Origin of the sequence: Pseudomonas sp. efr-133-TYG-23, from assembly GCF_030209215.1 — a bacterium.
Taxonomy (GTDB): Bacteria; Pseudomonadota; Gammaproteobacteria; order Pseudomonadales; family Pseudomonadaceae; genus Aquipseudomonas; species Aquipseudomonas rhodesiae.
Genome location: NZ_JARVSL010000006.1, coordinates 1 through 53,265, shown reverse-complemented (window position 1 = coordinate 53,265; position 53,265 = coordinate 1). Strand labels below are relative to the sequence as shown.

Here is a 53,265-nt window from a genome sequence, read left to right as displayed (position 1 = left end):
GGGCTGGAGTCTAGCGTTGTTGCTTATGGCCTCATCGCGGGCAAGCCCGCTCCCACATTTGGAACGCATTGCCCTGTGGGAGCGGGCGCACCTGAGTTTGCAGGCTCGGGCTGGAGTCTAGCGTTGTTGCTGATGGCCTCATCGCGGGCAAGCCCGCTCCTACATTTGGAGCGCATTCCCCTGTGGGAGCGGGCGCACCTGAGTGTGCAGGCTCGGGCTGGAGTTTAGCGTTGTTGCTTATGGCCTCATCGCGGGCAAGCCCGCTCCCACATTTGCAACGCATTCCGCTGTGGGAGCGGGCTTGCTCGCGATGGCGGCGGTACTGCTGGTAGAGATTCGAGCTTAGTTAAACTCATCCCCCACCGGATACCGGCTGTCATTCAAACTCTCTTTGATCTTGCGCAAGTGCGGCTGGAAATCCACCCCGCGACGCAATGTCATGCCGGTGGCCAGCACATCCAGCACGGTCAGTTGGATGATCCGCGACGTCATCGGCATGTAGATATCCGTATCTTCCGGGAGTGGAATATTCAGGCTCACCGTACTGGCCTTGGCCAACGGTGAGTTCTCGGCGGTCACGCCCAAGACCGAGGCGCCGTTACTGCGTGCGATACGCGCCACTTCCACCAGCTCGCGGGTACGCCCGGTGTAGGAAATGATCACGAACAGCTCACCGGTATGGGCCACCGAGGCGATCATGCGCTGCATCAGCACGTCGGCGTGGGCGGTGACCGCCAGGTTGAAACGGAAGAACTTATGCAGGGCGTCCATGGCCACTGGGGCCGAAGCACCGAGGCCGAAGAAGTGGATCTGCCGGGCCTGGATCAGCAGGTCCACGGCCTTGCTGATCAGGTTCGGGTCCAGGGCCTGGCAGGCGCTGTCCAAGGAGGCGATGGCACTGCCAAAGATCTTCTGCGTGTAGGCCTCCGGGTTATCATCGGCCTCCACGGCGCGGCTGACATAAGCCGCGCCACTGGCCAGGCTTTGCGCCAATTGCAATTTGAGTTCAGGGTAACCGCTCACGCCGAATGAGCGGCAGAAACGGTTGACCGTCGGTTCGCTGACCGAGGCGGCCTGGGCGAGGGCGGCGATCGAGAAGCGTGTGGCCTGCTGCGGGTTGAGCAGGATGACTTCAGCGACTTTGCGCTCTGCCTTGTTCAAGTCTTCGAGGCGGCTCTGGATCTGCTCCAGAAGATTTCGCACGCGGTCCATTCAGTCTTTCCTTCGGGCGACGATGCAAATTTAAGGGCGGCAAGCAATCGACGAGCGGCCTTTTGCGGTGGCCTATCCTACTGAGGGTAGCTGAACACCACCACTCGCAATGCGTATTTCGGGAAAATGTTGTGGTTATTACTACATTTTTCCTTGAGTGATACCTTGAAAAAAGGTATTTGTAGCTTAACTTGATAAAAGAACAAACATCATGCCTTCGATAACCGTGGAACCCTGCACCTTTGCCCTGTTTGGCGCCTTGGGTGATCTGGCGCTGCGCAAGTTATTTCCTGCCCTCTATCAGCTGGATGGTGCAGGTCTGCTGCACGAAGACACGCGCATCCTGGCCCTGGCCCGTGAAGCCGGCTCCGAGCAGCAGCACCTGGCCCATATCGAAAAAGAACTGCGTAAATACGTCGGCAAGGAACTGGACGACAGCATCGCCCAGCGTTTCCTGGCGCGTCTGACCTACGTCCATGTCGACTTTATGAAAGCCGACGACTACGTGGCCCTGGCTGAAAAAGCCGGCACCGAACAACGCCTGATCGCCTACTTCGCCACTCCGGCGGCGGTGTATGGCGCGATCTGCGAGAATTTGTCCAAGGTCGGCCTGGCGGACAACACCCGCGTGGTGCTGGAAAAGCCCATCGGTTCGGACCTGGAGTCCTCGCGCAAGGTCAACGACGCCGTGGCGCAGTTTTTCCCGGAAAACCGCACCTACCGCATCGACCATTACCTGGGCAAAGAGACCGTTCAAAACCTGATTGCGCTGCGTTTTGCTAACAGCCTGTTCGAGACCCAGTGGAACCAGCACTACATTTCCCACGTAGAAATTACCGTGGCGGAGCAAGTGGGCATCGAAGGTCGTTGGGGTTATTTCGACAAAGCCGGCCAGCTGCGGGACATGATCCAGAATCACCTGTTGCAGCTGCTTTGCCTGATCGCCATGGACCCACCGGCCGACCTGTCCGCCGACAGCATCCGTGACGAGAAGGTCAAGGTGCTCAAGGCCTTGGCGCCGATCAGCCCGGACGGCCTTACCACCCAAGTGGTGCGTGGCCAGTACATCGCCGGTTACAGCGCCGGCAAGCCGGTGCCGGGATACCTGGAAGAAGAAAACTCCAACACCCAGAGCGACACCGAAACCTTCGTCGCCCTGCGCGCCGATATCCGCAACTGGCGTTGGGCCGGTGTGCCTTTCTACCTGCGCACCGGCAAGCGCATGCCGCAAAAACTGTCGCAGATCGTTATCCACTTCAAGGAACCGTCCCACTATATCTTCGCCCCCGAGCAGCGCCTGCAGATCAGCAACAAACTGATCATCCGCCTGCAACCGGACGAAGGGATTTCCTTGCGGGTAATGACCAAGGAGCAGGGCCTGGATAAAGGCATGCAACTGCGCAGCGGCCCGCTGCAACTGAATTTTTCCGACACCTACCGCAGTACGCGCATTCCGGATGCCTACGAGCGTTTGCTGTTGGAAGTGATGCGCGGCAATCAGAACCTGTTTGTTCGCAAAGATGAAATCGAAGCCGCGTGGAAGTGGTGTGACCAGTTGATCGCCGGTTGGAAAAAATCCGGTGATGCGCCCAAGCCGTATGCGGCGGGCTCCTGGGGGCCGATGAGCTCCATTGCACTGATCACGCGGGATGGGAGGTCATGGTATGGCGATATCTGAATTGAAACTGCCGCAGGGCGTCAGCGCCCATGAGTACCGTACGCCTGCGTTGCTGGCGGACGGTTTGGCCAACGATGTGGCCGAACAATTGCGCACGGCCATCAGCGCCCGTGGCGAAGCGACGCTGGTGGTGTCTGGTGGGCGCAGCCCGGTGGCGTTTTTCCAGAACCTGGCCAAGCAGGGCCTGGACTGGTCCAAGGTCACCATCACCCTCGCCGATGAGCGCTGGGTGCCGGTAGAGCATGCCGACAGCAATGCCGGCCTATTGAAGAAATATCTGCTGCAGGGCCCGGCCGCCAAGGCGCGGTTCCTCAGTTTGTACAGCGCCACCGCGAACCTGGAAGAGGCTGCCGAGCAGGCCGATCGCCTGCTGGCCGAACTGCCCGCCATCGATGTGCTGGTGCTGGGCATGGGCGATGACGGCCACACCGCGTCGCTGTTTCCCAACAGCCCGAACCTGAACGAAGCCCTGCAGCCCGACGGTACCCGCCGTTGCTGGCCCATGCTGGCGCCGACCGTGCCGCACCAGCGCCTGACCATGAGTCGCGCGTTGCTGGCCACGGCCCGCTACACCGTGCTGTCGATCTCCGGCAGTTCGAAATTGACCACTTTGAGCGCCGCGCTGGCCAGTGACGACGTCGCCGCCATGCCGATTCGCGCGTTTCTGCAACCTACTTTAGAGATTTACTGGTGCCCATGAGCCAAGGATCAGCCGCTATGAAAAGCCCTCAACCGACCGTGTCCATGGCGGATAAAGTTGCCTTGATCGACAGCCTCTGCGCCAAGGCGCGGATCCTGCCGGTGATCACCATCGCCCGCGAACAGGACATTCTGCCCCTGGCCGATGCCCTGGCGGCCGGCGGCCTGACGGCGCTGGAAGTAACCCTGCGTTCGGAGTTCGGCCTCAAGGCTATTCAGGTGCTGCGCGAGCAGCGTCCTGAACTGTGCACCGGCGCCGGCACCGTGTTGGATCGGCACATGCTGGAGGCCGCGGAAGTGGCCGGCTCGCAGTTTATCGTCACCCCCGGGATTACCCGCGACTTGCTCGAAGCCTCGGTGCACAGCCCGATCCCGCTGTTGCCGGGTATCAGCAATGCGTCCGGCATCATGGAAGGCTATGGCCTGGGCTACCGTCGTTTCAAATTGTTCCCCGCTGAAGTCAGCGGTGGCGTAGCGGCAATCAAGGCCCTGGGCGGCCCGTTCGGCGAAGTGAAATTCTGCCCGACCGGCGGCGTCGGCCCGGCCAATATCAAAAGCTACATGGCGTTGAAAAACGTGATGTGCGTGGGCGGCAGCTGGATGCTCGACCCAGAGTGGGTCAAGAATGGCGACTGGGCACGCATCCAGGAAGTCACCGCCCAGGCCCTGGCGCTGTTGGATTGATCTGATTTACCGAATCGTTGTTGCTGTGCTTGACGGCATTTTTGCGGTGCACTTGGTCGGTGTACCGCTTTTTTTTGCCTGCAATAAACCTGCGCCTGCTTTTATAGAGGGCTGCGGTGCAGTTCGGTGACGGCATTGACCAAATGATGGATGTCCGCCACCGAGGTTACCAACCCGGGGGTGATCCGGATACACGTCCCGAACGAGGCCCCAACACGGGTCGTGGTGAAGAGGTTGTAGTCCTTGAGCAAACGGTCCGCCATCGCCTGCTGGTCCCGACCGCTGAATTTGAAAGCACTAATCCCGCAATACAGCCTCGGGTCATCCGGCGTCAGCACCTCGATCCCCGGCAATGACCTTACCTGGCTCACCCATGTATCCCGCAGGTAATTGACCCGCGCACCTTTGGCAGCCGCGCCACCCAGTGCCCGATGCTCATCCAATACCAGTGGCAAGGTCATCAGCGCCGGAAAATTCGGCGTGCTGTAGGACGTCCGCGCGCGTACATCGGTGATGGGGTAGTGGAACTCGCCCATGTCCGGGTCGATATCGGCCAGGCGCTCGGGGGCGATGTACAGGAAGCCCAGGGTCAACGGTGCGCCGATCCATTTGTGCAGGTTGAACCCGGCGAACTGGATGCCCAGCTCGGTCAAGTTGAAGTCGATCTGGCCAAGGGCGTGGGCACCGTCGAGGATCACGTCAACACCGTGCGTCCGTGCTGCCTGAGCAATGGCGGCCACTGGCATTACCAGCCCGGTGCGATGGGTAACGTGGGTCAGGGCCATCAGCTTGAGACGCGGGTATTGGGCGAAGGCATCGCGATAGGTCTGTAGCAGGCTGTCGAAACTGGCCGGATGGGTGTGGGACAGTTCGATAACCTCCACACCGCGATGCGCCGCCAGCCAGCGCATCGCGCCCTTTACCGTGTCGTACTCCAGATCGCTGATCAGCACTTGGTCACCCGGTTGCAGGCGGTTGTAGTTGCGGATCAGCGACTGCAAGGCTTCGGTGGCGTTGCGGGTGAATGCCACCGACTCGGGTTCCACCTCTATCAAGGCGGCGAGCTGGCGCCGGATCTCGATGTTTTCGCCCTGTTCGAAACGCTGGCGCACATACACCGCATTGCTGCGGTTGATAAACGCCACATGCTCCAGGTACTGGGCCTGCACCGCCCGGCTCATGCGGCCGAAGTAACCGTTCTCAAGATTGATGGGGCCTGGCTCGCAGTCATAGCGTTGAGCGATGGCTTGCCAATGCGCTTCGTTTTGGGCGTTGCTGGGCATGGGTGGGCTCTTAATGGCGTGAGGCAGGCTTGCCGTGTTTGGCGCGCAGCGGTTCGAGCAGTTCTGACAGACCGTTGTGGTCAATTTCCTGCATCAGTGCCAGCAGACCACCCAGTTCGCCGTGGGGGAAACCTTCGCGAGCGAACCAGTTCAGGTAGGGGCCTGGCAAGTCGGCAATGATCCGCCCTTTGTATTTGCCGAAAGGCATTTCGCGGGTGATCAGCAGTTCGAGCTTTTCCGGGTTCATGAACGTCAGATGGTTACGAGAGGGTCTTGGAAAATACAGGCATTCTGCATGAAGGCCAAATGACAGATCATGCAAATAACGTACATATAGATGGTTCAATATTTCGTAAGTAATTGAATTAAAACAATAAAGTTATTTTTCAAAACCTGGCACGGGCGCTGCAATCATTAAGACAACCTTTCTCAACCCACATAAGGAATTGGAAAATGACTGACATCAACAAAGAATCGATCTCCGTACTGAACGACCTGATCGAAACCAGCATCGACGGCCAAAAAGGCTTTAAAGAGTGCGCTGAAGACATCAAGCACCCAGAACTCAAGGCGCTGTTTGCCAAGCGTTCCGCCGATTGCGCCACCGCTGCCGCCGAGCTGAAAACCGCCGTGCGTGCCTTGGGTGGCGATCCGGAAGATTCCGGCAGCATGGCAGGCGCACTGCACCGTGGCTGGGTCGACGTGAAGTCGATGGTTACCGGTAAAGATGAAGAGGCTGTGCTGAACGAAGCCGAGCGCGGTGAAGACCACGCACTGAAGGCTTACCGTGAAGCGATCGAGAAGATCAACAAGCACAACCTGCTGGGCATTCGTGACCTGGTTGAGCGTCAGTACCACGGCGTGCAACGCAATCACGACCAGGTTAAAGCCCTGCGTAACCAGGCTCGCGCTCAGTCGTAAGCTTACCGCCTAGTCGATGTGGGAGGGGGCTTGCCCCCGATAGCAGTGAATCAGTCGATGTTTCAATGACTGACTCACCGCAATCGGGGCAAGCCCTCTCCCACATTTGTATTCAGCCGATGCTGATCGGCGGCAGCTCGGTCAAGGTCACCACCTGCTGTTTACGCGGCGCAAGAATCTCTGCCTCGCCATCCACTACCAACTCGTCGCGCTGGTTGAACACGCGGGTGGCAATCCGCACGCGGAACTTGGGCAGTTTCTCCAGGATTTCCAGGCGCACCGTCAGGGTGTCGCCGATCTTCACCGGCTTCTGAAAGCTCATCTGCTGACCGATATAAATCGTGCCCGGCCCAGGCAGCTCGCAGGCTACGGCTGCGCTGATCAAAGCGCCGCTGAACATGCCGTGGGCGATACGCTCCTTGAACATCGTGGCCTTGGCGTATTCGGCGTCCAGATGCACCGGGTTGTGATCGCCAGACATCGCCGCGAACAGCTGGATATCGCGCTCTTCGACAGTCTTGCTGTAACTGGCGGTCTGGCCGACTTCAAGGGCTTCATACGGGGTGTTGGTTACCTGGGTCATCTAAGAGCGCATCCTGTGGCTAATCGGTAATTTAATTTGCTGATTTTAAAGGAAAATTTATTCGCAGCGGGCAGGCCGTTGCAAACTCAGGGCGTGATCCAGCCATGTCACCACATCCGCCGTGACTTGCGCACGATTGGTCTCATTGAACACTTCATGACGCGCCTGGGGGTAAATAGTCAGTTGCAGGTGCTGGCAGCCGGCCGCTTGCAGGGCTTGAGCCAGGTGGGTGAGACGCTTGCCCTCGCTCACCGGATCACATTCGCCGCCCATCACCAGAATCGGCAGGCCCGGATCGATCTGCGCGAGGTTGGACGCTTTGCTGATCTGCTGCAAGCCGCCAAGCAAATCCACCCACAGTTGGTTGGTGCAACGGAAACCGCAGAGGGGATCGTTGACGTACTTATCCACCTCATCCGGGTCGCGACTAAGCCAGTCGAAGGCCGTGCGGTTGGGTTTGAACGCTTTGTTGAAAGAGCCAAACGACAGGAAGTCGATCACGGCGCTGCGCCCCCGCAGGCCCTGGCGCAGGCGTTCGGCGCGAGCGATCAGGCGCGCGGCGCGGTACAGCGCCACCGGCTGGAAATTCGACCCACTGAGAATCGCCCCATGCAGGCTGGCACTGTGGTGCAGCAGATAAGCCTGGGCGATATAACTGCCCATGCTGTGCCCCAGCAATACGATCGGCAGCCCCGGATGCTGTTGGCCGATGTGTTGGTTGAGGCTGGCCAGGTCGCCTACCACTTTGTTCCAGCCATCGTGCTCGGCGAACAACCCCAGAGTGCCTTCATCGGCGGTCCGTCCATGGCCTCGCTGGTCCAGCGCGTACACACCGTAGCCCGCATCGCCCAGGGCCTCGGCCAGGCGGACGTAGCGCCCACTGTGCTCGGCCATGCCGTGGGACACCATCACCACAGCCTGGAGCGGCCCCTGTGGCAGCCATTGGTTGACGTATAGGCGGGTATGGTCGTTCGCAGTCAGCCAGAAGGTGCTGTGGTTCATGGCGGTTCCTTTGCTCGGTGTCGTTGCAGTGTATCGCTGATCTTCTGGCAAGCGGCTGATCAGTACAGGCCCTTGTAGGAAGATTCACGCAGTTGATGACACTCTTTCCTGTATTTGCCTGATTGGCCATAGCTGCTAACGTCCCCAAAGCTCCGCTTTCCATCGCAGCATAAAAGCGGCCGGACACACTCAGGTACAGAGGACAAGAATAATGCAACCTGATTTCTGGAATGACAAACGCGCGGCGGGCGTTCCCAATGACATCGACCTCACCACCTACAAGTCGGTGATCGAAGTCTTCGAGCGTTCCTGTAAAGCCTTTGCCGACCGTCCGGCATTCAGCAATATGGGGGTGACCCTGACCTACGCCGAGCTTGAGCGCCAGAGCGCGGCGTTCGCCGGTTACCTGCAGCATCACACCGACCTCAAGCCCGGCGAGCGCATCGCCGTGCAGATGCCCAACGTATTGCATTACCCCATCGCGGTGTTCGGGGCGCTGCGCGCCGGGTTGATCGTGGTCAACACCAACCCGTTGTACACCCCGCGGGAAATGCGCCACCAATTCAAGGATGCCGGCGTGCGGGCGCTGGTCTACCTCAACCTGTTCGGTTCGCGGGTGCAGGAAGTGTGTGCCGACACCGAGATCGACTACCTGATCGAAGCCAAAATGGGCGACTTCCTGCCCGCCGCCAAAGGCTGGCTGGTCAACACCGTGGTCGACAAGGTCAAGAAGATGGTCCCGGCCTATCACTTGCCACGCGCAGTATCGTTCAAGCGTGCCCTGCGCATGGGCGCGGGCCTGAGCGTGACCCGCCACCCGGTGACCCTGGATGACATCGCCGTGTTGCAATACACCGGCGGCACCACCGGCCTGGCCAAGGGCGCGATGCTGACCCACGGCAATCTGGTGGCCAATATGCAGCAGGCGCGGGCGTGCATGTCCCAGGTCAGCGATAACGGCCAGCCGCTGGTACGGGAAGGGCAGGAGGTGATGATCGCGCCGCTGCCGCTCTACCACATCTATGCCTTTACGGCGAACTGCATGTGCATGATGGTGACCGGCAACCACAACGTGCTGATCACCAACCCGCGCGACATCGGCGGGTTTATCAAAGAGCTGAAAAAGTGGCGGTTTTCCTGCCTGCTGGGGTTGAACACGCTGTTTGTCGCGCTGATGGACCATCCGGATTTCAAGACCCTGGATTTCTCGCACCTCAAGATCACCAATTCCGGCGGTACCGCGCTGGTCAAGGCCACCGCCGAGCGCTGGAAGGCCCTGACCGGCTGCACCATCGGCGAAGGCTACGGCCTGACCGAAACCTCGCCGGTGGCCAGCACCAACCCCTACGGTAGCCAATCGCGGCTGGGCACCGTGGGTATTCCAGTGCCGGGTACGGCCATGAAGGTGATCGATGACGAAGGCCGCGAATTGCCCCTGGGGGAGCGTGGCGAACTGTGCATCAAGGGCCCACAGGTGATGAAGGGCTACTGGCAGCAACCGGCGGCAACCGCCGATACCCTGGATGCCGAAGGGTGGTTGAAAACCGGTGATATTGCGGTGATCGACACCGATGGCTTTGTGAGCATTGTGGACCGCAAGAAAGACCTGATCATCGTCTCCGGCTTCAACGTGTACCCCAACGAAATCGAAGACGTGGTCATGGCCCACCCGGCAGTGGCCAGTTGCGCGGTGATCGGCGTGCCGGACGAGCGCACGGGGGAGGCGGTGAAGCTGTTCGTGGTGGCGCGGGCTCAGGGGGTCAGCCTTGAAGAGCTGAAAGCGTACTGCAAAAGCAACTTCACCGGCTACAAGGTGCCCAAGCACATCGTTTTGCGTGAGTCGTTGCCGATGACGCCGGTGGGCAAGATCCTGCGCAGGGAGCTGCGCGACATCGCCTGACCCTGAAGTGAAGTGCAATCAAAATGTGGGAGGGGGCTTGCCCCCCGATGGCAGCGCAACAGTCACCATTTGTATCGACTGTTTAATGCCATCGGGGGCAAGCCCCCTCCCATATTTGTCTGTGTTTAATCTGCTAAGGCTTGTTCTAGAGCCTTTTTTGCGGATATAGAATTTTTGCTCTAAAAATGACCATTGGATATTCATGAGTCATTTTTATGACTGTAGGGCCCTCTTTTGGCTCTAGTCGGCCCTCGGCAAAGCTGCTACTCTCGGCGCGCTTTGTGACCTCTCGGCCTGCTTGAACGCGCCAGACTCACCTTAAAACGTAAAAAACATACACCAATAATAATCGCATCAAATGCGATGATGAATTCGCGTCGCTGAGGAGTGGGCTTCCATGAACGAAGACTTTTGGAAGGATAAGTACCCCGCCGGGATTGCTGCAGAAATCAATCCAGACGAGTATCCAAATATTCAGGCGGTACTTAAACAGTCCTGCCAGCGCTTCGCTAACAAACCGGCGTTCAGCAACCTGGGCAAGACAATCACCTACGGTGAGTTGTACGAATTGTCCGGCGCCTTCGCCGCCTACCTGCAACAGCATACCGACTTGAAGCCTGGCGATCGAATCGCCGTGCAACTACCCAACGTTCTGCAATACCCAGTCGCTGTGTTCGGTGCCATCCGCGCCGGCCTGATTGTGGTCAACACCAACCCGCTGTACACCGCGCGGGAAATGGAACACCAGTTCAACGATTCCGGCGCCAAGGCGCTGGTCTGCCTGGCCAACATGGCCCACTTGGCGGAAAAGGTCGTGCCCAAGACCGCCGTCAAGCATGTGATCGTCACCGAAGTCGCGGACCTGCTGCCGCCGCTCAAGCGCCTGCTGATCAACAGCGTCATCAAGTACGTGAAGAAAATGGTCCCGGCGTATCACTTGCCCCAGGCGATCAAATTCAACGACGTGCTCGCCAAGGGACGCGGTCAACCGGTCAGCGACGCTAACCCGGTCAGCAGCGACGTGGCCGTGCTGCAATACACCGGCGGCACCACCGGCGTCGCCAAGGGCGCAATGCTGACCCATCGCAACCTGGTGGCCAACATGCTGCAGTGCAAGGCGCTGATGGGCTCCAACCTCAATGAAGGTTGCGAGATCCTGATCACACCGCTGCCGCTGTACCACATCTATGCATTCACCTTTCATTGCATGGCGATGATGCTGATCGGCAACCACAACATCCTGATCAGCAACCCGCGCGACCTGCCGGCGATGGTCAAGGAGCTGTCGAAGTGGAAGTTCAGCGGCTTTGTCGGCCTGAACACGCTGTTCGTGGCGTTGTGCAACAACGAAGCCTTCCGCAAGCTGGACTTCTCCGCGCTGAAAGTCACGCTCTCCGGCGGTATGGCTCTGCAACTGGCAGCGGCCGAGCGTTGGAAAGCCGTGACCGGTTGCGGTATCTGCGAAGGTTACGGCATGACCGAGACCAGCCCGGTGGCCACCGTGAACCCGATCCAGCATATCCAGATCGGCACCATCGGCATTCCGGTGCCTTCGACGGTGTGCAAGGTCATCGCCGACGATGGCACCGAGCTGCCGTTGGGTGAAACCGGCGAGCTGTGCGTCAAGGGCCCGCAAGTGATGAAGGGCTACTGGCAGCGCCAGGATGCCACCGACGAGATGCTCGACAGCGAAGGTTGGCTCAAGACCGGCGACATCGCGATCATCCAGCCCGATGGCTATATGCGCATCGTTGATCGCAAGAAAGACATGATCCTGGTCTCCGGCTTCAACGTGTACCCCAACGAGCTGGAAGACGTACTGGCAGGCCTGCCGGGCGTGTTGCAGTGTGCAGCCATCGGCGTGCCGGACGAGAAGTCCGGGGAACACATCAAGCTGTTTATTGTGGTCAAGCCGGGTGCGACCCTGACCAAGGAGCAGGTGATGGAGCACATGCGCGCCAACGTCACTGGCTACAAGGTGCCCAAGGCGGTGGAATTCCGCGATGCCTTGCCGACGACCAACGTAGGCAAGATCCTGCGTCGCGAGTTGCGCGACGAAGAGCTGAAGAAGCTCGGTCTTAAAAAGTAACGCAATTCAAATGTGGGGGGGGCCAAGCCACCTCCCACATTTTTTCTGACCGCGGCTCTTACAGGGCAAACTGGGCGAAGTTCACACCCGCACCCGCCGGACGCACATCTTTCAAGAACGAGTCCTTATCCGCGCTCAGCTCCAGAGTGATCTCCGGCTTGCGCTTGCCCGCATTACGCACCACCAGCCCTTCGAGTTTCTCGCGCAGAAACACCGTCGGCACCTTCAGGTGCAACAACTGGTCGGTCTCGGCGTTGTGCATCAGCAGGTGAATCCACTCGTACTGGCCCACCGCAATCCGTGCCACCGGCAGATCAAACCACCAAATGTTGCGTTTGCGGTCCAGGTCGGTGAAATGGCAGTTGTTGACGCCGAGTACGGCACCGCCCAGTTCCTGGTTTCTGCGGGCAATGGCCTGTGCTTTATTGAGTTTCATAACCTTCCTACGGGATCTGTTATTCAGCCTTATAGCCTGAATGTGCCGCGCATTCTCATGGGTTGGCCGCAAAACATAAAGCCCAACCTGTGCGCACCGATCAAATGCACCCTGAAAATAATTGAAACTCTGCCGAATCCGCTCCGGTCAATCTTCATGTAACGACCAATAACCCTTGATTGTTCTTTCGGAGAAATACCATGGGCAGCACAGCGGATAAGGCAAAAGGCTTGGCCAACGAAGCGGTCGGCAACATTAAGCAAGGTGTCGGCAAAGCCACCGATAACGACAAAATGCGCGCCGAAGGCGTCGTCCAAGAGAAGAAGGGCGAAGCTCAGCAGGCGGTCGGCAAAACCAAAGATGCCGTTAAAAAAGCCACCAAGTAACGCTGGCTTTGGCGGGTGTTAACCCGCTGTCCTGCGGCCATCCACGGATGGCCGTTTTTGTGTCGCCTGCTGCAACTAAAGTTTGGAAATTGTTTCAAAGTCGCCAGATGGGCTACTTTGATGTAGAAAACGGCCCTTGAGTCGCCCATGACCTTATCCTCTTTGCGGCGAAAGGAGACGCTATGATTTTTCCAGTACTTGATGGTCTCAAGCTGCACAAAGTGCTGTTGCGCACCGTCAAGGAATTCGTCGACGACGAAATGCCCACCTATGCCTCGGCGCTGGCTTACCAGATGCTGTTCTCGCTGTTTCCGTTCCTACTGTTTTTGATTGCGCTGATTGGTTTCCTGCACCTGCCGGACTTCTTCAGCTGGCTACGCCTGCAATCGGAGCTGGTGCTGCCGCCCCAGGCGCTGGAGCAGGTCAATCCGGTGATCGACCAGTTGCAGCAATCCAAGGGTGGCCTGTTGTCGGTGGGTATCGTGATCGCGCTGTGGACGGCCTCGGCCGGCGTGCGCCTGATGATGAGCGCCATGAACGCCGCCTACGATGTGGTCGAAGGTCGGCCGATCTGGAAGCGTTTTCCGCTGTCGATCTTCTACACCGTAGGCATCGCCGGGATGTTGCTCGCCGCCGCCGCGCTGATGGTGCTCGGCCCACAGGTGATGGAGTGGCTGGCAGGGCAGATCGGCATGCAGGAATTCGTGGTCACCCTGTGGACCATCGTGCGTTGGCCGCTGATCGTGATTCTGCTGATGTTCGCCGTGGCGCTGATGTACTACGTGATGCCCGATGTCGAACAGAAATTTCGCTTTATCACCCCCGGTTCCGTACTGGCGGTGGTGGTGTGGATCATTGCCTCGCTGGGGTTTGGCTACTACGTCAAGACCTTCGCCGATTACAACGCCATGTACGGCAGCATCGGTGCGATCATCGTGCTGCTCCTATACTTTTACATATCATCCGCCGTGCTGTTGCTGGGTGCGGAGATGAATGCGGTGATTGAACATATGTCAGCCGAAGGCAAGGAACCGGGGGCCAAGGATTTCGATGAGCCGCCGGTCCATGAGAAACAACATGTTTCCGGCCTTGGCCGTGACCATTCCATTAAGCCCACTACTGACGAAGCCTGATCAATGATCCGTGAAATCCTGAAAATGGGCGACGAACGCTTGCTACGCATCGCCCCTCCGGTTCCGCCGGAAATGTTCGACAGCCCCGAACTGTGGCAACTGATCGATGACATGTTCCAGACCATGGAGCATGTGGGGGGGGTAGGCCTTGCCGCGCCGCAGATCGGCGTGGATCTGCAATTGGTGATCTTCGGTTTTGAGAGCAGCGAGCGCTACCCGGACGCGCCGGCCGTGCCCCAAACCATCCTGATCAACCCACTGATCACGCCACTCAGCCCGCTGCTGGAAGAAGGCTTTGAAGGTTGCTTGTCGGTGCCTGGCCTGCGCGGTGCGGTGAACCGCTACCAGCAGATCCGTTATGAAGGTTTCGATCCCAAGGGCGAGCCGATCGTGCGTTTTGCCGATGGCTTCCATGCGCGGGTGGTGCAACACGAATGCGACCATCTGATCGGCCGGTTATACCCATCGCGCATCACCGACTTCAGCAAGTTCGGCTTCATCGACGTGATGTTCCCGGAGTTGGATCCCGCCACGGCGGATTAATCGAAGGAATGCCGATCAGCATGTGGAAAAAGGGGGCTTGCCCAAGCCTTGGTTAGCTACACAAAATCCAAGCGTGCTCACCACAGGGGATCGGCCCACAACGTGGTTGTGGTGAGCGGGCTTGCCCCGCGCCGGGCCGCGAAGCGGCCCTCTCTTCAGACACCGCGGTGTGCCAGACAAAAAGCATGGGCCCATTCCCTCTCGGTCACCTGCTATCCGAGGGCGGCCTCACTCCCGATTCCAAGCCCATCGCGATCATCGGTTTGTTGCGCTTGTAACGCACCAGCCGCTCGCCGAGGGACTGCGGCAATCGCGTGTCCTGGGTAAAGCCTATCCGCTGATACAACCGCTCCAAGTCAGGATGGCACAACAACCATACCGTGCCCTCGGCTGACGCCACTGCCTCAAGGATCAACCGCGCCGCCAAACCCTGGCCGCGATAATCCGGCGCCACAAACACGCCCGTCAGCCACTGCCCGCCCACCACGGGTGTCAGGCACAACCCGGCGACAATGTCGCCATCGCGCGCCACCCATAAACGCCCGCCCTTGAGCGCCTTCATCGATGAGTCGTGGCGGCGGTAAAACTTGTTCAGCAGCGGCCATAGGGGCTCTGGCAGTGGATCAATGGGCAACTCGGGCATGGTATTCAAGCAGGCGTCGTGATGGGCCCAGGATTATAAGCGCCTTCTGCCGGGCAATAGGTGGTATACCCAATGCTGCATCCCTTCACAGTGGAGTACGCAGCATGGCTAAAGGCATGGATTCAAAGAAAGCCGCGAAGAAAAAACCGGCAAAGACCGCCGATGAAAAACGCGCAGACAAGAAAGCCAAGAAATCCGAAACAGGTCTGTTCGGGCACTGATCCGCAAACGCCTGCTCGCTCAGGTGCGAGCAGGCTTGCGAAGCCGTTCGACGACGACACGATCATGCTGGATGAACGCAGCGTTCTTGGAGGCTTTGCGAGCAAAAAACTCGCGGCCAGTGACGTCAGATAGCCGCCAGGGTTTCTTTCAACGTTCGCGCCTGAGGCTCAGCTGTCTTCGCCGCTACTTGCTGTTCCTGCTGCTGCTTCAAGCGTTCAGCCACTTGCTTGGAAATCGCGTCCTGCTTTTCCTGGGACATATTCTGCACATCCGCCTCGGTCAGCCCTTGTTCCTTGAGCAATTGCTCGCGGATGCGTTCGGCAGGGGATTTGCTCATATAGTCAGTGAATTCCGCGCGAGCCCCGGAGGTCGAGCTGGTTGCCGGTACTTCACTGGCGGTACTGGCTGTCTGCAATTGCACGCGGGTCTTGGCGAAGGCTTCGTCGATACGGTCGGCGGCCTTGTCCAATTCCTTCTGCGCGGCCGGTACGGTCACGCTTTGCTGCGCCGCTTGCAGGGCGCCGCTGTACAGCGCGCTGGCGGCGGCATTGGCGGGGTCCATGTCGGGTCGCTTGATCTGTTGAACGGTCGACACGGCTTGGGTGTTGTTGTTTACCAGCATGATCGGTCACCTGTGTAATGTTCGGTGCCACAGCTTGAGCAAATAACATGCCGAGTGCCAGACCCCCGGTTTTGCTGGGGGCGGCGCGCCGTCGGCGGCAACACTTATCCCGCCAACGGCCAATCGTTGCCGTCAATGGGCGATATGTTCCAGGGCCAAGTTGCGCGTGCGTGGCCCGAACCAACTGATGGTGATCATCACAATCAGCATGCTGCTGGCGATAAATGCCAGCACCCCCGGTGTGCCCAGGTGTTCGAGGATGAACCCGATCAGCAGGCTGCTGAACACCGTCGACAAGCGGCTGAACGAGTAACAGAACCCCACCGCCCGCGCACGAATATTGGTGGGGAACAGTTCGCTCTGGTACGAGTGATAACTGAAGCTCAGCCAGGCATTGCAGAAGGTAATCATCACGCCGCAGAACACCAGCCCTACCGCCGTGGTCTGTAGTGCGAACAGGCTGCCGAAGATCACGGCGCCCATGGCCGAGCCGACGATCTGCCACTTGTTTTCAAAGCGGTTGGCCACCTTCACGAACAGCAATGGCCCCAGCGGGTAGGCGAGGGTGATGATAAAGGCGTACAGCAGGCTGTGGGTCACACTCACGCCCTGACCCGACAAGAGCGCCGGCAACCAATTGCCAAAGCCGAAAAAGCCGATGGCCTGGAACACATGGAACACGATCAGCATCAACGCCCGGCGCCGATACGGCGGTTGCCAGATATCGGCAAAGCGCCCGCTGCCCTGCACGCTGACGGCCTGTGGCTCGGGCTCGTCCAGCGGTTTACCGTGATCCTTGCGGCAGCGCGCCTCCAGGCTGTCCATGATCTGTCCGGCCTCATCGAAGCGGCCTTGTTGCGCGAGCCAGCGCGGTGACTCCGGCAAGCGCTTGCGCAGTTGCCAGATAAATAACGCAAACACCGCGCTGCTCAGCACCACCCAGCGCCAACCGGCGATCCCGAACGGCGCCTGGGGCACCAGCCACCACGACATCAACGCCACCGCCGGGACCGACAGAAACTGGATAAAAAACGCGAAGGCAAACGCCGAACTGCGCATGCGCTTGGGCACCAGTTCCGAGAGATAGGCGTCGATGGTCACCAGTTCGATGCCCAGGCCGATCCCCACCAGAAAACGCATGCCGATAATGCCCAGGGCGGAGGTCTGGATGCCCATCAACACCGTGGCCACCGTGTACCAGATCAGCGCAAAGGTGAAGATCGCACGACGCCCGAAGCGGTCGGCAATCGGGCTGAGCAGGCTGGCGCCGAGGAACAGGCCCAGAAAGGTCGCGGAGGCGAATGCGGCCTGGTCGGAGAAACCGAACACGCCTTCGCTGCCGGTGTGAAAAATCCCATCGCTGATCAGGCCGGGGCTGATATAGGCGGTCTGGAACAGGTCATACAGCTCAAAAAAACCACCGATGGACAGCAGCGCCACCAAGCGCCAGACGGTAGCGACGGCGGGCAGGCGGTCGATGCGTGCGCTGATGTGGGCAGCGCGCAGCGGGTCGATGCCGTCTGTGGTTGAAGCGGCGAGTGTGGACATGGTGAGCGATTCCAGGTGCAGGACCTGGAATCTTAGCTGGCTAACGGAAATCGCTGCTTGTTAAATGGCAGGGCACGCCGGGCATATTTGGCGATTTATTGCGTTTACCGCTTATGGCTCAAGATTTTATGGCGCAACAATCAATTATGCCCATCCAGGGCAAACGCCTTGAAGCCCGCATGCTGGCTGAGCCTTTCGTAATAGGTCGCCACCGCCGGAAAAGGCGGATGCTCCATCGGCGTCATGCGCCAGCGGTGCACCGACAGGCCGATAAGGATGTCGGCCAGGGTGAACTCATCGCCAGCGACGTAGGCCTGCGTCTTGGCCAGTTGCTGTTCGAGGATGGCCATCTTGTCGTTCCAGCCCTGCACGCCGGCCTGGATACGTTGCGGGTCCTGATAGTCCGGGTTTTTGCGCACCAAGGCGTGGAACGCGTAGCCCCATGACGGGTTCAGCTCGGTGGCCTGCCAGTCCATCCACTGCTCCACTCGGGCCCTGGGCGCGGGCTCGGCGGGCAGCAGATCATGCCGTTGGTAAAGGCCGACCAGGTAACGGCAAATGGTGTTGGATTCCCACAACACGCCGTGGTCATCGATCAGCACCGGCACCTGGGCGTTGGGGTTCAGGGCCATGAACTCAGCGGATTGGGTGGGTGTGTAGCCGATGCCCCAGTCTTCACGCACGTAGTCGATGCCCAGTTCCTGGCAGGTCCAGAGCACTTTTCGCACGTTGATGGAGGACGTGCGGCCCAAGATTTTCAGTGAGTGTCCCATGGTGCTTTCCTGGCGATGGAGAGAAGGACAATCTAGCAGGGGCGGCAGGTTACGGCGATATTTCCACGCGGCACGGTTGAAAAGGTGAGAGGAGCGAGCCCCTTCCCACCGGCTGAACGGTTAAGCGCTCAACAGCGCGGGGTATGTTGATCCATGGCTTTGCCGACCAGCAATACGCTCAGCTCACTCAATTGATAAATGGCCAAGGCGATATCGCGGTGTTTGCCGGTGAGGTCATCGGACAGGTTGAGCAGCAAGGTGCTGACGGAACAGACGGTTTCGTAACTGTTGATCAGCAGGGTTTCGGTGGGGGCATCGGGGATGACGGTGAAGAGGGTGGTTGGGGGCGTATCGATTTCTTTGATCATTGGATAGTCCTGGAATGAGCGGCCGTCTCTTCGCTACTAAACGAGGGTGGCAGCTGTACGCAGGTTAGTAGACCGGTGGACTCCAAAGCCGGCGCACCCGAAGGTGCCCTACGCACAGCCGCCATCAAGCATGGGACGAGGTTTGTGCACTAAGGAGATCCGAATCCGGGCTACTAAACCCGATCACCGAGAAATTCAGCGACCGGCAAACCTTAAAGACCGCCCTCCAGGCGCACAAGCCGGCGGATTCTGGCGTAAGCGTAGGCAACCGGGCAAGACGCTTAACGCAATGTCAGCCGCTTCCTACACCCGTCCTACGTACTCTCCCGCACCCGCAACTCAAACCCCATATCCACCACCGGCTTGGCGATCTTGTTGCCCGCCATGATCGTCAATAAATGCTCCGCCGCACGCCGGCCAATCGCTTCGCGCGGGGTGCTGATGCTGCTCAGGCGCGGCACCATGAAGGACGAGGAGGGCAAGTCGTTGAAGCCCAGCACTGCCACGCGTTCCGGCACTTTGATGTTATGGCGCAGGGCTTCGAGCAAGGCGCCCTGGGCCAGGTCGTCGTTGCCGAAGAAAATCGCGTCCACCTCCGGATGGCTGGCCAGCAACTGCAGGAACAATTCGCCGCCCAGGCCCACAGAGGAGGGGCGCGGAGTCAGCAGTTCCAAGGCGGGGTCGTACAGGCCGGCCTGTTGCAGCGCACGGCGAAAGCCTTCGCCGCGCAGCAGGGTGCGTTGGTCCAGTTGCGCGCCGATGTAGGCCAGGCGTTTGCGCCCACGGGCGATCAAGTGCGCCGCCGCCGTTTCGCCGGCGGCCAGTTGCGAGAAACCCACGCAGTTCACGCCAGCATTCGGGTCCAGGTCCATCATGTAGACGCAGGGCACGTTGCTGGTCTCGACCATCCGTCGGGCGCTTTCGGTGCGGTCGAAGCCGGTCAGCAGCAAGCCACGGGGCTGGTAAGCCATGTAATTGCGCAGCAGGTTTTCTTCTTCGTCGCGCGAGTAGTGGGAGTTGCCGATCAACACTTCGAAGCCTTTGGGCCGCAGCACCTGGTGGATGGCTTCGAGGGTTTCGATAAACAGCAGGTTGGACAGCGAGGGCACCAGCACCACCACCGAATGGCTCTGGGCCGAGGCCAAGGCGCGGGCGGCAGGGTTGACCACGTAGTTCAATTCAGCAGCGGCCTGTTGGACTTTCTCCACCAACTCCGTCGCTACGGTGCTGATGCCGCGCAAGGCGCGTGAGGCGGTAATGGGGCTGACGCCGGCCAGGCGGGCGACTTCGTTGAGGGTGGGGCGCCCTGTGGTGCGTAGTTTTTTATCGTTCTTAGAGGTCATCAGGCGGCTTGCCAAACAAAAATCGAGGCACTAAGGTAGCGCTGTCTCCAAAAGGCTGCAAATACTTGAACGTTGGGTTGCCTGATCCTGTTCAAACCGTTGGAGCGGATGCACGCGTCACTCCATAAAAAAAGACAAGACGGCGCGGGAAAAGCCTGTTTTTGCACTAGCCTTACAGCGTGCAAAGGTAGCGCTATCTGCGTCCTGAGGTGTTTCATGAGTCAACCTGTTACCGCCCTGGTCATCATGGGTGTTGCCGGCTGCGGCAAGACCAGTGTCAGCGAGGCCGTGTGCCGCCTCAACGGCGCCACCGCCATTGAAGGCGACAGCTTTCACCCTGCCGCGAACATCGAAAAGATGAGTGCCGGCCACCCCCTCAACGACGACGACCGCGCCGGCTGGCTCGATATCCTCTGCGATGAGCTGCGCCGCTCGCTCAAGGCCGGTCAACACCCGGTACTGACGTGCTCGGCCCTTAAGAAAAAATACCGCGACCATCTGCGCGAAGCCGCGCCGGGCCTGGGTTTCGTGTTTCTGGAGCTGACCCGTGAAGTGGCCGCCGACCGCGTGTCCCACCGCCCCGGCCATTTCATGCCCGCCAGCCTGATCGACAGCCAGTTCGCCACCCTCGAATCGCCCATAGGCGAGCCACTGACCCTGGCCCTCAACGCCAGCGACGACAGCGTCGAGCAACTGGCCGAGCAGACCGATGCCTGGTGGCGTGAGCACGGTTTTGAACCATCCAAATAATTTTTTGCCGGACAAGATAGCGCTATCCCCGGCAGCGAATTCAACACCCGCTTTAATAACAACAACAAACAGGAGAGACCCCCATGTTTGGCATGTCCCACGAGTCCTACCTACTGCTTGATGCAGTAGTCACTATTATCGGGCTGATCGTGTTGATCACCCGGTTCAAGGTTCACCCCTTTATTGCGTTGATCATCGCGGCGGGCTTTCTCGGCCTGACCTCGGGCATGCCCGTGGACAAGATCATCAAGGCGTTCCAGGACGGTTTCGGCGGGGTGCTCGGCTTTGTCGGCATCATCCTCGCCTTGGGCACGATGCTCGGCAAAATGATGGCCGAATCCGGCGGTGCCGATCAGATCGCCCAGACCTTGATCCGCGCCTTCGGCAAGGAAAAAGTCCAGTGGGCCATGATGTTCGCCGCGTTCCTGGTGGGCATTCCGTTGTTCTTCGAGATCGGCTTTGTACTGCTGATCCCGCTGGTGTTTATCGTCGCGCGCCGCACCGGTGTGTCGCTGATTAAAATCGGCATCCCGCTGCTCGCCGGCCTGTCGGCGGTGCATGGCCTGGTGCCGCCGCACCCGGGTCCGCTGCTGGCCATCGGCGTATTTGGCGCGGACATCGGCAAGACCATCCTGTACGGCCTGATCGTCGCACTGCCGACCGCCATCATCGCCGGCCCGATCTTCGGTACGTTTATCGCCAAGTACATCCCGGGCAATCCGTCCCAGGAACTGGTGGATCAACTGGCCCGCGAGCCGGAAAGCAAAGACCTGCCGAGCTTCGGCATCACGCTGGTTACCGTGCTGCTGCCGGTGTTCCTGATGCTGCTCAAAACCTTCGCTGACATCGCCTTCGCCGAAGGCCATGTCGTGCGTAACTGGATGGACATGATCGGTCACCCGATCACCGCGTTGCTGCTGGCACTGTTGCTGTCGTTGTATACCTTCGGTGCGCGTCAAGGCATCCACTCCAAGCAGATCCTCAAACTGCTCGACGCCAGCCTTGCGCCGACCGCCGCGATCATCCTGATCATCGGTGCCGGTGGTGGCTTCAAGCAGATGCTGGTGACCAGCGGCGTGGGCGATGTTATCGGGCATATGGCCGTCACCGCGCAGATCAACCCGATCCTGCTGGCGTGGCTGGTGGCGGCGGTGATTCGCGTGGCAACCGGTTCGGCCACCGTGGCCACCATTACCGGCGCCGGTATTGTGGTGCCGGTGGTGGGCATGATTCCGGGGGTTAACCGCGAGTTGCTGGTGCTGGCGACGGGGGCGGGTTCGTTGATCCTGTCTCACGTCAACGATGCGGGGTTCTGGCTGGTCAAGCAGTACTTCAACATGACCGTGGCCGAGACGTTCAAGACCTGGACCGCGATGGAAACCATCCTGTCCGTAGTGGCGTTGATCTTCATCATGTTGCTGTCGTTGGTGGTTTAACAGGCAAACCACAAGGCAAGGGTGAAAACCCAATCGAATGTGGAAGGGGGCTTGCCCCCGATAGCGGTGGATCAGTCACTTGATGCGGTGACTGACACTCAGCTATCGGGTGCAAACCCCCTTCCACATTTTTAATTGCATTTCTGCAACACAAATGGCTCAGGCTTTCTGGATCAACCCATCCGCCCGGAACATCCCGCGAATCCCACGTACCGCTTGGCGAATGCGGTCCTGGTTCTCGATCAGCGCGAAGCGCACATGATCATCCCCATACTCGCCAAAGCCGATCCCCGCTGACACGCACACCTTGGCTTCCAGCAGCAGCTTCTTGGCAAATTCCAACGAGCCCATGGCGGCATACTGCTCGGGAATCTTGGCCCACACGTACATCGACGCCTTCGGATTCTCTACCATCCAGCCCAACTCATGCAGGCCCTTGACCAGTACGTTGCGGCGCTGACGGTATTGCTCGGCGATGTCTTTCACACACTGTTGGTCGCCTTCCAATGCCGCAATCGCCGCCACTTGCAGTGGGGTGAAGGTGCCGTAGTCGTGGTAACTCTTGATCCGCGCCAGGGCGTTGACCAGTTCCGGGTTGCCCACCATAAAGCCGATGCGCCAGCCGGCCATGTTGTAGCTCTTGGACAGGGTGAAAAACTCCACCGCAATGTCCTTGGCGCCCGGCACCTGCATGATCGACGGAGCTTTCCAGCCGTCATAGACGATATCGGCGTAGGCCAGGTCGTGGATCACCAGCACGTCATATTGCTTGGCCAGCGCAATCACACGTTCGAAGAAATCCAGCTCCACGCACTGCGCGGTGGGGTTGGACGGGAAACCGAGGATCATCATTTTCGGCTTGGGGATCGAACCGCGGATCGCCCGTTCCAGCTCGGCGAAGAAATCCACGCCAGGCACCAGCGGCACCGAGCGCACCTGGGCGCCGGCAATCACGGCACCGTAGATGTGAATCGGGTAGCTGGGGTTGGGCACCAGCACAGTGTCGCCTTGATCCAGGGTGGCCAGCATCAAGTGCGCCAGGCCTTCCTTGGAACCAATGGTGACGATGGCTTCGGACTCGGGGTCGATGTCCACTTCATAACGGTCTTTGTACCAGCGCGAAATCGCTCGGCGCAGGCGCGGAATGCCTTTGGAGGTGGAGTAACCGTGGGTGTCTTCACGCTGGGCCACTTGCACGAGTTTTTCAACGATGTGCGGCGGCGTGGCGCCGTCGGGGTTACCCATGCTCAAGTCGATGATGTCTTCGCCGCGCCGACGCGCAGCCATCTTCAGCTCGGCAGTGATATTGAACACGTAAGGGGGGAGTCGATCGATGCGCGCAAAGCGGCGCGGCGAAGCTTGTTCGGCCATTGTTGCCTCGAGAGTACGTAAGCGCCCGGAACCGTCCGAGCGACGTTGGCCACTGCGGTGGCCTGCGGGGCAGACAATACGGTCGGTGATGGCAAGTTGTCCAGATACGTAGGAAAATTTTCTGCATGGAGTACAGTCCGGGTATGCCCCTATACTCGATGCGGGTTTGTTCCCTCATAAGAAGGAGACTGTTCGTATGGATCAGCAGACAAAACAACCGTTGGAACCGCGCATGGAAGAAGGCAGTGCCATGGTGATCGCAGGGGTGCAAGGGCGGTATTCCAAGGCGACCGTGGGCGATATTCCACGCTTGTGGGAGTTATTCGACAGCTGCATCAAAGAGATCAAGCGACGTACCGGCGGCGTGACCTATGGGGTGTGTCACAACCCCCACCACGATGAGTTCGATTACCTGGCCGGGGTGCAAGTGCCGAGCAAGGATGACGTGCCGAGCAACTTCAAGTACGTCGAAATTCCGGCCCGCCGCTACGCGGTGTTCCCGCATTACGGCGCGGTTCAGGCGCTGGCGCAAACCTACGAACGCATCATGTTCGAATGGCTGCCGCATTCCGGGTTCAAAGTGGCCGGCGCGGATTTCGAGCGCTACAGCGCCGATTTCGATGTGAAAAAAGGCACGGGCACGGTGGAGGTCTGGGTGCCGGTCGAAAAGCGCGGCTGAGTTGAGCGCCCCTGTCGCGTAAACATGACACAAGCGTCTGAACGGCATGTTTACGTGACATCCATCCCTGCGGATTAAAGTGCAAGGCTCAATCTGCGCTCATAGCCAACCCGGCCCTTGTACGCCTCACCGCTGTCTACCCAGCCGAGCCCCAAATACAAGCCCATCGCCGCCACGTTGTCCGTGTCCACCGACAACTCCAACCCCTTGATCTGCGGCCATGCTTCAAGCGCCGCCGCCGGCAGTGCCAGCAGGCACGCCTTGCCGAACCCACGGCCCTGTTGCCGACGGTCCACCTGCAAGGCATGCAGGGTGGCGCTGTGTGCGTCGGCCCAGTGGGGCAGACAGGGAGGGCGTTTAAGCAACAGGAAGGCCACCGGGACGTCGTCGGCCAACAGTGCAAAGCCTTTCACGCCAGGGCTGGGTTTAGCCAACAGGCTATTGAGTGCGCAATACATATCGCCGCAAAACGGCAGTTGCTCAGGATGAACTTCGATGGCATTGAGCTGCTGTTGTTGCAGGTCAGTCAGTGCCCCATAGGCGACCAGGCGGGTATGCATCGAGGGTATCCGGAGGGCTGCAAGTAGGGGCGCAGTCTATCGGGTTTGATGGGGGCGAAATTATTTTTCAGCAGCCTGTCGATTTGCCCCCTGCGCGTTCGACTAAGGATGACTTTCGGATTTTCCACCCCAAGGAGTTATCGCCATGAGCACCGCAATCAACCGCCTGATCGAAGAATGGAAAAATGCCGTCCTAAGCCGCGATGTCGACAAGATTGTCAGCTATTACGCCGACGATATCGTCTCATTCGACGCCGTTAACGCTCTGCAATTCAAGGGTAAAGCCGCCTACCGCAGCCATTGGGAAGAGTGCATGAAGCACTGCCCAGGCCCGGGGATTTTCGAGTTTCATCAATTGCGCATCGTCGAGGCGGCCGACAGCGCGTTTGCCCACTGGCTGGCGCACTGCGGCGGGACCGGCCCGGACGGTGAGTTGAAGGCCTGCTGGATGCGCGTCACCGCCGGTTATCAGCGCATCGCGGGCCAGTGGAAAGTGGTGCATGAGCATTGGTCAGCCCCCTTCGATATGGAGAAAGGCACCGCACTGTTCGACCTGAAACCTTGAGCTGCGCGAACTATAGTCAGCATTCCGACAACGGAGATATCCATGAAATACCTCTGCCTGATCTACAGCGACGAAACGTTGCTGCATAGCTCACCCGACAGCCCAAAAGATCCGGAGTGCCTTGCCTACGCCCAGGCCATTCAGGCCAGTGGTCGCATGCTGGCCGCCGAGCCGCTGCAACCTGTGGCCAGCGCCACCACCGTGCGTAAGCGCAATGGCCACTTATCGATCACCGACGGGCCATTCGCCGAAACCAAGGAGCAGCTCGCCGGTTTCTACCTGATCGAAGCGCGGGATTTGAACGAAGCGCTGCAGGTGGCCGGTGGCATTCCGGCGGCACGGGTCGGTAGCGTCGAGGTGCGGCCCGTACGCGAGTTGTCGCTCTGAACAGCCACTCTATTGAGGCCCTCTATCGCAGCGAATCGCGACGCGTCCTGGCGACGTTGATTCGCCTGCTGGGGGATTTCGACCTTGCCGAAGAAGCCCTGCACGAGGCGTTTTCCGTCGCGCTCGAACGTTGGCCCCAGGACGGTCTGCCCGACAACCCACGGGCCTGGCTGATCTCCACCGGCCGTTTCAAAGCGATCGACCGCTTGCGCCGCCAGGCGCGTTTTACGCCGTTATCGCAGGCGCAGGCCGATGCGCTGGAAGCGGCTGAGTGGAGTGTCGAAGACGTCGAAGACGACCGCCTGCGCCTGATCTTCACCTGCTGCCACCCGGCGCTGGCGCCGGATGCCCAGGCTGCGTTGACCTTGCGCGAGATCTGCGACCTCACCACCGAAGAAATCGCCCGAGCCTTCCTGAGCACACCCACCACCATCGCCCAGCGCATCGTGCGGGCCAAGGCCAAGATCCGCGAGGCGAACATTCCTTATCAGGTGCCATCCCTGGCGGAACTGCCGGAGCGCCTCGACAGCGTGCTGCGCGTGGTTTACCTGGTGTTCAACGAGGGCTATTCGGCGTCCATCGGCGCAAACCTCACCCGCGACGAATTGAGCGGCGAAGCCATTCGCCTCGGGCGGCTGTTACTGGCGTTGCTGCCGGAGCCGGAAGTAATGGGCCTGCTGGCGTTGATGCTGCTGCATGAGTCCCGCCGTGCGGCGCGCACCTCGGCGAGTGGGGAGCTAGTGTTGCTGGATGAGCAGGACCGCACGCTTTGGGACGCGTCGTTAATCACCGAAGGCTGCGCGCTGGTGCAGCGAGCGCTGAGCACCCGAGGCTTTGGCCCGTATTGCCTGCAAGCGGCGATCGCTGCCGTACATGCCGAAGCGCCTCACGCGGCTCAGACGGATTGGCCGCAGATCGTCGGGCTGTACGACGTGTTGCTGGGCCTGCTGCCGTCGCCGGTGATTGCGCTGAATCGAGCGGTGGCGGTGGCCATGCGCGACGGGCCGCTGGCGGGGTTGCAGCAGGTCGATGGGATCCTGGCGCGCGGGGCGTTGCAGGATTACCACTTGGCGCACGCGACCCGGGGCGAGTTCTGCCGGCAACTGGGAAGGTTGAAAGAAGCGCGGTCTGCGTATGAAAAAGCCCTGTCACTGACCCAACAGGCCCCGGAAAAGGCCTTCCTCGAACAACGCCTGGCTCAACTTGTCAGCGCTTCAATGCCCTAGAAATATCATTCGAGCATCTTGCCCAACAACCAACTCCCCGCCGGCCCTGGCGGATGGTGCCGCGACCACAACGCATCCACCGCCACTGAGCGCGGCCAGCCGCGTGCCTTCAGTTCCACCAATTGCCCGCCGCCAAACCGCTCCACCAACCAGCGCGGAATCGGCGCCCAGCCGAAACCCAACTGAGCCATTTCCAGCAGCATCAGGTAGCTGGGGGCCGACCAGACACGTCCGCTGGCGCGGGTTTCATTCGGGTTGATGATGCTTGCCAGGCGCAGTTCGCGATGCTGTTGCAGGGCCTGCGCGGTGAGGGTGTCGAGGCTGGCCAACGGATGCTTGGGGGATACGAACAGGGCGATTTCCGTGCGTTCCTCCACGGGCGCGCAGGTCAGGTCCGGTGGGTACAGGTCCTGGTGTTCAATAAATGCGATCTGCGCACGGCCGCTCTGCACCAAGGCGATCAGGTCTTCGCATTCGGCGATCAGGCATTCCAGCTCAAGGTCGGGGTAGCGTCGTTCGAACGCGCTGAGGGCGGCCTCGAAACGGTCGGACTGGTAGGTGTCCGACATGGCGATACTCAGCTTCGGCTCCAGCCCCTGGGCCAACTGACTCGCCGTCAGGGCCAGCCGGCTATTAGCTTCCAACACCTGCTCGGCGCGTTGCAGCAACACATGGCCCGCCGGGGTCAGTGTGGGTTTGCGACTGCTGCGGTCGAACAGCTCCACATCCAGGTCGATCTCCAAGCTCGCCACCGCTGCGCTGACGGTGGACTGGCTCTTGCCGAGCTTGCGCGCCGCCGCCGAAAACGAGCCTTGGGTCGCCGCCTGGACAAATGCCTGCAGCACTTCATGTGAAGCCATGACTATCGCCTTGATCGATGGTTATTGGTTATGAAGTATCGATCCGCCGGGTAACCATGGCAACTCTCGTTACGCACGGAGCCGGGTTATGCACCCCACCAAATCGATGACTGAACGTGTTGGCCAAGCCTTGGGCTTTGAGGGGTTGGCCTTGTTGATCTGCACGCCGCTGCTGGTCTGGATCACCGGGCGACCGGCCTTGGAAATGGGCACGGTGACCTTGGGCCTCAGCCTGCTGGCGCTGAGCTGGAACATTGTGTTCAACAGCCTGTTCGACCGCCTCAAAGCGCGCCTGCAACTGTCCGGCGGCGCATGGACGCGGGTACTGCATGCGCTGCTGTTCGAAGGCGGGCTGATTGTCGTCGCGGTGCCGTTGATTGCGGCGTGGCTGAATATCAGCCTGATGCAGGCGTTGATGCTGGACATAGGTGTACTGCTGTTTTTTTTGCCGTACACCTATGTGTATCACTGGGGCTATGACGTGCTGCGCGAGCGTTTCTTACAGAAACATGCCACCCGACGCCTCGATCCGCTGACCGGTAATCCAATGACTACCGTCGGCCAGCAGGCTGGCAATGGCCCCGCCGATATCGTCCGGTAAGCCCGCGCGGCCCAGGGCGGTGTTGCTGGCGACCATTGCGTTGAGGTCAGCGTTATCGCGCACGGCACCGCCGCCGAAGTCGGTTTCAATGGCGCCAGGGGCGAGGATGTTGACGCTGATGCCACGGCCGCCCAGTTCCTTGGCCTGATAGCGGGTCAGCACTTCCATGGCGCCTTTCATGGCCGCGTAAGCCGCATAACCGGGCAGGCTGAAGCGCGCCAGGCCGCTGGACACGTTGAGGATGCGGCCGCCGTCGCGAATCAATGGCAGTAGCTTCTGGGTCAGGAAAAACGGGCCCTTGAATTGGATCGCCAGCAGTTGGTCGAACTGTGCTTCGGTGGTTTCGGCGAAGCTGGCGTGAATGCCGATACCGGCGTTATTGATCAGAAAATCAAAGCGATCCTGTGCGAAAACCTCTTTCAGCACGCCAGCCACATCGCCGACAAAATCACCGAACGTGGCACTCTGGCTCACATCCAGCTTCAGCATCGCCGCGCGCCCGCCCAATTGTTCGATCTGTGCCACCAGTGCCTGGGCTTCGTCGGCCTTGCTGTGGTAAGTGCCGATGATGTCGACGCCCTGGGCGGCCAGGTGCAATGCTGCGTTTTTACCCAGGCCTCGGCTGGCGCCGGTGATCAATGCGATTTTACGGGTCATGGTGCAGTCCTCTGATGTGATCGAGGGAAGAAGTGTATTTGTCCGGTAATAACATGATAAACAACGCTAAATCGGAAACACTGGCCGGATAAGGCGAACAATCCCATGAACAAACTTGAGCTGCTGCGCACCTTTGTGCGCGTCACCGAACTGTCGAGTTTCACCGGCGCCGGCGAGAGCCTGGGCCTGCCGCGTTCCACGGTGTCCGAGCATGTGCAGGCGCTGGAGGAGCTGCTCGGCGCGCGCTTGTTGCAACGCACCACGCGCAAGGTCCAAGCGACCCAGGACGGTCGCGTGCTGTACGAACGCAGCAAGGATTTACTGGCGCATATGGAGGAACTCGAAGGCTTGTTTCGCCAGGACGAAGCCCAACTGGCCGGGCGGATCCGCGTGGACATGCCCAACGCCCTGGCACGGGAAGTGATCCTGCCGCGGCTGCCCTCGTTCATGGACGCCCACCCGCTGATCGAGCTGGAAATCAGCGCCACCGACCGTCAGGTCGACCTGCTCGCCGAAGGGTTCGATTGCGTATTGCGCATCGGCGCGCAGCCGGATCAAACCGTGGTGGCCCGCGCGCTGTGCAGCCTGCCGATGATCAACTGCGCCAGCGCCACCTACCTGCAACGCTTCGGCGTGCCGCAGACCTTGGCCGATTTGGCCGACCATCACCTGGTGCATTACGTACGCCCGCTGGGGTCACGTTCGGCGGGTTTCGAGTACCTGCAAGGCAACAAGGTGCAACGGATTCCCATGGCGGGGCGGGTGACGGTCAACAGCACCGATGCGTACAAGTCGGCCTGCCTGGGTGGTTTCGGGATTATTCAAGTGCCGACCCTGGGCATGCTCGACGAATTGGCGCGCGGTGAATTGGTAGCGATCTTGCCGGACTACTCGCCACCGCCGTTGGAGGTGGCCCTGCTGTACGCCGGGCAACGGCATTTGCCGTTGCGTGTTCGGGTGTTTATGGACTGGTTGGCCGCCATGGTGCAGACCCACGTTTAATCCCGGCTCCACCCTGGTGGGAAGGGGGTTGCTGTGGTGAGCAAGCCTGTTTGGGTGAGGGGGGCTTTGTGGTGAGCGGGCTTGCCCCGCGCTGGGCTGCGAAGCGGCCCCATTCCAGACGATATGGTTTAGCTGAGACACCGAGGTGCCTGGATTTGGGGCTGCTTCGCAGCCCAGCGCGGGGCAAGCCCGCTCACCACATAAAGCCCGCTCACCACAGCAAGCCCACCACCACAGAAAGCCCGCTCATCACCACAAGCCTGTTTCCCACAGCAGTACCACCCACAGGTTTGCTCAAGGTACGTCAGAACAGGTTGGTAAACAGCCAGTACAGGCTGCCGGACAACACAATCGCCGCCGGCAGTGTCAGTACCCAGGCCATCAGCAAATTGCGGATGGTCTTCATCTGCAAGCCGCCGCCATTGGCCACCATGGTGCCCGCCACGCCGGAGGACAACACATGGGTGGTCGACACCGGCAAGCCATACATGTCTGCCGCGCCGATGGTCAGCATTGCCACGGTTTCCGCCGCGGCGCCCTGGGCGTAGGTCATATGGGTCTTGCCGATCTTTTCACCCACCGTCACCACGATGCGCTTCCAGCCGACCATGGTGCCGAGGCCCAGGGCGATGGCCACGGCGATCTTCACCCACAGCGGAATAAAACGCGTGGAGTTGTCGATCTGCTGTTTGAACAGTTGCAGCTTGTCTTGGGTGTCGGCATCGAAATGACCGACTTTGCCCTTGTCCATCAAGCGGATGGTTTCGCTCGCCAAATACATGTCATTGCGTACGTTGCCGACCGCTTCGGCGGGGACTTTGGCCAGGGAGCCATAGCCTTTGACTTCATCGCCGATATGACCGGTCAGGGCGGCGAGGGCGGGCACCAGTTCCGGGGTGGCTTCCTTGGTGCGCACGTATACCGAGAGCACTCCACGCGGGTCGCCGGTCAGCGGCTGTGGGGCGGATTTGACCAGCGCGGCCTGGGTCACTTCGGCCACCGCCGCAAACTGCAACGATTGCTCGGCGGGCATGGCGCGGTTCAGGGCATAGGCCATCGGCAGGGTGCCGACCAGGATCAGCATGATCAGGCCCATACCTTTCTGGCCATCGTTGGAACCGTGGGCGAACGACACCCCGGTGCAGGTGGCGATCAGCATGCCGCGGATCCACCACGGCGGCGGAGTGTCGCCTTTGGGCGCCTTGTACAGCGCGCGGTTCTTCACGAAGGCGCGCAGGGCCAGCAATAGCAACGCGGCAAACACAAAGCCGATCAGCGGCGAGAGCAGCAAGGCGTAACCGATCTTGATCGCCTGGCTCCAGTCCACCCCGCTGGTGCCGTCACGCCCGTGCATCAAGGCGTTTGCCACGCCCACGCCGATGATCGAACCGATCAGGGTATGGGACGACGACGCCGGTAAACCCAGCCACCAGGTGCCCAGGTTCCACAGGATCGCCGCGATCAGCAGGGCGAAGATCATGGCGAAACCGGCCTTGGAGCCCACCTGCAGGATCAGCTCCACCGGCAGCAGGGCGATGATGCCGAACGCCACCGCGCCGCTGGAAAGCAACACGCCGAGAAAGTTGAAAAAGCCTGACCACACCACCGCGAAATGCGGCGGCAGCGAATTGGTGTAGATCACCGTGGCCACGGCGTTGGCGGTGTCGTGGAAACCGTTGACGAATTCGAAACCCAGGGCAATCAGCAGTGCCACGCCCAACAGGAGGAAAGGCGTCCAGGTGGTGAGCTGTGCGCCCATTTCATGCATGTCGTGCATCAGGCTATAGGCGGTGAACAGCAAGCCCATGGCGAGCACGGCGAAAAAGATGATCACTGTCAACAGGCTGGGTTTCTTGTCCAGCCGAGGTTTGGGGTCTGCCGTTGCGGTGGACAGCGAGGCAGTCAGGGAAGGGGTGGCCATGCCGGAGCATCCAGATTAAGGAGGATGTCGCCCATGATCATTGCAGAATGTTACAGAGATGCTGCGTCAAGTCATGGTTTAAGCAATTGAGGCCACCGTCGGTCTGTTCCTACGGCGGGATTACTCGTCTCAGTAGTCTTTACGCTTGCGGAATGCCCAGCGCCCGGCAATCAGAGTGAACGTCGCTACCAGCGCCACCAGGATCCAGAAGCCCTGCGGGTCTTGGGAAAGCGGCACGCCGCCCACGTTCATGCCGAAGAAGCCGGCGATGATATTGATCGGCAGCGCCAGCACCGTCACCACGGTGAGGGTGAACAACGTGCGGTTGCTCTGCTCGTTGAGGTTGGCGGCAATTTCTTCCTGTAGCAACTTGATGCGCTCACCCAGGGCCGTCAGGTCGTTGATGATCAGCGCGAACTCCTCGGTGGATTTACGCAGCTCTTTCACGTCTTCCTTCTGCAACCACTGCGGCGGGCGATTAAGCAAGCGCAGCAGCGAGCCCGGCTCCAGCGCCAGCAGGCGTTGCAGGCGCACCAGTACCCGACGCATGGCGCCCAGTTCGGCGCGGTTGGTAGACAGACGCGAGGAGAGCAACTGGTCTTCGATATGGTCGACGCTGATGCTGGTTTTGCGCACGATCTGCGTCAGCACCTCGCCTTGATCGCGCAGCAGATGCACCAGCAATTCCAGGGGCGAACGAAAGCGCTCGCCGCCTTTGACCGACGAACGCAACTTGTCCACCGAGTGCAGCGGTTGCAGGCGCGCACTGATCAACAGGCGGCTGCGCGCACATACCCACAGCGTGGAAATATCCGACGACACCATGCTGCTGAAGTTGAACACCACGTCGTTGACCACGGCCAGCAACGCCGAGTCGACATGTTCGATCCGTGTGGAACGGGAGCCTTCGTGCAGCGCCTCAAAAAACTCCTCGGGCAATTGCAGATGCGCTTTCATCCAGCGCTCGCAGGCGGCGTGCGCCAGGTTCAGGTGCAGCCATAGGAACTCATCCGGATCGGCCGGTTGCTGCAACGCTTGCAAGGCCGTGGCTGAATCAATCTGTTCGCCTTTTTCACCTGGGCGAAAACGAAAACCGTAGAGCAAGCCAAACAGATCGGAATCCTGGTGGCTGTGGTCGATGCTGTGGTTCATGGAGGCTCGCAGAGAAAGCGCCTGTAGGACGTTTCACAGGTTCGCATGGGCGAATCATTGCAAGGCTGTATGACGCGGACATTACGGTTTGAAGACGCCCATAAAAAAGCGCCACCCGAAGGTAGCGCGTTTTTAAAGGGGTAGATCAAGTGTCTTGCTTGTCTTCCAGCACAGCGCCGGTTTTGGCGTTGAGGGTCACGTCCCACTTTTTACCGGCGGTGTCGGTCATTTCGACCTCGTAGACCAGTACGCCGTTTTTGTGGTCCAGCTCGGTATCGGTGATGCTGGCGCCGGCATGTTTGGCCACAGCGGCGGCGTTGAGTTTTTCGAATGGCATCACTTCGCCGGACTTGAGCAGGCCTTCAATCTGGTCCGGGCGAACGTCCGCCTGGGCCAGGCCGGCGGTCAACGTCAGGGCAGTGGCAGCGAACAGGGCAGTCAGGGTTTTCATGGTGGGCTTCCTTCTCGGTTGAGCTGTTTAAGTGGCGCCAGATTAACCGGCGCAACTTAACTCATCCTTAAAGGCGCACTCAGTACTTATAGTCGTTGAGCAGATCCTGCACGCTCGACGACGGCCAGCGCTTGTAGAACTTCAGCAGTTCGGCGGCGCGGTTGGTGAAGATACCGTCGACGCCGGCCTTCATCACTTTGTCGAAGTCCACGGGCTCATCCACCGTGTAGACGTGGACCAGCAGGCCCTTATCGTGGGGCAGCTTGTTCATTTCCGGCTTGACCAGGTCGGTATAGCTCTGGTCGCCCAGGTTGGTCAGCTGAGCCGATGGGCCGGTGCCGATGGCGCCAAGGCTCTTGGCCTGGTCCACCCATTTTTCAAATTCGGCGGCGTCCTTGGGTTCTTGCTTGGCGTAATACGCGGCCTTGGTTGGCTCGCCGGATTCGGCAAAGGTCTGCTTGGACTTCGGCTCGATGCTGCCTTCGCCTACCCACAGCAGCAGGATCTTCGGCGTGTTTGGCATTTCCTTTTGCAGTTCTTTGAGGCTGGCGGTTTCAAAGGTTTGCAGCACTACGCGGCCCTTGCCCTGACCCACGCCGGTGTTGCTCTTGCCCAGCTTGGAACCGGCGGAACTCAACCAGCCTTTATCCAGCAGCTTGTTTTTCAGGTCGGCTTCGATGCCAGGGAATTGCTGGGGCTCTTTGGTTTCGATGTACAGCCCGGGTTTGTGCTGCGGGTTGCCCTCGGCGATCTTGATGATGTCGTCCAGGCTGAGGATTTTCAGGCCGACGAACCCCGGCCGCGCGCGGTCCGGGTAGGCAGCGTTGAACCAACTGCCGGCATCGAGGGTTTGCAGTTCTTTCCAGGTGAATTCATTGGCCGGCGCGTCTTTGCGCTCGGGGAACTTGGTGGCCACATCGGTGGTGCGTTGCAGGTTGTTGTCGTGCAGGGCGAACAGCACGCCGTCCTTGCTGCGTTGCAGGTCCAGTTCCAGGTAATCGGCGCCCAGGTCGCGTGCGACTTTGTAAGCGGCGGCAGTGGATTCGGGAGCATCGTAGGACGCGCCACGGTGCGCGATCACGGCGGGGTATGGAATGCCTTCGTTGGTTGCCAATTCAGCCGGGCTGATCGGTTCGGCAGCCTGTGCGTGGCCCAGGCCGAGCATCAGGGCGAGCAGCAAGGCGCTCTTGGTGAACGTGGCAGGCATAGGCGAAGTCCTTTCTTGGAGGTAGCTTTGAGAAGGGCTCCTTTTTAACAATTGATTGCGAACGGCGCTATCACCAAACCGACATTAACGTGCGCTCGCGCCAATTTTCTGCGCATTTTTACCCTGCATTGCAGTACTCTTGCCCGCAGCTGCCCCGCCAGAGGACAGCAACTTCTGCCACGCGTGTAAACCATCTTTCCAGTCCCTGTGGGACTTTTCAGTGAGGTTTAGCATGCGCATCACTTCCGAGCTTATCTGCCAGGCCGCCGACCAACTCAACGGTTTCGTCGGCCTTAACCGCAAAACCGGCCAGTACATCGTGCGTTTCAGCGAAGACTCGTTTGGCATGGACGTGGCCGATGACGGCATCATTCCCTGCGCCGAATTTGTCTGGCTGCCGGCTCCGGGGCAAACCATGACCCTGTCCCGCGAGCGCATTCAGTTGCTGCTCGATCAGAACATCGACGATCGAATCAACATCACCGAACCGCTGCGGGTGTATATGCGTCGGGTGGAAATTCCGCAGATCAGCGCCATGCGCAGTCTGGTGCAGGCCCAGGTCCGCGCCTAAAAGGTGTAGTCCCGTTCTACCTTGCACACCCGCGTGTGAAACGCCGAGTACCAGGTGCTACGCCCTTGTTCACGCACCGCCCGGTGTTCGGCGTGATGTTTCCAGGCCAGGATCGCTGCTTCGCTGGCCCAATACGACACGGTGATCCCCAGGCCGTCCTCTCGCGCTGACTCCACCCCGAGAAACCCCGGTTGTTCACGAGCCAGTTCGAGCATGCGCATGGCGGCCTGGCTGTAGCCTTGATCGCCTTCGGTGCGCAGCGAGGTGAAAATCACCGCGTAGTAGGGCGCCGCCGGTGTGTCAGCGATCATGCCGACACCGCCTGGCAGGCCTTGAGCAGCGCCAGCGCCAGCGGCGGCGGGGTGCCTTTGAGCGCTCCACGTTCGGGCTGGAACAGGGTGGCGACAAAGAACGGATGGTCCAGTAGCTCCACCGCGCGCAGGTCCCCGGCTGAATCGTGCCCGGTGGGGATCAGGTTGCCTTCGAATAGGGCCTGGGCGAGGGCCGGGTTAACACCGTAGCGGCAGCGATAACCTTCTTCGATCTCCAACTGGCCGTAGGCGTCGGCGATACGGGTGTAGGACGCTAACCGCACGGTATCGGTGGCCTCCACCAGCGAGCAACTTAACGGTGTGATCACCGCGCGGGCGGCGTGGGGCGCCAGCTCGCCGTGTTCGGCATCGGCCCAGCCCAGTACATTGCGGGCATATTCGAGCACGGCATGTTGAAAGCCGCCGCAGGTGCCGAGGAAAGGACGCCGCTGTTCGCGGGCAAAGCGGATGGCATGCAAGGCGCCTTCGGTATCACGGTAGGGGCTGGCGGGCACGCACCAGAAACCGTCGAAGCGGTGCAACTGCGAACCGGCGGTGAGGGTGTCGGTGTCGAGCCACTGCGGATGGACCTGCACGCCGAGGCGGTCGGCAGCCTGTTGCAGCGCGACGGGAATCGCCTGGTGCGCAATCACATCGGGGTTGTAGTCGCCGATCAGGGCGAGGTGCAAGTGCTTGGCTTTCATCGTGGGCGTCCCATGGCTTGTGGTGTGCTGGCGTGCACTATAGATTGGCGCCCACGCAATCAATATTGGCGTTTGAACACATGCTCAATGCAGCTATGCACTATCAGCTCGACTATGCCGATCTCTCTCTGATCCTCGCGCTGGTGCGCGGCGGCACCCTGGCGCGGGCGGCGGCGCTGCTGCGGGTGGATGTGTCCACGGTGTTCCGCGCCGTGCGGCGACTGGAGGCGGCGCTGGGCCAGACGCTGTTTGAAAAGAGCCGCGCCGGCTACCTGCCCACCGGCCTGGCCAGCAACTTGGCGCAACAGGCCGAACGGGCGGAGCAAGCGTTGGAAGCGGCGCGAATCGGCGTGGAGCAGGGCGGTGAAGTGATCAGCGGCACGGTGCGCCTGACGTGCACCGACTCCGTGCTGCAAGGTTTGCTGCTACCGGCGCTGGCGCAGTTCATGCCGGACTACCCGGCGCTGAGCCTGGAACTGACTACCTCCAATGATTTTGCCAACCTCAGCCGCCGCGATGCCGACATCGCCCTGCGCCTGACGCGCACGCCGCCGGAGCATCTTGTCGGCCGTTGTCTGGGGCGTGTGTCCTACCAAGTCTGCGCCAGCACCGACTATGCAGCCCGCCACGCAGGCTGTGAGTTGGCGGAACTGGCCTGGATCGCACCGGATGACTTTCTGCCCGATCACCCCACCGTCGTCTGGCGCCGCCAGCACTTGCCGGGTGTACGCCCCAGCTACCGTTGCAACAGCATGTTGTCGGTCACCGAACTGGTGCGGGCGGGGCTTGGGGTGGCGGCACTGCCGGACTTTCTGCTGGGCAGCGGCCTGCAAGCGCTTGGCCCGGTGCTGACCGGGCATGACACCGCGCTGTGGCTGCTCACGCGCCCCGATTGCCGGGCCTTGCGCTCAGTGGTGACGCTGTTCGATGAGTTGGGAAAAAAGTTCGCTTGCCGCAAGGTTAAGTCTTGCGCACAAAGTGCTCATGCATTTCGCACGTCAGGCTGTCGATGTGCTCCGAGAGCTGCTTGGTGATTTCCGTCAGCCGGGTGTTCTGCTCCAGCAATTCCAGTAGCTGCTTGGTGGTTTGCTCGGCTTGGGCCTGGCGCTCGCTGTTGGCAATGGCCAAGGCTTCGCGGTGTTGTGCGTCGGCATCGGACTGGGCCTTGTCCCGTGCGGCCTGGCGCGTCTGGGCCAGCAGGATCAACGGTGCGGCATAAGCTGACTGCAGGCTGAAAGCCAGGTTGAGCAGGATAAATGGGTAGACGTCGAAGTGGGTGATACCACTCACGTTGAGGGCCACCCACAGGATCACGATCAGGGTTTGTGCACCGAGAAACGCGGGGGTGCCGAAGAACCGCGCAAACGCTTCGGCTTTGAGTGCGAAGGCGTCGTTACCGAACGTCGGCGCCAGGTGGGCGTGGCCTCGGTGGAAACGCAGGTGGTCGACAGGTTTTTTTTGAGGGGCGTCTGGGGTCATGGCAGGCTCGGATCATCAACGGTGAGACAGTGGTTCACTATAGCTCTGGCCGACTGTCTGCTGCATGAATGATCCGAGCCCCGGCTCAGTGAGCCCCCCGCACGTTGGCAAACGCACTCACTGCCTGCACCGCCTCGCTGGTGCCCTCACGGATCTGCACGATCACCGCGCCGGCGCGGTTGGCCAGGTCTACCCCCAGCGCCGCACGGTCACGGGTGCCGTCCATGCTGGTGATGGCCTGGCGGGTTTCGTTCTGGATCATCGCGATCATGCTGGAGATCTCGGATGTCGAGCCACTGGTGCGCGCCGCCAATTGCCGAACTTCATCGGCGACCACAGCGAATCCGCGTCCTTGCTCACCGGCCCGGGCCGCCTCGATGGCGGCATTGAGCGCGAGCAAGTTGGTCTGGTCGGCGATCGCGCGAATGGTGTTGACGATGGCGGTGATCTGTTCGGAGCGCTCGCCCAATTTGGCGATCAAGTGCGAAGAACCGTCGATATCGGCGGCAATGTCGCGCATCCCGCTGGCACTTTGCTGAATCACCTCGGCGCCTTTTTCGGCAATGTCCCGGGTGGTCATGGAGATGTGATAGGCCTGGGCTGCGCTGGCGGCATCGGCGGCGTGCTGCTGCACCCTGGCCGTTACGTCCGAGGCGAATTTGACGATTTTGCACAGGCGCCCGCCTGCGTCGTAGACCGGGTTGTAACTGGCTTCGAGCCATACGGTGTTGCCGTGTTTATCCACGCGTTCGAACTGCCCGCTGAACAGTTCGCCCTGGTTCAGGCGCCGCCAGAAATCGCTGTAAGCCTGGGTGCCGGCGGTGTTGGGGGCGCAGAAAATACGGTGATGCTGGCCCTGGATCTGCGCCAGGCTATAACCCATGCGTTGCAGGAAATTGGTATTGGCCGTGATCACCGTGCCGTCCAAGTTGAACTCGATCACTGCCATGGCCCGACCGATGGCTTCGAGTTTGCCGTTGGATTCGCTTTCGCTTTGCATGCGCGGGGTGACGTCCATGGCGTACTTGACCACTTTGATCAGGCGGCCGGTGTCATCGCACACTGGGTTGTAGCTGGCCTCCAGCCACACCGACTGGCCGTCGCCAGCCACCCGTTCGAACGTGCCGGACTGGAACTGGCCGCTGCGCAGGTTCGTCCACAACTGGGCGTATTCGGCGCTGCGGGCAAATGCGGCGGTGCAAAACATTCGATGGGGTTGGCCCACCACTTGGTCGGCTCGGTAGCGCAAGGTTTTGAGAAAGTTATCGTTGGCCCGCAGCACTTGGCCTTGCGGGTCGAACTCGATCACTGCCATGGAGCGTTCCATGGCGTTCAGCAGGCTGTTCTGTTGATTGAGGGTGTATTGCAGGGTGTCGATCATTTTCTTATGAGTGTTGAAAAACATGATGGTGTGCTCGAGCAAGCAAGCGTCTGAGGTTATCCATGGTTATGCGCCTGCCCCCGTAAGGCATAGACCCTACGGCTGACGTGCTCATTGCCAGCCTCCGTGTGCTGGCAGTGTGGGTGGAACAACCGGTTCAGAGTGATCAGCCCGACCAGAAGTTCGTCCCAGGACAGGACCTTTTTGGGCGGGTGGCCAGTAAAGGCATTATGGTATCGCTGCGGGAAAACGCGGATATTTCGGACGAGATGTCATTGAGCCACTATCAGGCCGAGCGCGCTAGGCTGTCGGTGTTGACGCAGACCCGGTTGCGGCCGGTGTGTTTGGCGGCATACAGGGCACGGTCTGCCGCATTCAGCCAACTGGCTGCATCGTCGTAGACCGGCTGGAAATCCGCCAGGCCGATGCTCAGGCTGACCTTAAGCTCCGGAAGGTGAGGGATGCGATAGTTGCCGAAGGTTTCCCGCAGGCGTTCCATGCGTTGTGCTGCCTTTTCCAGCGACATTTGCGGAAGGATCACACAGAATTCATCGCCTCCATAACGTCCGGCCAGGTCGTTATCCCGTAGGTTGCGCCGTAGCTCCAGGCTCAGTTGCCGCAGCACCGTGTCGCCGACGATATGGCCGTGGGTGTCGTTGATTTGCTTGAAGTGATCGATATCGATCAGCGCGATGGTGGCGTGGCTTTTCTGATGCTGGCACTTGTGGAACTTAAGGTTCAGCAAGTCTTTCCAGGAACCGTGATTGAGCAGCTCCGTGAGGCTGTCGATACGGCTCAGGGCGCTGAGCGTGCGTTTGTGGTCCGACAGTTTTATCGCCAACTGATAGCAGACCATGCCGATAGCCATGGGGTAGAGCGTCAGCATCGGCAGGCAGGCATACACCTCTATCAGCCTGACATTGAGGTTCAGCTGCACGCCAAACAACACCCAGGCCAATCCTGCTCCGAACAATTGGGCCAGCAGCCCGCCTAGCAACAAACGTTGGCCGCCGGCGGCCACGTTGTTCATGGCTACCATCGGCAGCAGGGTGACGCTGGTCAACGGCGTAAATTGCAGCGTTGCGGTCCAAAACCCGCTGAACAGGGCGTCAAACAGCAGGTTGCGCCGTTCAGCGTTGTAGGGAAACTTGGCCCGGATAGCCAGTTGATACGCCACATGAGGCCAGACAAAACCATTGACCAGCAGCGCCGCCCAGATCCACGCAGGCATCCCCAGCGGGTAGAGCGCGGCGGTCACACTGAGGCAGCACATGGCCGCGCCGATGATTCTTGGCTTGTAGATACGCCTGGCAAACGAGATCCCTTTGCCTTGTCGGTTTTCCATAGATACCTGGGTTAGCTGATTTTTTTGTAGATATAAAGGCACGCATTCGCGGGAATTACCGCTGATCGGATAACTCCCGTGAATATTGTCAATTATTCAGGTAGGAATAATCAGTGTCCTTCCAGGCCATTTGCGCAAAAAGGATGGCAGATGCGTCAAAAGCGACCAGGAATGTCGCTGTTGCAACAGTCGTTATGGCTGTGTGATGGGCTTGATTTCGTAGCCGGCCAGAAACAGGTCGATGGCGGACTCAATCACGCTGGCCTGAGTGGCCGCGTCGAGGGTAGGTTGGCCCAGCGTAATCTGCGGCCAGAATGCAAACGCCTTGAGCAGGCTCTGGATCTGGTGAGCGGCAAAGGCCGGATCGTTGCCGGATAGCCGCCCGTCTTCTTGAGCCGCGCGGACCCATTGGGTAAAGCCTTCTTCCCGTTGGCTCAAACGCGTGACCATATCCTGCGCGCGTTCTGGCGAATGGATCGTGGCGGCAATGGCAACTCGGGCCAGGTCGAGAAAGTTGTTATCCGACATCATCTTCATCTTCGCCTCCAGCAACCCGCGCAACTGTTCGCGCAACGGGCGGTCGCTGCTGTAGCAGACGTCTAACTGCGCGACCGTGCTGGCCCAGAGTTGATGAAGGATCTCGGCGAACAATTCTTCTTTGCTCGGGAAATGGTTGTAGACCGTGCGTTTAGAGACCCCGGCAGTGGCGGCGATCTTGTCCATGCTGGTGACCTCAAAACCGTTTTCGCGAAATTCGCTGATCGCCGCGCTCACGATGGCTTCGCGTTTGCGGTCGGTAAGACGTTGAGGGGCAGTCATGGTCGGCGGTCGGCTCTCAGGAGGGAAATTACACTCGGTAGTTTACTTGTTACGGGTTTTGTTGCAATCTTGAAACTACACTGTGCAGTGTAGTTTGTGAGCGGACTGTAGGAGTCACTCTGTCATGGCCATGATTTCATCCCGTGTCGTCCCTTCAGCCAAACCCGCCGAGCAGGGTAAGGGCGCTTTCAGCAACGAAGCCCCCGTGCAGCATGGTGGGTTCGGCAAAACGTTGCGTATTTTCTGGAATATGCTGTTTAACAAACCCCGCACAACGCGGCCGGTAGGGGCCATACCCGTCGAACCGCTGACCCGCGAGCAGTTATGGAATGCGCCGGACCACAGTGTGTTTCGCCTTGGGCATTCCACCGTGCTGTTGAAAATGCGCGGCAAGTTCTGGGTGACCGACCCGGTCTTCGCCGAACGCGCTTCCCCATTCAGTTGGGCCGGCCCCCAGCGTTTCCACCAACCGCCGATCAGTCTGGATGAACTGCCTGACCTTGAAGCGGTGATTCTTTCCCACAACCACTACGACCATCTGGACCGCAATGCTGTCATCCAACTGGCCGACAAAACCCGGCATTTCCTCGCGCCGCTGGGCGTGGGCGACATCTTGGTCAAGTGGGGGATAGATGCCAGCAAAGTGCGTCAATTGGACTGGTGGCAGGGCACCGAGGTGGATGGCATTCGTTTTGTCGCCACCCCCGCCCAACATTTTTCCGGGCGCGGCCTGTTCGATGCCAACCAGACTCTCTGGTGTTCATGGGTCATGATCGACGGCCCTCGTCGAGTTTTTTTCAGCGGCGATACAGGCTACTTCGACGGCTTCAAGCGCATCGGCGAACACTACGGCCCCTTCGATCTGACATTGATGGAAACCGGTGCGTACAACGTCGACTGGCCCCATGTTCACATGCAACCCGAGCAAACCCTGCAGGCCCATATCGACCTCAAGGGCCGTTGGCTGCTGCCGATCCACAACGGCACCTTCGACCTGGCGTTCCATGCCTGGCACGAACCCTTTGATCGCATCATGGCATTGGCGTGGGAGCGCAATGTGTCGATTGCAACGCCGCCAATGGGACGGGCATTCAGTTTGAATCAGCCAGAGCGTGGGCATGCCTGGTGGCTGGACGTGGAAACCCATGGTGCTCGGGAGCATCTGTCGAGCTGACGAAAGTGTCGTCGAAAAAGGAGTTTTCAAGCTGTTTCAAGGCTGCGACAGGCGCCAGTCAAGGGTGCGATCATCCCCCGGAAAATCATCGCAGGGGGGCCATCCGATGGAAAAGGATTACAGGAAACCGTGTTCAAAAACAGTCGTTTGCCCAGTGTTGTCACTGGGGCTGGTGCAGGGCGAATCGACAAAACCCACCTGCGGCCCGCCTCCGGTCTCCGCTGACGCTGGCGGCGCAAAAAAGGGTATTGCTTTCGATACGGCCCCCCAAGCTCGTATTCATCTGGAAAGTCATATTCCGATTCCCGGTTTCAACGCGCCCAGCCTGCCTGCAAAACCCATGCGGGATCCGTCGCTGTCACTCATCGCGTTAAGCGGCGTGGACCCTACCGAGCCGGTGATGGTGGAAGTGCCATTGGTGCAAAACGACACCACCCGCACGGCTACCCCACTTCTGGCTGGCACGCGTGTAGGGTTTGCCGACCGCTACCAGCAGGGCGATGCCCACGACTCCATTGAGCACTCCGCATCCTTCATGCGAGCACTGGAGAGGCTGCGCCGGGGAGGGGCGTTGCTGTTTCCAGTGTCTGCGCAGCGGTTGGACGCCAGCCTGCAATTCGACCTGCATACCCGCAATGAAATCGATGATCTGATAAACCAATACCGTCTGGATGCCCTGGTGTCGGACAGCCGCAGCGGGGCATTCCATGCGGCTTGCTGGACTGGCTACCCCAAGGTGGGCGAACCCCTCGAAGATGGCGCCACGTTATGGTTTTACGGCGCGCGATGGTCCAGGGACTCTCTGGCGGCGCTGGCACAGGCCTATCGCAACGCCGCTAGGCTGACATCTTCATAACCGCCGTAGGCACGGAATAGGCTGAGTGGCTAAGCTCCATTGGCGTGAGGCGTGGTCGAGTCCATGGCTGCCGCGGTGGAGCCCATCAGCCGTGCAATCATGCTCTGGGCGGCGGGTTCGGTGGGGCTGGCGGCCCACTTGCGAGCGGTCATACCCCATCCCGGTGCGAAGCCCGGGAAGAATACCAACCCTTCAGCCTCCAGCCGAAACGCCAACGCCAGGCGGGTTTCGTCATCGGCCTCGACGTGCTGCTCAAAGCGTTGCACTGCGTCGACCGTCACACCTGCCTGGCGTGCCAGCTCTTCCCGGCTCCAGCCCAACATGGCGCGGGCCTGCACGCAGTGCTTGGCGGTGAATTGGTGCAGCAGGATCTGTTGGTCTACGAAAGAACTGATTGCCAGAGAGGACATGGAATTTCTCCAGGGTTCGACGAGTGAGGGCAAACTATACTGTGTTTTTGTACAGTTGTTTTGACCGCTCATCAACTGGTGCCGTCTCTAGGCGTTGAGCCACCTGCTATTGCACCCCTGGCGCCTCGCGAATGATCAGGTGGTCCAGGTTCTCGATATCCGCGCTGAATACCCCGAACGTCTGTTCGGGGTTTTTCTTGCTCGGCACCTGTTTCAACTCCGGGGTCACGCCGTAAAAGAAGCAATATAGCGTGCGTTCACTGTCGACAGCCGCTTTGATCTGCTCCAGGAATGCCTTGCGTTTGCGATAGTTCTCGATGAGTTTTTTGCTCAGGTATACATTCACCGAATAGGGTTTCTTGTCCAGCCATACCTTCTTTTCGAAGTCGATGCGAAAGCTGTTGGTGTAGTCCTTAATCTCTTTGATCTTGCCCCAGTAAATCAGGCCCTTGTTGTCTTGCAGGTATTCGATTTTCTTGAAAAACGTCCAGTAGGTCGCGGTGTGATCGCCGATCTTCAACGGCATGCTTTTCAGCTTGTCCTTATTGTCGATGTTCGACACATAGCACTCCACCGGATGGGCGAACACGCTGGTTTTGTCCGGTGTACTTTCGTGGGAGCTGGCGGGGGAACCTACGCGGATTGAAGGTGTTTTCGTCGGATCTTGTGGGATTTTCTCTTCGTTACCGGGCAGTGCGGCGTTGCGTGGGTAAGTTCGTCGCGTCAGTACAAATTCCGATGGGAAATTGTCCTCTCGCTCGTCGTCGCTTTCGCCCGCAGCGCCCTTGTGCGTGCTGGCGTAACGACAGCCGTCGATATGCTGGGTGGCCGGGGTGTTCTTGAAGTGTGGCGTGCGCAGGTAGTTGACGTTTTTCGCGTTGAAGGTGGTCAGCACGTTGCTCGCTTGGAACGCAGCGCGGCACACGTCGTTGGGGCACAGAAAGCTGTCCTTGTCAGAGTCGAAGGCGACGGTTTCGTCGAAATTCAGCTCGCGCACATCATAGATCGATAGCTTTTCGTCGAGACTCAGGCAGTAGGCCGTGTCGAATTTCATAGGGCTCGGGTCCGTGAGAAAGTTCGTTATTAATAGCCGGATCCTGGGTAAATATCAGCAAGAACCTGCAACCCGCCGCCCACTCAGAAAACACAAGGTGCCGCCCAGCGCGGTCAACGCACCCAGGGCGTAGAACATGCTGGTGGGGGCTGCGTTGATCAACAGATAGCCGCAGATCACCGGGCTCATCGCCCCGCCGAACGCCGCCAGGTTCTGTGCGCCGTAGTAACTGCCACGCAGCGCTTGCGGGGCGATGGTGTCGATAAACAGGAACTCCGATGGGTAGATGATCATCTCGCCCAAGGTGAACACGAACATTGCCACGCACCAGCTCAGCAGACCGTCCGCGAGGCTGAAGCCAACCAACCCGGCGATGAACAGCGTGGTGCCCAGCACGATCCAGTAGCGTAATTGCTCACGCTTGAGGAAGCGGCCGATCTGGTATTGCATGGCGATCACGGTAACGGCATTGCATGCCAGCACCGCTGACAGAATTTTCAGCGCCTGCTCCGGCTTGTAGGCCACCAGCAGAAACTGTGACAGATAAAGCGTATAGCGCCCGTGGACAATGGTGCTGAACAAGCTGCCGCTGGTGAACAGGATCAACGTGCGATCGTTGCGCAAGGTGCGCAGCGTGCTGAGAAAACTCAGTGGCTTGACGCTTTCGTCGCGTTGAGTGGGCGGGATGCCGATCATCAGGAACACACTGCCCAAGGCAATCGCGCTGGCGATCAAAAACGGCGCCAACGGCATATGCCCGGCTATCACCACGCCCACCATGGGGCCGGTGGCGTAGCCGACGTTGGTCAGGGTGTAACGCAGGGAAAACACCTTGGCCCGTTCCCCCACCGGCAGGTTTTCGCTGATGATTGCCTTGGAGCCGATCAAAAACAGTGCCGAGGCGGCTTCGGTGATCACCAGGGTCAAGGTGGTGAGGTAGAGGTTGCTGGCAAAGGTCAGCAACAGAAAACCGATGGAGCTGGAGAGCATCGCCAGGATCAACAGCTTGCGTTTTTCCAAACGATCGATGATGTAGCCGCCATACAAGCCCAGCAGCGTGGCGATAAACACCGCGACGCCCATCAACAGGCCGATGTCCTGCTGGTTGAGGCCCAGGCGGGTGCTCAATAGCAGCGCCAGCAACGGGCTGGTCATGGCGCGGCTGACCACGATGGTGACCGAGCAGATCATCAAGCGGCGGATTACCAGCGAGTAGGTGGCCACGGTGAAGGCGAGCGTCCTAAAGAGTACTTAACGACAACACAGATCAAAGGTGGGAGGGGGCTCGCCCCCGATAGCGGTGTATCAGACAAGCATCAGTTAACTGAACCACCGCTATCGGGGCAAGCCCCTCGCACATTTTCAGACCGTGTTGTTACTGGCCGGCATTGATGGTGATCTTCTCGACCGCCCCTTGCTCCAGGTCCCACTTCTTCAGAATCTTGCCGTAGGTGCCGTCATCAATCATGGCCTGCAACGTCTCACTGATCGCCGTGACCAGCTCGGTGTTGCTCTTCTCGATGCCCAGCCCGGTGAATTGCTTGGAAATCGCCAGGCCCACCGGCTTGTACTTGCCCTTGTCCAACGACATCAGATACGGAATGGTTTCGCTGCCCTGCATCGCCGCATCCAGGCGGTTCTGCTGCAACTGCGCTCGCGCGTCCGCCGAACCTTCGGTGCCGATCACTACGATGCCTGGTTTACCCGCCGCTTCGCAGTGTTCCTTGCTCCATGCGGTAATCTCCGACGGCCAAGTGGTGCGGCGGCTGGTGCCGACTTTTTTACCGCACAAGTCAGTCAATTCCTTGATCTCTTCACGCTTGGCCAGGGTGTACAGCTGTGGGCCGCTGGTGAAGTAGTCGATAAAGGTCACCGATTTCTGCCGTTCGGCGGTGTCGCTCATGCCTGACAGCACGATGTCCACGCGCTTGGTGGTCAGGCCGCTGAGCATCTGCTCGAAGCCGGTTTCCTGCCATTTGATCTTTACACCCAGGCGCTCGGCCAACGCATTGCCCAGGTCAAAGTCAAAACCGGTGAGTTTGTTGGTGGCCGGGTCTTTGAAATCCATCGGCGGGTAGTTCGGCACGATGGCCGCGCTGATTTCGCCTTTGTCCTTGATGGCCGCCGGCAAGGCGAACACAGCAGTGGAGGCCATCAGGCCGGCGAGCAGGGTAGGGATAAACAGGTTTTTCATGGGGGCGTTCTCGTTAGTTATTTAGTTAAGTGCGAACGGCAGAAATAAAGCTTTGGGTACGCGGGTTTTGTGGGCTTATTAGAATTTCTTCGGGGCTGCCGGCTTCCACAATCTGGCCGGCGTCCATAAACACCATGCGGTTGGACACTTCACGTGCGAAGCCCAACTCATGGGTGACCACGATCATGGTCATGCCGGTGGTGGCTAAATCGCGCATCACCGACAGCACTTCTCCTACCAGCTCCGGGTCGAGGGCCGACGTGGGTTCGTCAAACAGCATCAACTTGGGACGCATCGCCAGGGCGCGGGCAATCGCCACACGCTGCTGCTGACCGCCGGACAATTCCACCGGATACGCATTGCGCTTGTCCGCCAGGCCGACGCGGGCCAGCAGCTCCATGGCATCTTCGATGGCCTCCTTGGGCGAGCGTTTGAGCACCTGGCACGGGCCTTCGATGATGTTCTGCAGCACGGTCATATGCGGGAACAAATTAAAGCGCTGGAACACCATGCCGGTGGCCAGGCGTTGGCGGGCGATCTGCACTTCGTTCATCTCGTGCAGCTTGTTGCCGACCACCCGGTAACCCACCAGCTCGCCGTCGACCCATAGGCCGCCCTTGTCGATTTTTTCCAGTTGATTGACGCAGCGCAGCAGGGTGCTTTTACCCGAGCCGGACGGGCCGATGATGCACATCACCTCGCCTTGCTCGACCTCGATATTGATGTCGCGCAGCGCGTGATACTGGTCGTAATACTTGTTCAGGTTGACGGCCTTGACGATGCTTCTCATGGGGCAAATCTCCTCAACCCAGACTTACGAACGCTTGCCGGCGCCGCGGGCAAAGCGACGCTCCAGGCGGCTTTGGCCAAATGAAAGAACGGTCACCACCGCCAGGTACCAGATGCCCGCGACGATCAGCAGCTCCATGACCCGGGCGTTGGCGTAGTAGATGTTTTGCGCGTTGTGCAGCAGCTCCGAGTACTGAATCACGCTGGCCAGGCTGGTCATTTTCACCATGCTGATGAACTCGTTGCCTACTGGCGGAATGATCACGCGCATGGCCTGCGGCAGAATGATCCTACGCAGCGCCTGCAGACTCGGCATGCCGATGGATTTGGCCGCTTCGTACTGGCCGGTATCCACCGAGAGCAAACCGGCGCGCACCACCTCGGCGGTGTAGGCACCCTGGTTGATGCTCAGGCCGAGCAGGGCGGCCACGAATGGCGTCATCAGGTCGACGGTGTCGATGCTGAACAGGCCCGGGATCGCAATCACCGGGAAGATCAATGCCAGGTTGAACCACAGCAGCAGTTGCAGAATCAGTGGCGTACCACGGAACAGCCAGGTGTAAGTGATGGCCACGTAGCGCAGGATCGGGTTGGCCGACATGCGCATGATCGCGGTGATCACGCCGATCACCACGCCCAGCGCCATGGCCAGGATCGACATGACGATGGTGTTCACCAGGCCCCACAGAATGGCCTCAGACGTGAGGAACTGACCGATGTAAGACCATTCGATCTGGCCATTGGCGAATGCGCGCAACAGTGCGGCCAGGACGATCACAATCAACGTGGCGAAGAACATGCGCCCGTAATAGCGCCGCGGCACATGTTCGTACTGGGTGATATCGAACTGGTTCTCGGACTGCTTGCGCTCGGCTTGCAAGCGCTCGGCAGGGGTTGGGTTCATGGTGATTCTCCAAAAAAGCGATTACCGCTGTACTCGGTGCAACTGTTGAAATGCGGTCAAAATGTGGGAACTGGCTTGGCTGCGAAAGCGTCAGTGCAGGCACCACCTATTCCAGTGGCTCAAAGCCGAAACCCCAGGTAACTCTCAGCCCATTTCTGCTGCTCAGCCAACGCCACCTTCAACCGCCCGATCTGCTCGCGCACCCGCTCCGGCGCCGTCCCACCCCAGCCACTGCGCGCAGCAATCGCCGCTTCCAAGGTCAGGCAATCGCGCACTTCAGGGGTCAACCGCGCATCCACCTCGGCCAGCATCGCCGGCGAGGCTTCCCACAATTCGATCTCATGCTTCTCACAGGCCTGCACCAAAGCGCCGGTGATCTCGTGGGCCTCCTTGAACGGCACGCCACGGGTGGCCAACCAATCGGCCACTTCGGTCGCCAAGGTAAAACCCATGGGGGCCTGGCGCCGCAGCTCCTCCACCTGCACCTTCATGGTCGCGACCATCCCGGCCATGGCCGGCAGCACCAGCAGCAGGGTGTCGACGCTGTCCAGCACGCTGTGCTTGTCTTCACTCAAATCGCGGTTGTAGGAGAGTGGCAACGACTTGAGCGTCGACATCAACCCGGTCAGGTTGCCGATCAAACGTCCGGCCTTGCCCCGTGCCAATTCGGCAATGTCCGGGTTCTTTTTCTGCGGCATGATCGAGCTACCGGTGGCGTAGGCATCGTCCAGCACGACCCAGCGAAACTGGCGCGACGACCACAGGCAAAACTCTTCGGACAGCCGCGAAATATTCACCCCGAGCATGCCCGCCACAAACAAAAATTCCGCTACATGATCGCGGCTGGCCACGGCATCGATGGAGTTTTCGCAGGGTGCGCTGTAGCCCATTTCCTCAGCCGACTGCTGCGGTTGACGCGCAATCGCGGAACCTGCCATCGCCGCCGCGCCCAACGGCGACAATGCCGTGCGCGCATCCCAATCCACCAGGCGCTGTACGTCACGCAACATCGACTGGGCGTGAGCCAGCAAGTGGTGGGCGAACACAATCGGCTGGGCCTGCTGCAAGTGGGTAAAGCCCGGGCAGATACTCTCGATATGCTGTTCGGCTTGGGTCACCAATGCCTGCTGCAACCCCAGCACCTCGGTGGCGATGGTGCGCGCATGGTCCCGTAGGAAAAGGCGCAGATCATTGGCCGTCTGATCGTTGCGCGAACGCCCGGCGCGCAGCTTGCCGCCGAGGGCGCCGAGGCGCTCGGTCAGGACGCGTTCGATAAAGGTGTGGACGTCTTCGTCATCCCGGGTCGGATGCAGGCGGCCGGCGGCGAAATCCTCGCCGATAGTGTCCAGTGCTTGCAGCGTGCGCAGGGTCTCCGATTCGTCCAGCAGCCCGGCGCGCTGCAACTCACGGGCATGGGCGCGGGAGCCAGCCAGGTCGTAGGGCGTCAGGCGGAAATAACGCTCAGGGCAACGGGACAGCGCCGCCAATGCCGCGGACGGGCCACTCTTGAAACGCGCGCCCCAAAGGCGGTCGGTGGGCTGAGACATAGGTGTTCCTCACGCTTGTTTTTAGAAGAGTCGGAGGCAGTAAAAGTAAGTTTTCAATCGGGTTGAACCGGCGTCTGACGCACCGTATTCAAGGTTGCCAAGGGCGGTTGTTTATGTTCATTATCGCCGCCTGGCTGTATTCAAGGATTGGGTCAAAGCCTGTTTGAATATGGCACTAGAGGTCAACGCGTATTATGGAAACCCCACTTTCCAATTCTGGAAACATAGCGCCAAAACCCGGCACTCGACCGCCTTTGCAACTGAGCGGCCTGGACTTCAAATTGCTCCGGGTATTTATGGCCGTGGTCGAGGCGGGAGGCTTCAGTGCCGCGCAAAACGAGCTGAACGTGGGCCTCGCGGCCATCAGCAAACAGATTTCCGACCTGGAAATCCGCATCGGCATGCGCCTGTGTACGCGGGGCCGCGAAGGCTTCGGGCTGACCGAAGAAGGCAAGCTGGTGTATCAGGCGAGCATTGAGTTATTTGCTTCGGTGGACAGTTTCAGAGACAAGCTTAGTTCGGCGCAAAACGAGCTTATTGGTGATCTTAGTGTCGGAGTTATTGATAACACCGTCTCCGATGTTAATTCACCATTGATTAAAGCCCTGGGCGCCTTACATAGCCAATCGCCAAAAATAAGATTGCGCCTACATGCCTCGCAATTGGATGAAGTTGAGCGCGGCGTAGTGGAAGGGCGCTTGATCGTCGGTATTGTTCCCGTATACCAGCGCCGCGAAGAATTCGACTACTTCCCGCTCTACGAAGAAAGGGCCCACGTCTACTGCGCCGTAGGACATCCGCTGTTCACCGCGAACGACATCACGCCTGAGGTGCTGCGCCAATATGAAGTGGTCAACCATCGGTATGCGATCCATCGCGATAAGAGCCATTTCGTCAACTACGACAGCCAATCGGCCTCAGCCTCCCAGGTCGAAGCCGTCGCCATCCTGATTCTTACCGGCCGCTTTATCGGTTTCCTGCCCGAACACTACGCCACACCGTTGGTAAGGGAAGGGCGCCTGCGCGCACTGTGCCCGGAGCAGGTTCACCTGAGCACGGCGTTTAACCTGATCCTGCGCCACAACGCGCCCAGAAGTCCGCTGGTAAAAGCCTTTGCCACCGCCCTGGGCGTAAATCTCAAAGTCACCCCATAAACCCTTCGCCGAACACAGATCAACGGGCTGCAAAAGGTCAAATGTGGGAGGTGCCGAGCTTTAGCGAGGCCGCGATGGGACCGACTCGGTTTCCCTGTCGAACGTCTCCACCCGCATCACCGCTGCAACCGAGCGCGCTTTTTCTTCTTCGCATGAAAATGCCGAAAATGCGCATCCTGCGCCGCCGCCAACAACTCCCGATCCCCACGCGTATCGCCCCAGGCCCGCAGTCGATACTCCCCCAGATCCCCGTACACCGCCTCAAGCCGCAGCACTTTATTCTCACAACGGCAGTTATTGCCGGTGAGCTTGCCGGTCAACACCCCGTCGACTACCTCCAGCTCCGTGCCAATCAACTTGATCCCAAGCCGATCGGCAAATGGCTGCAGCACCAACGCCGGCGATGCAGAGCACAGCGTCACCTCCGCCCCTGAGCCCAACTCCTGCTCCACCGACAGCACCCCCGCCGGGCGCATCAGCCGCGCCCAATTGCGCTGGCAGTACTCTTCGGCTTTCTGCTGCACCCACGTCTTCTCCACCCCGGTCATAAAGGTGCGGATCAACTGCGCCTTCAACTCGTCCCGGCTGATCTGCCGCAACAAAAAACGCAGCCCCGGCACCGCCAGCTTGACCATCCGGCCATAAAACTCGCCGCTGCCGAAGGCAAACTTGAGGAAGGGCACGAAACTGTCGTGGTGGGTGAGGGTGCCGTCGAAGTCAAAGACGGAGAGTACTTTGGCATCAACGGGGCCGGCTTCGAGCATGTCTGGGTTCACGGGTTGGCCTCGGTCCTATCTAGTATTTTTTTCGTGCATCAGGTGTGACAGCAGGAGTTTACTCCCGTGCCAATCTTCCGATCTGGTGTAGAGCGCTTCGGTGAAAGCACCCCGGTCGCTGATCGGTGACAACGCTGATGGCAATTGGGGCACAAGGCTACAGCATTGGTGATGCGATCCGAACCCTTCTGGGGGCAGGTGCTTGCGTTGATGTACTTCAAGAAGTGGCCGGCCCCCAAAAATAAGCCTGCCCCCACCCAGGCCTCTATAGATGCGCCATCCGATCTAGTTGATCAGTGGCTTGACGCAGCGCGATCGTCTGGTCACAAAAGCGTTCGCGCAACGCGCGGAGTCTTTTTTCCTGTTGTTCTAAAGGGAATCTTGCAGGGTCGTCGAGTATTTCCTTGGCGCTCAATTGAATGATCCTGATGTTGTCCAGAATCAGGTCTACGCAGGCTTTCGCTTTCAGGTAGTCCCTTTGGGCCTGGTGTTGTGCTTTCAGAACAATACCGCTGGCGATGAGGCTGCCGCCCGCTGCTGCGATGGTGTAACTGACAAACGATGAGGCGAGTTTGAGATGGGTGAAAAATTTAGAAACTGTACCGTTTTGAGAACCCAGATCCAGGCCGTACGCGATGTACCCGCCCCCCAGCGCCAATAGAAAACCAATTAGATACAGGGCAAATGGTTGTCTGTAGAGTCTTCCCGAAAGAATGCTCCAGGCACCAAGAGCGAGTAGGGCGATGCTGATAAGTGTGAAGACAAGCATTTCCATGCTGTAGGTCCGATCCTGAGTTTTTGTCAAAAAAAAGAGCTGCCGTGAGCAGCTCTTTTTACTGTTACTTGTTAATCAATCCCAGCTCAGCGCACCGCCGGTCTGGTACTCGATCACGCGGGTTTCGAA

Annotated in this window: 55 protein-coding genes and 4 pseudogenes; 22 read left to right on the top strand and 37 right to left on the bottom strand. The window is 59.7% G+C overall.

Annotated features, from left to right (window positions below; all coding sequences use genetic code 11):
* Window positions 1–342: 342 nt before the first annotated feature.
* The gene (locus QRN41_RS03870) at window positions 343–1,203 is read right to left on the bottom strand and encodes a MurR/RpiR family transcriptional regulator (RefSeq protein WP_169868275.1); all 861 of its coding nucleotides are present in this window, start codon (window positions 1,201–1,203) and stop codon (window positions 343–345) included.
* Window positions 1,204–1,423: 220 nt separating this feature from the next.
* Here QRN41_RS03870 and zwf point away from each other — a divergent pair, with 220 nt between their 5' ends.
* Genes zwf through QRN41_RS03855 form a run of 3 tightly spaced genes read left to right on the top strand, consistent with a single transcriptional unit; the run spans window position 1,424 to window position 4,273 of the window.
* Window positions 1,424–2,890: a glucose-6-phosphate dehydrogenase gene (gene zwf / locus QRN41_RS03865; protein WP_034100057.1), complete on the top strand. Its 1,467-nt coding sequence runs from the start codon at window positions 1,424–1,426 to the stop codon at window positions 2,888–2,890.
* Window positions 2,877–3,590, top strand: coding sequence for a 6-phosphogluconolactonase (pgl, locus tag QRN41_RS03860; protein ID WP_034100055.1), 714 nt, complete (start codon window positions 2,877–2,879; stop codon window positions 3,588–3,590). The genes zwf and pgl overlap by 14 nt, the downstream gene beginning before the upstream one ends.
* 17 nt (window positions 3,591–3,607) lie before the next feature.
* Window positions 3,608–4,273 (top strand): bifunctional 4-hydroxy-2-oxoglutarate aldolase/2-dehydro-3-deoxy-phosphogluconate aldolase, encoded by a 666-nt coding sequence (locus QRN41_RS03855; RefSeq protein ID WP_026067364.1) that lies wholly within the window; start codon window positions 3,608–3,610, stop codon window positions 4,271–4,273.
* Between the two features lie 101 nt (window positions 4,274–4,374).
* Here QRN41_RS03855 and QRN41_RS03850 read toward each other — a convergent pair whose 3' ends face one another.
* Window positions 4,375–5,556: an aminotransferase class V-fold PLP-dependent enzyme gene (locus tag QRN41_RS03850; protein ID WP_285421180.1), complete on the bottom strand. Its 1,182-nt coding sequence runs from the start codon at window positions 5,554–5,556 to the stop codon at window positions 4,375–4,377.
* A 10-nt stretch (window positions 5,557–5,566) separates the two neighbouring features.
* On the bottom strand, window positions 5,567–5,803 hold the full coding sequence (locus QRN41_RS03845; RefSeq protein WP_285421179.1) for a DUF3820 family protein: 237 nt from the start codon (window positions 5,801–5,803) through the stop codon (window positions 5,567–5,569).
* Between the two features lie 206 nt (window positions 5,804–6,009).
* On the opposite strand from QRN41_RS03845, the gene QRN41_RS03840 reads away from it, so the two are divergent.
* Window positions 6,010–6,477: a ferritin-like domain-containing protein gene (locus QRN41_RS03840; protein ID WP_034139096.1), complete on the top strand. Its 468-nt coding sequence runs from the start codon at window positions 6,010–6,012 to the stop codon at window positions 6,475–6,477.
* A gap of 112 nt (window positions 6,478–6,589) precedes the next feature.
* Here the strand turns inward: QRN41_RS03840 and QRN41_RS03835 are convergent, their stop codons facing one another.
* Window positions 6,590–7,060 carry a MaoC family dehydratase gene (locus QRN41_RS03835; RefSeq protein WP_003175719.1) on the bottom strand — a complete coding sequence of 157 codons (471 nt, stop codon included), beginning with the start codon at window positions 7,058–7,060 and terminating at the stop codon, window positions 6,590–6,592.
* A gap of 57 nt (window positions 7,061–7,117) precedes the next feature.
* On the bottom strand, window positions 7,118–8,062 hold the full coding sequence (locus tag QRN41_RS03830; RefSeq protein ID WP_285421178.1) for an alpha/beta hydrolase: 945 nt from the start codon (window positions 8,060–8,062) through the stop codon (window positions 7,118–7,120).
* A gap of 211 nt (window positions 8,063–8,273) precedes the next feature.
* On the opposite strand from QRN41_RS03830, the gene fadD2 reads away from it, so the two are divergent.
* Window positions 8,274–9,962: a long-chain-fatty-acid--CoA ligase FadD2 gene (fadD2, locus tag QRN41_RS03825; RefSeq protein ID WP_094065410.1), complete on the top strand. Its 1,689-nt coding sequence runs from the start codon at window positions 8,274–8,276 to the stop codon at window positions 9,960–9,962.
* A 397-nt stretch (window positions 9,963–10,359) separates the two neighbouring features.
* Entirely contained in the window at window positions 10,360–12,051 is a 1,692-nt protein-coding gene (gene fadD1 / locus QRN41_RS03820) for a long-chain-fatty-acid--CoA ligase FadD1 (protein WP_034139093.1), read from the top strand.
* Between the two features lie 58 nt (window positions 12,052–12,109).
* On the opposite strand, the gene QRN41_RS03815 is transcribed toward fadD1, so the two are convergent.
* Window positions 12,110–12,487: a hypothetical protein gene (locus QRN41_RS03815; RefSeq protein WP_024077075.1), complete on the bottom strand. Its 378-nt coding sequence runs from the start codon at window positions 12,485–12,487 to the stop codon at window positions 12,110–12,112.
* A 200-nt stretch (window positions 12,488–12,687) separates the two neighbouring features.
* Here QRN41_RS03815 and QRN41_RS03810 point away from each other — a divergent pair, with 200 nt between their 5' ends.
* The 3 genes from QRN41_RS03810 to def all read left to right on the top strand — a co-directional run bounded on the left by QRN41_RS03810 (window position 12,688) and on the right by def (window position 14,549).
* Window positions 12,688–12,873 (top strand): CsbD family protein, encoded by a 186-nt coding sequence (locus tag QRN41_RS03810; protein WP_034100043.1) that lies wholly within the window; start codon window positions 12,688–12,690, stop codon window positions 12,871–12,873.
* Between the two features lie 182 nt (window positions 12,874–13,055).
* A complete protein-coding gene (locus QRN41_RS03805) occupies window positions 13,056–14,006 on the top strand; it encodes a YihY/virulence factor BrkB family protein (protein ID WP_034100041.1) in 951 nt (316 codons plus the stop codon).
* A 3-nt stretch (window positions 14,007–14,009) separates the two neighbouring features.
* On the top strand, window positions 14,010–14,549 hold the full coding sequence (gene def / locus QRN41_RS03800; protein ID WP_034139092.1) for a peptide deformylase: 540 nt from the start codon (window positions 14,010–14,012) through the stop codon (window positions 14,547–14,549).
* Between the two features lie 205 nt (window positions 14,550–14,754).
* Here def and QRN41_RS03795 read toward each other — a convergent pair whose 3' ends face one another.
* From QRN41_RS03795 to gntR, 6 genes are all read right to left on the bottom strand, one after another.
* Window positions 14,755–15,192, bottom strand: a complete 438-nt coding sequence (locus QRN41_RS03795) for a GNAT family N-acetyltransferase (RefSeq protein ID WP_285421182.1) — start codon at window positions 15,190–15,192, stop codon at window positions 14,755–14,757.
* A gap of 346 nt (window positions 15,193–15,538) precedes the next feature.
* Window positions 15,539–16,036, bottom strand: coding sequence for a hypothetical protein (locus QRN41_RS03790; RefSeq protein WP_034139090.1), 498 nt, complete (start codon window positions 16,034–16,036; stop codon window positions 15,539–15,541).
* Between the two features lie 132 nt (window positions 16,037–16,168).
* On the bottom strand, window positions 16,169–17,584 hold the full coding sequence (locus QRN41_RS03785) for an MFS transporter (protein ID WP_167416693.1): 1,416 nt from the start codon (window positions 17,582–17,584) through the stop codon (window positions 16,169–16,171).
* 140 nt (window positions 17,585–17,724) lie between these two features.
* Window positions 17,725–18,357 (bottom strand): glutathione S-transferase family protein, encoded by a 633-nt coding sequence (locus QRN41_RS03780; protein WP_167416694.1) that lies wholly within the window; start codon window positions 18,355–18,357, stop codon window positions 17,725–17,727.
* Window positions 18,358–18,485: 128 nt separating this feature from the next.
* Window positions 18,486–18,725: a DUF6124 family protein gene (locus QRN41_RS03775; RefSeq protein ID WP_167416695.1), complete on the bottom strand. Its 240-nt coding sequence runs from the start codon at window positions 18,723–18,725 to the stop codon at window positions 18,486–18,488.
* A gap of 314 nt (window positions 18,726–19,039) precedes the next feature.
* The gene (gntR, locus tag QRN41_RS03770) at window positions 19,040–20,071 is read right to left on the bottom strand and encodes an HTH-type transcriptional regulator GntR (RefSeq protein WP_162276713.1); all 1,032 of its coding nucleotides are present in this window, start codon (window positions 20,069–20,071) and stop codon (window positions 19,040–19,042) included.
* Between the two features lie 213 nt (window positions 20,072–20,284).
* On the opposite strand from gntR, the gene QRN41_RS03765 reads away from it, so the two are divergent.
* Window positions 20,285–20,818 carry a gluconokinase gene (locus QRN41_RS03765; protein ID WP_167416696.1) on the top strand — a complete coding sequence of 178 codons (534 nt, stop codon included), beginning with the start codon at window positions 20,285–20,287 and terminating at the stop codon, window positions 20,816–20,818.
* Between the two features lie 83 nt (window positions 20,819–20,901).
* Entirely contained in the window at window positions 20,902–22,254 is a 1,353-nt protein-coding gene (locus tag QRN41_RS03760; RefSeq protein WP_034100026.1) for a GntP family permease, read from the top strand.
* Window positions 22,255–22,413: 159 nt separating this feature from the next.
* Here QRN41_RS03760 and alaC read toward each other — a convergent pair whose 3' ends face one another.
* A complete protein-coding gene (gene alaC / locus QRN41_RS03755) occupies window positions 22,414–23,625 on the bottom strand; it encodes an alanine transaminase (protein WP_285421177.1) in 1,212 nt (403 codons plus the stop codon).
* Window positions 23,626–23,821: 196 nt separating this feature from the next.
* Here alaC and QRN41_RS03750 point away from each other — a divergent pair, with 196 nt between their 5' ends.
* Window positions 23,822–24,304: a GyrI-like domain-containing protein gene (locus QRN41_RS03750; protein ID WP_034139083.1), complete on the top strand. Its 483-nt coding sequence runs from the start codon at window positions 23,822–23,824 to the stop codon at window positions 24,302–24,304.
* 74 nt (window positions 24,305–24,378) lie between these two features.
* Here QRN41_RS03750 and QRN41_RS03745 read toward each other — a convergent pair whose 3' ends face one another.
* Window positions 24,379–24,864 (bottom strand): GNAT family N-acetyltransferase, encoded by a 486-nt coding sequence (locus QRN41_RS03745; protein WP_040269256.1) that lies wholly within the window; start codon window positions 24,862–24,864, stop codon window positions 24,379–24,381.
* A gap of 145 nt (window positions 24,865–25,009) precedes the next feature.
* Here QRN41_RS03745 and QRN41_RS03740 point away from each other — a divergent pair, with 145 nt between their 5' ends.
* Genes QRN41_RS03740 through QRN41_RS03730 form a run of 3 tightly spaced genes read left to right on the top strand, consistent with a single transcriptional unit; the run spans window position 25,010 to window position 27,042 of the window.
* A complete protein-coding gene (locus QRN41_RS03740) occupies window positions 25,010–25,429 on the top strand; it encodes a YybH family protein (RefSeq protein ID WP_285421176.1) in 420 nt (139 codons plus the stop codon).
* A gap of 42 nt (window positions 25,430–25,471) precedes the next feature.
* Window positions 25,472–25,816 carry a YciI family protein gene (locus QRN41_RS03735; protein ID WP_285421175.1) on the top strand — a complete coding sequence of 115 codons (345 nt, stop codon included), beginning with the start codon at window positions 25,472–25,474 and terminating at the stop codon, window positions 25,814–25,816.
* Window positions 25,813–27,042 (top strand): RNA polymerase sigma factor, encoded by a 1,230-nt coding sequence (locus QRN41_RS03730; RefSeq protein WP_285421181.1) that lies wholly within the window; start codon window positions 25,813–25,815, stop codon window positions 27,040–27,042. Before QRN41_RS03735 ends, QRN41_RS03730 begins: the two co-directional genes overlap by 4 nt.
* Before the next feature lie 5 nt (window positions 27,043–27,047).
* On the opposite strand, the gene QRN41_RS03725 is transcribed toward QRN41_RS03730, so the two are convergent.
* Window positions 27,048–27,902, bottom strand: coding sequence for a LysR family transcriptional regulator (locus tag QRN41_RS03725; protein WP_167416699.1), 855 nt, complete (start codon window positions 27,900–27,902; stop codon window positions 27,048–27,050).
* 88 nt (window positions 27,903–27,990) lie between these two features.
* On the opposite strand from QRN41_RS03725, the gene QRN41_RS03720 reads away from it, so the two are divergent.
* On the top strand, window positions 27,991–28,503 hold the full coding sequence (locus QRN41_RS03720) for a multidrug/biocide efflux PACE transporter (protein ID WP_285421174.1): 513 nt from the start codon (window positions 27,991–27,993) through the stop codon (window positions 28,501–28,503).
* Here the strand turns inward: QRN41_RS03720 and QRN41_RS03715 are convergent.
* Entirely contained in the window at window positions 28,402–29,160 is a 759-nt protein-coding gene (locus tag QRN41_RS03715) for an SDR family NAD(P)-dependent oxidoreductase (RefSeq protein ID WP_285421173.1), read from the bottom strand. The genes QRN41_RS03720 and QRN41_RS03715 overlap by 102 nt on opposite strands.
* A gap of 105 nt (window positions 29,161–29,265) precedes the next feature.
* Between QRN41_RS03715 and QRN41_RS03710 the strand changes: the two genes are divergently transcribed.
* Complete coding sequence (locus QRN41_RS03710) at window positions 29,266–30,162, top strand: LysR family transcriptional regulator (protein WP_034100007.1); 897 nt, start codon at window positions 29,266–29,268, stop codon at window positions 30,160–30,162.
* Between the two features lie 304 nt (window positions 30,163–30,466).
* Here the strand turns inward: QRN41_RS03710 and QRN41_RS03705 are convergent, their stop codons facing one another.
* The 4 genes from QRN41_RS03705 to QRN41_RS03690 all read right to left on the bottom strand — a co-directional run bounded on the left by QRN41_RS03705 (window position 30,467) and on the right by QRN41_RS03690 (window position 34,893).
* Entirely contained in the window at window positions 30,467–32,083 is a 1,617-nt protein-coding gene (locus QRN41_RS03705; protein ID WP_034100006.1) for an inorganic phosphate transporter, read from the bottom strand.
* 129 nt (window positions 32,084–32,212) lie between these two features.
* Window positions 32,213–33,235 (bottom strand): transporter, encoded by a 1,023-nt coding sequence (locus QRN41_RS03700; RefSeq protein WP_123478755.1) that lies wholly within the window; start codon window positions 33,233–33,235, stop codon window positions 32,213–32,215.
* A gap of 145 nt (window positions 33,236–33,380) precedes the next feature.
* Window positions 33,381–33,686 (bottom strand): PepSY domain-containing protein, encoded by a 306-nt coding sequence (locus tag QRN41_RS03695; protein ID WP_034139076.1) that lies wholly within the window; start codon window positions 33,684–33,686, stop codon window positions 33,381–33,383.
* A 79-nt stretch (window positions 33,687–33,765) separates the two neighbouring features.
* The gene (locus tag QRN41_RS03690) at window positions 33,766–34,893 is read right to left on the bottom strand and encodes a glycerophosphodiester phosphodiesterase family protein (protein WP_285421172.1); all 1,128 of its coding nucleotides are present in this window, start codon (window positions 34,891–34,893) and stop codon (window positions 33,766–33,768) included.
* A 232-nt stretch (window positions 34,894–35,125) separates the two neighbouring features.
* On the opposite strand from QRN41_RS03690, the gene QRN41_RS03685 reads away from it, so the two are divergent.
* Window positions 35,126–35,464, top strand: coding sequence for a DUF2025 family protein (locus QRN41_RS03685; RefSeq protein ID WP_094066969.1), 339 nt, complete (start codon window positions 35,126–35,128; stop codon window positions 35,462–35,464).
* On the opposite strand, the gene QRN41_RS03680 is transcribed toward QRN41_RS03685, so the two are convergent.
* Together QRN41_RS03680 and QRN41_RS03675 are read right to left on the bottom strand one after the other, a co-directional pair.
* A complete protein-coding gene (locus tag QRN41_RS03680; RefSeq protein ID WP_034099998.1) occupies window positions 35,461–35,775 on the bottom strand; it encodes an antibiotic biosynthesis monooxygenase family protein in 315 nt (104 codons plus the stop codon). The genes QRN41_RS03685 and QRN41_RS03680 overlap by 4 nt on opposite strands.
* Window positions 35,772–36,479: a CTP synthase C-terminal region-related (seleno)protein gene (locus tag QRN41_RS03675; protein ID WP_285421171.1), complete on the bottom strand. Its 708-nt coding sequence runs from the start codon at window positions 36,477–36,479 to the stop codon at window positions 35,772–35,774. Before QRN41_RS03675 ends, QRN41_RS03680 begins: the two co-directional genes overlap by 4 nt.
* 80 nt (window positions 36,480–36,559) lie before the next feature.
* On the opposite strand from QRN41_RS03675, the pseudogene QRN41_RS03670 reads away from it, so the two are divergent.
* A pseudogene (locus tag QRN41_RS03670) lies at window positions 36,560–37,420 on the top strand (LysR family transcriptional regulator); the annotation flags it as partial.
* A 19-nt stretch (window positions 37,421–37,439) separates the two neighbouring features.
* Here the strand turns inward: QRN41_RS03670 and QRN41_RS03665 are convergent.
* From QRN41_RS03665 to QRN41_RS03650, 5 genes and pseudogenes are all read right to left on the bottom strand, one after another.
* Entirely contained in the window at window positions 37,440–37,958 is a 519-nt protein-coding gene (locus tag QRN41_RS03665) for a DUF1003 domain-containing protein (protein WP_034099993.1), read from the bottom strand.
* 85 nt (window positions 37,959–38,043) lie between these two features.
* Window positions 38,044–38,481: pseudogene (locus tag QRN41_RS26230) on the bottom strand (methyl-accepting chemotaxis protein); the annotation flags it as partial.
* Window positions 38,482–38,592: 111 nt separating this feature from the next.
* A pseudogene (locus QRN41_RS26225) lies at window positions 38,593–39,285 on the bottom strand (PAS domain-containing protein); the annotation flags it as partial.
* A 340-nt stretch (window positions 39,286–39,625) separates the two neighbouring features.
* Window positions 39,626–40,684 carry a diguanylate cyclase gene (locus QRN41_RS03655; RefSeq protein WP_285421168.1) on the bottom strand — a complete coding sequence of 353 codons (1,059 nt, stop codon included), beginning with the start codon at window positions 40,682–40,684 and terminating at the stop codon, window positions 39,626–39,628.
* 192 nt (window positions 40,685–40,876) lie between these two features.
* The gene (locus QRN41_RS03650; RefSeq protein WP_034139070.1) at window positions 40,877–41,503 is read right to left on the bottom strand and encodes a TetR/AcrR family transcriptional regulator; all 627 of its coding nucleotides are present in this window, start codon (window positions 41,501–41,503) and stop codon (window positions 40,877–40,879) included.
* A gap of 124 nt (window positions 41,504–41,627) precedes the next feature.
* On the opposite strand from QRN41_RS03650, the gene QRN41_RS03645 reads away from it, so the two are divergent.
* Complete coding sequence (locus QRN41_RS03645) at window positions 41,628–42,677, top strand: MBL fold metallo-hydrolase (RefSeq protein ID WP_285421167.1); 1,050 nt, start codon at window positions 41,628–41,630, stop codon at window positions 42,675–42,677.
* A 106-nt stretch (window positions 42,678–42,783) separates the two neighbouring features.
* The gene (locus tag QRN41_RS03640) at window positions 42,784–43,533 is read left to right on the top strand and encodes a hypothetical protein (RefSeq protein WP_259743741.1); all 750 of its coding nucleotides are present in this window, start codon (window positions 42,784–42,786) and stop codon (window positions 43,531–43,533) included.
* A gap of 29 nt (window positions 43,534–43,562) precedes the next feature.
* Here QRN41_RS03640 and QRN41_RS03635 read toward each other — a convergent pair whose 3' ends face one another.
* From QRN41_RS03635 to argH, 7 genes are all read right to left on the bottom strand, one after another.
* Window positions 43,563–43,943: a helix-turn-helix domain-containing protein gene (locus QRN41_RS03635; RefSeq protein WP_034099984.1), complete on the bottom strand. Its 381-nt coding sequence runs from the start codon at window positions 43,941–43,943 to the stop codon at window positions 43,563–43,565.
* 106 nt (window positions 43,944–44,049) lie between these two features.
* The gene (locus tag QRN41_RS03630) at window positions 44,050–44,997 is read right to left on the bottom strand and encodes a hypothetical protein (RefSeq protein WP_285421166.1); all 948 of its coding nucleotides are present in this window, start codon (window positions 44,995–44,997) and stop codon (window positions 44,050–44,052) included.
* 54 nt (window positions 44,998–45,051) lie between these two features.
* Window positions 45,052–46,221 carry an MFS transporter gene (locus QRN41_RS03625; protein ID WP_034099980.1) on the bottom strand — a complete coding sequence of 390 codons (1,170 nt, stop codon included), beginning with the start codon at window positions 46,219–46,221 and terminating at the stop codon, window positions 45,052–45,054.
* Between the two features lie 151 nt (window positions 46,222–46,372).
* Window positions 46,373–47,191, bottom strand: a complete 819-nt coding sequence (locus QRN41_RS03620) for an ABC transporter substrate-binding protein (protein WP_034139066.1) — start codon at window positions 47,189–47,191, stop codon at window positions 46,373–46,375.
* 25 nt (window positions 47,192–47,216) lie between these two features.
* Window positions 47,217–47,981, bottom strand: coding sequence for an amino acid ABC transporter ATP-binding protein (locus QRN41_RS03615; RefSeq protein ID WP_034099976.1), 765 nt, complete (start codon window positions 47,979–47,981; stop codon window positions 47,217–47,219).
* A gap of 24 nt (window positions 47,982–48,005) precedes the next feature.
* Window positions 48,006–48,884 carry an amino acid ABC transporter permease gene (locus QRN41_RS03610; protein WP_034114941.1) on the bottom strand — a complete coding sequence of 293 codons (879 nt, stop codon included), beginning with the start codon at window positions 48,882–48,884 and terminating at the stop codon, window positions 48,006–48,008.
* A gap of 119 nt (window positions 48,885–49,003) precedes the next feature.
* The gene (gene argH / locus QRN41_RS03605; RefSeq protein ID WP_167416708.1) at window positions 49,004–50,431 is read right to left on the bottom strand and encodes an argininosuccinate lyase; all 1,428 of its coding nucleotides are present in this window, start codon (window positions 50,429–50,431) and stop codon (window positions 49,004–49,006) included.
* A gap of 194 nt (window positions 50,432–50,625) precedes the next feature.
* On the opposite strand from argH, the gene QRN41_RS03600 reads away from it, so the two are divergent.
* Window positions 50,626–51,585, top strand: a complete 960-nt coding sequence (locus QRN41_RS03600) for a LysR family transcriptional regulator (protein ID WP_285421165.1) — start codon at window positions 50,626–50,628, stop codon at window positions 51,583–51,585.
* Between the two features lie 116 nt (window positions 51,586–51,701).
* Here the strand turns inward: QRN41_RS03600 and QRN41_RS03595 are convergent, their stop codons facing one another.
* From QRN41_RS03595 to QRN41_RS03590, 3 genes and pseudogenes are all read right to left on the bottom strand, one after another.
* Window positions 51,702–52,349 (bottom strand): HAD-IB family hydrolase, encoded by a 648-nt coding sequence (locus QRN41_RS03595; protein ID WP_034139059.1) that lies wholly within the window; start codon window positions 52,347–52,349, stop codon window positions 51,702–51,704.
* Between the two features lie 27 nt (window positions 52,350–52,376).
* Window positions 52,377–52,595, bottom strand: a pseudogene (locus QRN41_RS26220) (HNH endonuclease); the annotation flags it as partial.
* Window positions 52,596–52,626: 31 nt separating this feature from the next.
* Window positions 52,627–53,136, bottom strand: a complete 510-nt coding sequence (locus QRN41_RS03590) for a hypothetical protein (RefSeq protein WP_167416709.1) — start codon at window positions 53,134–53,136, stop codon at window positions 52,627–52,629.
* Between the last annotated feature and the right edge of the window lie 129 nt (window positions 53,137–53,265).

Coding starts and splice junctions, on each gene's coding strand:
- QRN41_RS03635 (WP_034099984.1), bottom strand. CDS start 43,943: ATGTCCTCTCTGGCAATCAGTTCTTTCGTAGACCAACAGATCCTGCTG.
- QRN41_RS03740 (WP_285421176.1), top strand. CDS start 25,010: ATGAGCACCGCAATCAACCGCCTGATCGAAGAATGGAAAAATGCCGTC.
- QRN41_RS03735 (WP_285421175.1), top strand. CDS start 25,472: ATGAAATACCTCTGCCTGATCTACAGCGACGAAACGTTGCTGCATAGC.
- QRN41_RS03775 (WP_167416695.1), bottom strand. CDS start 18,725: ATGATCAAAGAAATCGATACGCCCCCAACCACCCTCTTCACCGTCATC.
- QRN41_RS03645 (WP_285421167.1), top strand. CDS start 41,628: ATGGCCATGATTTCATCCCGTGTCGTCCCTTCAGCCAAACCCGCCGAG.
- QRN41_RS03650 (WP_034139070.1), bottom strand. CDS start 41,503: ATGACTGCCCCTCAACGTCTTACCGACCGCAAACGCGAAGCCATCGTG.
- QRN41_RS03630 (WP_285421166.1), bottom strand. CDS start 44,997: ATGAAATTCGACACGGCCTACTGCCTGAGTCTCGACGAAAAGCTATCG.
- QRN41_RS03765 (WP_167416696.1), top strand. CDS start 20,285: ATGAGTCAACCTGTTACCGCCCTGGTCATCATGGGTGTTGCCGGCTGC.
- QRN41_RS03795 (WP_285421182.1), bottom strand. CDS start 15,192: ATGCCCGAGTTGCCCATTGATCCACTGCCAGAGCCCCTATGGCCGCTG.
- QRN41_RS03720 (WP_285421174.1), top strand. CDS start 27,991: ATGCACCCCACCAAATCGATGACTGAACGTGTTGGCCAAGCCTTGGGC.
- zwf (WP_034100057.1), top strand. CDS start 1,424: ATGCCTTCGATAACCGTGGAACCCTGCACCTTTGCCCTGTTTGGCGCC.
- QRN41_RS03785 (WP_167416693.1), bottom strand. CDS start 17,584: ATGTCCACACTCGCCGCTTCAACCACAGACGGCATCGACCCGCTGCGC.
- pgl (WP_034100055.1), top strand. CDS start 2,877: ATGGCGATATCTGAATTGAAACTGCCGCAGGGCGTCAGCGCCCATGAG.
- QRN41_RS03600 (WP_285421165.1), top strand. CDS start 50,626: ATGGAAACCCCACTTTCCAATTCTGGAAACATAGCGCCAAAACCCGGC.
- QRN41_RS03815 (WP_024077075.1), bottom strand. CDS start 12,487: ATGAAACTCAATAAAGCACAGGCCATTGCCCGCAGAAACCAGGAACTG.
- argH (WP_167416708.1), bottom strand. CDS start 50,431: ATGTCTCAGCCCACCGACCGCCTTTGGGGCGCGCGTTTCAAGAGTGGC.
- alaC (WP_285421177.1), bottom strand. CDS start 23,625: ATGGCCGAACAAGCTTCGCCGCGCCGCTTTGCGCGCATCGATCGACTC.
- fadD2 (WP_094065410.1), top strand. CDS start 8,274: ATGCAACCTGATTTCTGGAATGACAAACGCGCGGCGGGCGTTCCCAAT.
- fadD1 (WP_034139093.1), top strand. CDS start 10,360: ATGAACGAAGACTTTTGGAAGGATAAGTACCCCGCCGGGATTGCTGCA.
- QRN41_RS03595 (WP_034139059.1), bottom strand. CDS start 52,349: ATGCTCGAAGCCGGCCCCGTTGATGCCAAAGTACTCTCCGTCTTTGAC.
- QRN41_RS03805 (WP_034100041.1), top strand. CDS start 13,056: ATGATTTTTCCAGTACTTGATGGTCTCAAGCTGCACAAAGTGCTGTTG.
- QRN41_RS03590 (WP_167416709.1), bottom strand. CDS start 53,136: ATGGAAATGCTTGTCTTCACACTTATCAGCATCGCCCTACTCGCTCTT.
- QRN41_RS03680 (WP_034099998.1), bottom strand. CDS start 35,775: ATGATCGCTGACACACCGGCGGCGCCCTACTACGCGGTGATTTTCACC.
- QRN41_RS03760 (WP_034100026.1), top strand. CDS start 20,902: ATGTTTGGCATGTCCCACGAGTCCTACCTACTGCTTGATGCAGTAGTC.
- QRN41_RS03725 (WP_167416699.1), bottom strand. CDS start 27,902: ATGGCTTCACATGAAGTGCTGCAGGCATTTGTCCAGGCGGCGACCCAA.
- QRN41_RS03830 (WP_285421178.1), bottom strand. CDS start 8,062: ATGAACCACAGCACCTTCTGGCTGACTGCGAACGACCATACCCGCCTA.
- QRN41_RS03790 (WP_034139090.1), bottom strand. CDS start 16,036: ATGCTGGTAAACAACAACACCCAAGCCGTGTCGACCGTTCAACAGATC.
- QRN41_RS03655 (WP_285421168.1), bottom strand. CDS start 40,684: ATGGAAAACCGACAAGGCAAAGGGATCTCGTTTGCCAGGCGTATCTAC.
- QRN41_RS03690 (WP_285421172.1), bottom strand. CDS start 34,893: ATGCCTGCCACGTTCACCAAGAGCGCCTTGCTGCTCGCCCTGATGCTC.
- QRN41_RS03695 (WP_034139076.1), bottom strand. CDS start 33,686: ATGAAAACCCTGACTGCCCTGTTCGCTGCCACTGCCCTGACGTTGACC.
- QRN41_RS03715 (WP_285421173.1), bottom strand. CDS start 29,160: ATGACCCGTAAAATCGCATTGATCACCGGCGCCAGCCGAGGCCTGGGT.
- QRN41_RS03855 (WP_026067364.1), top strand. CDS start 3,608: ATGAAAAGCCCTCAACCGACCGTGTCCATGGCGGATAAAGTTGCCTTG.
- def (WP_034139092.1), top strand. CDS start 14,010: ATGATCCGTGAAATCCTGAAAATGGGCGACGAACGCTTGCTACGCATC.
- QRN41_RS03620 (WP_034139066.1), bottom strand. CDS start 47,191: ATGAAAAACCTGTTTATCCCTACCCTGCTCGCCGGCCTGATGGCCTCC.
- QRN41_RS03705 (WP_034100006.1), bottom strand. CDS start 32,083: ATGGCCACCCCTTCCCTGACTGCCTCGCTGTCCACCGCAACGGCAGAC.
- QRN41_RS03700 (WP_123478755.1), bottom strand. CDS start 33,235: ATGAACCACAGCATCGACCACAGCCACCAGGATTCCGATCTGTTTGGC.
- QRN41_RS03665 (WP_034099993.1), bottom strand. CDS start 37,958: ATGACCCCAGACGCCCCTCAAAAAAAACCTGTCGACCACCTGCGTTTC.
- QRN41_RS03810 (WP_034100043.1), top strand. CDS start 12,688: ATGGGCAGCACAGCGGATAAGGCAAAAGGCTTGGCCAACGAAGCGGTC.
- QRN41_RS03835 (WP_003175719.1), bottom strand. CDS start 7,060: ATGACCCAGGTAACCAACACCCCGTATGAAGCCCTTGAAGTCGGCCAG.
- QRN41_RS03710 (WP_034100007.1), top strand. CDS start 29,266: ATGAACAAACTTGAGCTGCTGCGCACCTTTGTGCGCGTCACCGAACTG.
- QRN41_RS03850 (WP_285421180.1), bottom strand. CDS start 5,556: ATGCCCAGCAACGCCCAAAACGAAGCGCATTGGCAAGCCATCGCTCAA.
- QRN41_RS03840 (WP_034139096.1), top strand. CDS start 6,010: ATGACTGACATCAACAAAGAATCGATCTCCGTACTGAACGACCTGATC.
- QRN41_RS03610 (WP_034114941.1), bottom strand. CDS start 48,884: ATGAACCCAACCCCTGCCGAGCGCTTGCAAGCCGAGCGCAAGCAGTCC.
- QRN41_RS03750 (WP_034139083.1), top strand. CDS start 23,822: ATGGATCAGCAGACAAAACAACCGTTGGAACCGCGCATGGAAGAAGGC.
- QRN41_RS03780 (WP_167416694.1), bottom strand. CDS start 18,357: ATGGGACACTCACTGAAAATCTTGGGCCGCACGTCCTCCATCAACGTG.
- QRN41_RS03745 (WP_040269256.1), bottom strand. CDS start 24,864: ATGCATACCCGCCTGGTCGCCTATGGGGCACTGACTGACCTGCAACAA.
- QRN41_RS03640 (WP_259743741.1), top strand. CDS start 42,784: ATGGAAAAGGATTACAGGAAACCGTGTTCAAAAACAGTCGTTTGCCCA.
- QRN41_RS03615 (WP_034099976.1), bottom strand. CDS start 47,981: ATGAGAAGCATCGTCAAGGCCGTCAACCTGAACAAGTATTACGACCAG.
- QRN41_RS03845 (WP_285421179.1), bottom strand. CDS start 5,803: ATGAACCCGGAAAAGCTCGAACTGCTGATCACCCGCGAAATGCCTTTC.
- QRN41_RS03675 (WP_285421171.1), bottom strand. CDS start 36,479: ATGAAAGCCAAGCACTTGCACCTCGCCCTGATCGGCGACTACAACCCC.
- QRN41_RS03685 (WP_094066969.1), top strand. CDS start 35,126: ATGCGCATCACTTCCGAGCTTATCTGCCAGGCCGCCGACCAACTCAAC.